This window comes from Streptomyces sp. NPDC048106 (assembly GCF_040706415.1).
Classification (GTDB): domain Bacteria; phylum Actinomycetota; class Actinomycetes; order Streptomycetales; family Streptomycetaceae; genus Streptomyces.
This window is the reverse complement of record NZ_JBEZND010000031.1, coordinates 1-56,685: the sequence shown is the minus strand read 5'-3', so window position 1 is coordinate 56,685 and position 56,685 is coordinate 1. Positions and strand designations below refer to the sequence as shown.

The 56,685-nt window shown below is 72.2% G+C and carries 49 protein-coding genes (1 of these 49 only partly in view); 27 read left to right on the top strand and 22 right to left on the bottom strand.

All coding sequences use genetic code 11. The features are described 5' to 3' along the window. On the top strand, window positions 1-1,454 hold the 3' portion of the coding sequence (locus AB0927_RS27660; RefSeq protein ID WP_366670441.1) for a BTAD domain-containing putative transcriptional regulator. The gene continues 1,699 nt to the left of window position 1, outside the view; only the last 1,454 of its 3,153 coding nucleotides appear in the window; its start codon lies off the left edge, out of view; its stop codon occupies window positions 1,452-1,454. Here AB0927_RS27660 and AB0927_RS27655 read toward each other — a convergent pair. The 3 genes from AB0927_RS27655 to AB0927_RS27645 are packed head-to-tail and all read right to left on the bottom strand — an operon-like array spanning window position 1,432 to window position 3,726. Further along, window positions 1,432-2,241, bottom strand: coding sequence for an ABC transporter permease (locus tag AB0927_RS27655; RefSeq protein WP_366670440.1), 810 nt, complete (start codon window positions 2,239-2,241; stop codon window positions 1,432-1,434). The two genes, AB0927_RS27660 and AB0927_RS27655, sit on opposite strands and share 23 nt — an antisense overlap. Beyond that, window positions 2,238-3,254: an ATP-binding cassette domain-containing protein gene (locus AB0927_RS27650; protein ID WP_366670439.1), complete on the bottom strand. Its 1,017-nt coding sequence runs from the start codon at window positions 3,252-3,254 to the stop codon at window positions 2,238-2,240. The genes AB0927_RS27655 and AB0927_RS27650 overlap by 4 nt, the downstream gene beginning before the upstream one ends. Window positions 3,255-3,291: 37 nt before the next feature. Further along, on the bottom strand, window positions 3,292-3,726 hold the full coding sequence (locus tag AB0927_RS27645) for an ATP-binding protein (protein ID WP_366670438.1): 435 nt from the start codon (window positions 3,724-3,726) through the stop codon (window positions 3,292-3,294). Window positions 3,727-3,917: 191 nt separating this feature from the next. Between AB0927_RS27645 and AB0927_RS27640 the strand changes: the two genes are divergently transcribed. From AB0927_RS27640 to AB0927_RS27610, 7 genes are all read left to right on the top strand, one after another. Next, window positions 3,918-4,754: a helix-turn-helix transcriptional regulator gene (locus AB0927_RS27640; protein WP_366670437.1), complete on the top strand. Its 837-nt coding sequence runs from the start codon at window positions 3,918-3,920 to the stop codon at window positions 4,752-4,754. Between the two features lie 8 nt (window positions 4,755-4,762). Beyond that, complete coding sequence (locus tag AB0927_RS27635) at window positions 4,763-4,966, top strand: DUF397 domain-containing protein (protein WP_366670436.1); 204 nt, start codon at window positions 4,763-4,765, stop codon at window positions 4,964-4,966. Window positions 4,967-6,030: 1,064 nt separating this feature from the next. Next, window positions 6,031-6,300 (top strand): hypothetical protein, encoded by a 270-nt coding sequence (locus AB0927_RS27630; RefSeq protein WP_366670435.1) that lies wholly within the window; start codon window positions 6,031-6,033, stop codon window positions 6,298-6,300. Further along, window positions 6,293-6,901, top strand: a complete 609-nt coding sequence (locus AB0927_RS27625; RefSeq protein WP_366670434.1) for a DUF6879 family protein — start codon at window positions 6,293-6,295, stop codon at window positions 6,899-6,901. The genes AB0927_RS27630 and AB0927_RS27625 overlap by 8 nt, the downstream gene beginning before the upstream one ends. A gap of 38 nt (window positions 6,902-6,939) precedes the next feature. Beyond that, complete coding sequence (locus tag AB0927_RS27620; RefSeq protein ID WP_366670433.1) at window positions 6,940-7,335, top strand: hypothetical protein; 396 nt, start codon at window positions 6,940-6,942, stop codon at window positions 7,333-7,335. Further along, window positions 7,332-9,512, top strand: coding sequence for a tetratricopeptide repeat protein (locus AB0927_RS27615; RefSeq protein WP_366670432.1), 2,181 nt, complete (start codon window positions 7,332-7,334; stop codon window positions 9,510-9,512). Before AB0927_RS27620 ends, AB0927_RS27615 begins: the two co-directional genes overlap by 4 nt. Beyond that, window positions 9,509-9,880, top strand: coding sequence for a hypothetical protein (locus AB0927_RS27610; protein WP_366670431.1), 372 nt, complete (start codon window positions 9,509-9,511; stop codon window positions 9,878-9,880). The genes AB0927_RS27615 and AB0927_RS27610 overlap by 4 nt, the downstream gene beginning before the upstream one ends. On the opposite strand, the gene AB0927_RS27605 is transcribed toward AB0927_RS27610, so the two are convergent. Both AB0927_RS27605 and AB0927_RS27600 read right to left on the bottom strand, forming a co-directional pair. Next, window positions 9,877-14,724: a DNA repair ATPase gene (locus AB0927_RS27605; RefSeq protein WP_366670430.1), complete on the bottom strand. Its 4,848-nt coding sequence runs from the start codon at window positions 14,722-14,724 to the stop codon at window positions 9,877-9,879. The two genes, AB0927_RS27610 and AB0927_RS27605, sit on opposite strands and share 4 nt — an antisense overlap. 412 nt (window positions 14,725-15,136) lie before the next feature. After that, entirely contained in the window at window positions 15,137-17,323 is a 2,187-nt protein-coding gene (locus AB0927_RS27600; RefSeq protein ID WP_366670429.1) for a flotillin family protein, read from the bottom strand. Window positions 17,324-17,558: 235 nt separating this feature from the next. Between AB0927_RS27600 and AB0927_RS27595 the strand changes: the two genes are divergently transcribed. Genes AB0927_RS27595 through AB0927_RS27585 form a run of 3 tightly spaced genes read left to right on the top strand, consistent with a single transcriptional unit; the run spans window position 17,559 to window position 19,524 of the window. Next, on the top strand, window positions 17,559-18,626 hold the full coding sequence (locus AB0927_RS27595; protein ID WP_366670428.1) for a helix-turn-helix domain-containing protein: 1,068 nt from the start codon (window positions 17,559-17,561) through the stop codon (window positions 18,624-18,626). A 46-nt stretch (window positions 18,627-18,672) separates the two neighbouring features. Continuing rightward, window positions 18,673-19,065: an AraC family transcriptional regulator gene (locus AB0927_RS27590; protein ID WP_366670427.1), complete on the top strand. Its 393-nt coding sequence runs from the start codon at window positions 18,673-18,675 to the stop codon at window positions 19,063-19,065. Window positions 19,066-19,113: 48 nt separating this feature from the next. Then, window positions 19,114-19,524 carry a VOC family protein gene (locus AB0927_RS27585; RefSeq protein ID WP_366670426.1) on the top strand — a complete coding sequence of 137 codons (411 nt, stop codon included), beginning with the start codon at window positions 19,114-19,116 and terminating at the stop codon, window positions 19,522-19,524. Window positions 19,525-19,564: 40 nt separating this feature from the next. On the opposite strand, the gene AB0927_RS27580 is transcribed toward AB0927_RS27585, so the two are convergent. The 5 genes from AB0927_RS27580 to AB0927_RS27560 form a co-directional block, all read right to left on the bottom strand. Further along, window positions 19,565-20,509 (bottom strand): MIP/aquaporin family protein, encoded by a 945-nt coding sequence (locus tag AB0927_RS27580; RefSeq protein ID WP_366670425.1) that lies wholly within the window; start codon window positions 20,507-20,509, stop codon window positions 19,565-19,567. A 112-nt stretch (window positions 20,510-20,621) separates the two neighbouring features. Further along, a complete protein-coding gene (locus AB0927_RS27575; RefSeq protein WP_366670424.1) occupies window positions 20,622-21,290 on the bottom strand; it encodes an SDR family NAD(P)-dependent oxidoreductase in 669 nt (222 codons plus the stop codon). Between the two features lie 46 nt (window positions 21,291-21,336). Continuing rightward, on the bottom strand, window positions 21,337-22,038 hold the full coding sequence (locus tag AB0927_RS27570; RefSeq protein WP_366670423.1) for a DUF6445 family protein: 702 nt from the start codon (window positions 22,036-22,038) through the stop codon (window positions 21,337-21,339). 124 nt (window positions 22,039-22,162) lie between these two features. Further along, window positions 22,163-23,809: a glycoside hydrolase family 13 protein gene (locus AB0927_RS27565; RefSeq protein ID WP_366670422.1), complete on the bottom strand. Its 1,647-nt coding sequence runs from the start codon at window positions 23,807-23,809 to the stop codon at window positions 22,163-22,165. 106 nt (window positions 23,810-23,915) lie between these two features. After that, entirely contained in the window at window positions 23,916-24,884 is a 969-nt protein-coding gene (locus AB0927_RS27560; RefSeq protein ID WP_366670421.1) for a nucleoside hydrolase, read from the bottom strand. A 225-nt stretch (window positions 24,885-25,109) separates the two neighbouring features. Here AB0927_RS27560 and AB0927_RS27555 point away from each other — a divergent pair, with 225 nt between their 5' ends. Further along, window positions 25,110-25,895, top strand: coding sequence for a hypothetical protein (locus tag AB0927_RS27555; RefSeq protein WP_366670420.1), 786 nt, complete (start codon window positions 25,110-25,112; stop codon window positions 25,893-25,895). A 29-nt stretch (window positions 25,896-25,924) separates the two neighbouring features. Here the strand turns inward: AB0927_RS27555 and AB0927_RS27550 are convergent, their stop codons facing one another. After that, the gene (locus AB0927_RS27550; protein WP_366670485.1) at window positions 25,925-27,268 is read right to left on the bottom strand and encodes a tetratricopeptide repeat protein; all 1,344 of its coding nucleotides are present in this window, start codon (window positions 27,266-27,268) and stop codon (window positions 25,925-25,927) included. A gap of 422 nt (window positions 27,269-27,690) precedes the next feature. Between AB0927_RS27550 and AB0927_RS27545 the strand changes: the two genes are divergently transcribed. Then, window positions 27,691-28,935 (top strand): amidohydrolase, encoded by a 1,245-nt coding sequence (locus AB0927_RS27545; RefSeq protein WP_366670419.1) that lies wholly within the window; start codon window positions 27,691-27,693, stop codon window positions 28,933-28,935. A gap of 40 nt (window positions 28,936-28,975) precedes the next feature. Here AB0927_RS27545 and AB0927_RS27540 read toward each other — a convergent pair whose 3' ends face one another. After that, window positions 28,976-30,208, bottom strand: coding sequence for a hypothetical protein (locus AB0927_RS27540; RefSeq protein ID WP_366670418.1), 1,233 nt, complete (start codon window positions 30,206-30,208; stop codon window positions 28,976-28,978). A 159-nt stretch (window positions 30,209-30,367) separates the two neighbouring features. Beyond that, window positions 30,368-31,558, bottom strand: coding sequence for a PP2C family protein-serine/threonine phosphatase (locus tag AB0927_RS27535; RefSeq protein ID WP_366670417.1), 1,191 nt, complete (start codon window positions 31,556-31,558; stop codon window positions 30,368-30,370). A 199-nt stretch (window positions 31,559-31,757) separates the two neighbouring features. Here AB0927_RS27535 and AB0927_RS27530 point away from each other — a divergent pair, with 199 nt between their 5' ends. Then, complete coding sequence (locus AB0927_RS27530) at window positions 31,758-32,240, top strand: hypothetical protein (RefSeq protein ID WP_366670416.1); 483 nt, start codon at window positions 31,758-31,760, stop codon at window positions 32,238-32,240. Between the two features lie 80 nt (window positions 32,241-32,320). Further along, complete coding sequence (locus tag AB0927_RS27525; RefSeq protein WP_366670415.1) at window positions 32,321-33,256, top strand: hypothetical protein; 936 nt, start codon at window positions 32,321-32,323, stop codon at window positions 33,254-33,256. Here AB0927_RS27525 and AB0927_RS27520 read toward each other — a convergent pair. Beyond that, entirely contained in the window at window positions 33,144-34,511 is a 1,368-nt protein-coding gene (locus tag AB0927_RS27520; protein WP_366670414.1) for a PLP-dependent aminotransferase family protein, read from the bottom strand. The genes AB0927_RS27525 and AB0927_RS27520 overlap by 113 nt on opposite strands. Before the next feature lie 101 nt (window positions 34,512-34,612). On the opposite strand from AB0927_RS27520, the gene AB0927_RS27515 reads away from it, so the two are divergent. From AB0927_RS27515 to metG, 3 genes are all read left to right on the top strand, one after another. Further along, the gene (locus AB0927_RS27515; protein ID WP_366670413.1) at window positions 34,613-35,401 is read left to right on the top strand and encodes an alpha/beta hydrolase; all 789 of its coding nucleotides are present in this window, start codon (window positions 34,613-34,615) and stop codon (window positions 35,399-35,401) included. Window positions 35,402-35,499: 98 nt separating this feature from the next. Then, window positions 35,500-37,641, top strand: coding sequence for a VWA domain-containing protein (locus AB0927_RS27510; RefSeq protein WP_366670412.1), 2,142 nt, complete (start codon window positions 35,500-35,502; stop codon window positions 37,639-37,641). 97 nt (window positions 37,642-37,738) lie between these two features. Next, window positions 37,739-39,355: a methionine--tRNA ligase gene (gene metG, locus AB0927_RS27505; RefSeq protein ID WP_366670411.1), complete on the top strand. Its 1,617-nt coding sequence runs from the start codon at window positions 37,739-37,741 to the stop codon at window positions 39,353-39,355. Window positions 39,356-39,423: 68 nt separating this feature from the next. Here metG and AB0927_RS27500 read toward each other — a convergent pair whose 3' ends face one another. The 3 genes from AB0927_RS27500 to AB0927_RS27490 form a co-directional block, all read right to left on the bottom strand. Next, complete coding sequence (locus AB0927_RS27500; RefSeq protein WP_366670410.1) at window positions 39,424-39,633, bottom strand: DUF397 domain-containing protein; 210 nt, start codon at window positions 39,631-39,633, stop codon at window positions 39,424-39,426. 63 nt (window positions 39,634-39,696) lie between these two features. Then, window positions 39,697-39,906 carry a DUF397 domain-containing protein gene (locus tag AB0927_RS27495; protein ID WP_366670409.1) on the bottom strand — a complete coding sequence of 70 codons (210 nt, stop codon included), beginning with the start codon at window positions 39,904-39,906 and terminating at the stop codon, window positions 39,697-39,699. Further along, window positions 39,903-40,778 carry a helix-turn-helix transcriptional regulator gene (locus AB0927_RS27490; protein WP_366670408.1) on the bottom strand — a complete coding sequence of 292 codons (876 nt, stop codon included), beginning with the start codon at window positions 40,776-40,778 and terminating at the stop codon, window positions 39,903-39,905. The genes AB0927_RS27495 and AB0927_RS27490 overlap by 4 nt, the downstream gene beginning before the upstream one ends. Window positions 40,779-40,932: 154 nt before the next feature. Between AB0927_RS27490 and AB0927_RS27485 the strand changes: the two genes are divergently transcribed. From AB0927_RS27485 to AB0927_RS27465, 5 genes are all read left to right on the top strand, one after another. Further along, window positions 40,933-41,496 (top strand): ATP-binding protein, encoded by a 564-nt coding sequence (locus tag AB0927_RS27485; protein ID WP_366670407.1) that lies wholly within the window; start codon window positions 40,933-40,935, stop codon window positions 41,494-41,496. A 124-nt stretch (window positions 41,497-41,620) separates the two neighbouring features. After that, a complete protein-coding gene (locus tag AB0927_RS27480) occupies window positions 41,621-42,502 on the top strand; it encodes a helix-turn-helix domain-containing protein (RefSeq protein WP_366670406.1) in 882 nt (293 codons plus the stop codon). Between the two features lie 148 nt (window positions 42,503-42,650). Next, window positions 42,651-43,559 carry a hypothetical protein gene (locus tag AB0927_RS27475; RefSeq protein ID WP_366670405.1) on the top strand — a complete coding sequence of 303 codons (909 nt, stop codon included), beginning with the start codon at window positions 42,651-42,653 and terminating at the stop codon, window positions 43,557-43,559. Between the two features lie 56 nt (window positions 43,560-43,615). Then, window positions 43,616-43,891 (top strand): hypothetical protein, encoded by a 276-nt coding sequence (locus AB0927_RS27470; RefSeq protein ID WP_366670404.1) that lies wholly within the window; start codon window positions 43,616-43,618, stop codon window positions 43,889-43,891. Between the two features lie 49 nt (window positions 43,892-43,940). Then, window positions 43,941-44,234: a hypothetical protein gene (locus AB0927_RS27465; protein WP_366670403.1), complete on the top strand. Its 294-nt coding sequence runs from the start codon at window positions 43,941-43,943 to the stop codon at window positions 44,232-44,234. A gap of 16 nt (window positions 44,235-44,250) precedes the next feature. Here the strand turns inward: AB0927_RS27465 and AB0927_RS27460 are convergent, their stop codons facing one another. Further along, a complete protein-coding gene (locus AB0927_RS27460) occupies window positions 44,251-44,859 on the bottom strand; it encodes a TetR/AcrR family transcriptional regulator (protein WP_366670402.1) in 609 nt (202 codons plus the stop codon). A gap of 119 nt (window positions 44,860-44,978) precedes the next feature. Here AB0927_RS27460 and AB0927_RS27455 point away from each other — a divergent pair, with 119 nt between their 5' ends. Beyond that, window positions 44,979-46,034: a zinc-binding alcohol dehydrogenase family protein gene (locus AB0927_RS27455; protein ID WP_366670401.1), complete on the top strand. Its 1,056-nt coding sequence runs from the start codon at window positions 44,979-44,981 to the stop codon at window positions 46,032-46,034. Between the two features lie 121 nt (window positions 46,035-46,155). Here AB0927_RS27455 and aspS read toward each other — a convergent pair whose 3' ends face one another. Then, window positions 46,156-47,919 carry an aspartate--tRNA ligase gene (aspS, locus tag AB0927_RS27450; RefSeq protein ID WP_366670400.1) on the bottom strand — a complete coding sequence of 588 codons (1,764 nt, stop codon included), beginning with the start codon at window positions 47,917-47,919 and terminating at the stop codon, window positions 46,156-46,158. Between the two features lie 176 nt (window positions 47,920-48,095). Here aspS and AB0927_RS27445 point away from each other — a divergent pair, with 176 nt between their 5' ends. After that, window positions 48,096-50,276: a SpoIIE family protein phosphatase gene (locus tag AB0927_RS27445; protein ID WP_366670399.1), complete on the top strand. Its 2,181-nt coding sequence runs from the start codon at window positions 48,096-48,098 to the stop codon at window positions 50,274-50,276. On the opposite strand, the gene AB0927_RS27440 is transcribed toward AB0927_RS27445, so the two are convergent. From AB0927_RS27440 to AB0927_RS27430, 3 genes are all read right to left on the bottom strand, one after another. After that, window positions 50,183-51,292: an AI-2E family transporter gene (locus AB0927_RS27440; RefSeq protein WP_366670398.1), complete on the bottom strand. Its 1,110-nt coding sequence runs from the start codon at window positions 51,290-51,292 to the stop codon at window positions 50,183-50,185. The two genes, AB0927_RS27445 and AB0927_RS27440, sit on opposite strands and share 94 nt — an antisense overlap. A 174-nt stretch (window positions 51,293-51,466) precedes the next feature. Continuing rightward, window positions 51,467-52,444 carry a pirin family protein gene (locus tag AB0927_RS27435; RefSeq protein ID WP_366670397.1) on the bottom strand — a complete coding sequence of 326 codons (978 nt, stop codon included), beginning with the start codon at window positions 52,442-52,444 and terminating at the stop codon, window positions 51,467-51,469. 143 nt (window positions 52,445-52,587) lie between these two features. Further along, on the bottom strand, window positions 52,588-53,070 hold the full coding sequence (locus tag AB0927_RS27430; RefSeq protein ID WP_366670396.1) for an SseB family protein: 483 nt from the start codon (window positions 53,068-53,070) through the stop codon (window positions 52,588-52,590). A gap of 195 nt (window positions 53,071-53,265) precedes the next feature. Here AB0927_RS27430 and AB0927_RS27425 point away from each other — a divergent pair, with 195 nt between their 5' ends. Together AB0927_RS27425 and AB0927_RS27420 are read left to right on the top strand one after the other, a co-directional pair. Further along, complete coding sequence (locus AB0927_RS27425; RefSeq protein WP_366670395.1) at window positions 53,266-55,092, top strand: acyl-CoA dehydrogenase; 1,827 nt, start codon at window positions 53,266-53,268, stop codon at window positions 55,090-55,092. Window positions 55,093-55,248: 156 nt separating this feature from the next. After that, a complete protein-coding gene (locus AB0927_RS27420) occupies window positions 55,249-56,589 on the top strand; it encodes a M18 family aminopeptidase (RefSeq protein ID WP_366670394.1) in 1,341 nt (446 codons plus the stop codon). The last annotated feature ends 96 nt before the right edge of the window (window positions 56,590-56,685 follow it).

Here is a 56,685-nt window from a genome sequence, read left to right as displayed (position 1 = left end):
CCCGGCGCGCGGAGGCGGGCGAGGAGGAGACGGTGACCGGCCGTTTCCTCGACTGGGCACGGGAGTTCGGCCGGGCGCACCACGACATACTGTTCAGCGGCGACGCGCAACCCGCCTTCGCCCGCGTCCGCGCCGAGCAGGACAACCTCGTCCTGGCGCTGCGGCACGCCCTGGCCCGCGCCGACGGCCCGGCCATCGCCGCCCTCACCGCCGTACTGGGCTCCCTGTGGTCCGTGGGCACCAGCTACACCCGGCTCACCACCCTGATCGCCGAGACCGGCGGCCCGCTGTCCCACTTCCGCCCGGAGCGCCCCGAGGACGTGGAAGCGGCCCGGAGCGCTGCGGTGGTGTGCACGACCTGCCTGTTCATGGGCTACGGCCCGCGCGCCGTACGCCCGCTCGTCACGCTGCGCCGGCTGCCGCCCGCCCCGCCGGACACCGCGCTGCGCGCCCTGGCCGTCGTCCTGTGCGCCGTCCCCGACATGCACCCGCCGCGGTACGAGCGGCTGGTGGAGCTGTGCGACGCCGCCGAGCCCCTGCTCGCGGGCATCGCGTCGGGCGTCGCCGGCTATCTGTGGGAGGCCGGGCAGGACATGGAGCGCGCGCTGGACTGCGCCCGCCGGATGCTGGCCGCGCTGGAGCCGGGCGCCAACACGTCCCTGCTGCTGCTCAGCCACGGACGGATCAGCGAGCTGTGCCTGAAGCTGGAGCGCGGCGCGGAGGCGTACGACCATCTGCGGGCCGCGGAGGCGCTCGGCGAGTACGGCGACTGGTCGGATCTGATAGGCATCCGCCACGGCCTGGTGTCCGCCTGCCTCCAGCGCGGGGAGGTCGAGGAGGCGGAGTACTGGCTGAACCTCGCGGGCCGGGACCAGCAGCCGGAGTCCGCCCGGACCGCCACCCCCGAACTGCTGTCGGGCCGCGCTGAGGTGGCGCTGGCCCGGGGTCTTTCCGAGGTCGGACTCGGTCTGTGGCGCCAGGTGACGGCGCTGATGCGGGAGTCGGGCCTGGCGGAGGCAGGCGACCCCTTCTGGGACGCCTGGTCGCTCCAGTTGCAGTCGGCCACGCTCGCGGCGCACGCGCAGCACGGGCGGCTGGAGCCGGTGGCCGGGCTGGCCGGGCGCCTGCGGGAGAAGCTGCTCGGGATGCTGTCCGGCGCGCCCGCCGGCGCCGGAGACCTCGCCCAACTTCCGGTGCACGGCACGGCGTTGGTGGCACTCGCCTTCGCCGGACTCGCCCGCGGCGATGCGACGGCCGTACGGCTGATGGCGCTCGCGGAGCGGATGCCGGTGATGCGGGACTACCCCACCCTGTCCTCGGCCCGGTGCCGGCAGGCGGCCGAGGACGCCGACAGGGCGGCCTACGCCGAGGCGAGATCGGCGTACGCCACCCTGGGTCCCGAGGAGCTGCGGGCGGTCGCCCTGCGGGAACTCACCGCCGCGGCTCGCGGTTGAAGCGCGCCCTGCACCACACGTAGCCGAGCACGGTCAGCGCCAGGCACCAACCGACCGCCAGCAGGGCGTTCTTGGTGCCGATCTCGCTGCCGAGGAGCAGCCCGCGCAGGGTCTCGATGGCGGGCGAGAAGGGCTGGTACTCGGCGAACCAGCGGAACCCGGTGGGCATGGCGTCCACCGGCACGAACGCGCTGGACAGCAGCGGCAGCATGGTCAGCGGCATGCCGAGGTTGCTGGCCCCCTCGGGGTTGGGGCTCACCAGGCCGATGCCGACCGCGATCCAGGTCAGCGCGAGGCTGACCAGGGCCATCAGCCCGGCCGCCGCGAGCCACTCGACCGGCGTCGCGTCGGGGCGGAAGCCGATGGCCAGCCCGATGCCCAGGATCAGCACGAGGGCCAGCATCGTCTGGATCACGCTGCCGATCACATGGCCGACCAGCACGGACGCCCGGGAGATCGCCATGGTGCGGAACCGGGCCATGATGCCCTCGGTCATGTCGGTGGCCACGGACACCGCGGTGCCGAGCGAGATCATGCCCACGGTCATCAGCAGGATGCCGGGCACGATGTAGGCGACGTACTCGGAACGGTCCGCGTGTCCGCTGCCCATGCCCGCGCTCATCACGTTGCCGAAGACGTACACGAACAGCAGCAGGAGCATCACCGGGGTGAGCAGGACGTTCAGCGTGAGGGAGGGGTAGCGGCGGGCATGCAGGAGGCTGCGCCGCAGCATGGTGAGGTTGTCGCGCAGGGCGTGGGGCCGGGGGGACTGCGATACGGCGCTCATCGGGCGCTCTCCTTGTCGGCATCGGTGGAGCCGTTGGTCTGGGCGGTGCTCTGGGCGTTGGCCTGGGCGGGGACGTCGGTGGTGCCGGTGGCGCCGGTCAGCGCGAAGAACACGTCGTCCAGGTCGGGGGTGTGCACGGACAGCTCGTCGGCCTCGATGCCGGCGCTGTCGAGCCAGTCGAGGATGGCGCGCAGCTCGCGCTGGGTGCCGTCGCTGGGGATCTGGAGGGTGAGCGCCGCATCGTCCCGGCCGGCCTCGCGCAGTGCGGTGGCCGCCCGCTCGTAGCCGGCCGGATCGGAGAACCGCAGCCGTACGTGGCCGCCGGGCACGAGCCGCTTCAGCTCCTCGGCGCTGCCCTCGGCGACGATCCCGCCGCCGTTGAGCACCGCGATCCGGTCCGCGAGCTGGTCGGCCTCGTCCAGGTACTGGGTGGTGAGGAAGACGGTCGTACCGCCGGCGACCAGCTCGCGGATGATCCCCCACATGGTGTGCCGGGAGCGGGGGTCGAGCCCGGTCGTCGGCTCGTCGAGAAAGATGATCCGCGGCGCCCCGACCAAGGTCATGGCGATGTCGAGCCGCCGCTTCATCCCGCCCGAGTAGGTGGAGGCGGGCTTCTTCGCGGCCTCCACGAGGTCGAACCGCTCCAACAGCCCGGCGGTGACCCGCCGCCCCTCCGCCTTGGAGAGGTGGTGCAGGTCGGCCATGAGCAGCATGTTCTCCTCGCCGGTGATCAGCCCGTCCACGGCGGAGAACTGCCCGGTGACCCCGATCGCCCCCCGCACCTGCTGCGCCTGCCCGACCAGATCGAACCCGCCGACCCGCGCCTGCCCGGCATCGGCCGTGATGAGCGTGGTCAGAATGTTGACCACCGTGGTCTTCCCCGCCCCGTTGGGCCCGAGCAGCGAGAAGACCGACCCCGTCGGCACCTCGATGCCGATCCCGTCGAGCACCGTCTTGTCCCCGTACGCCTTGCGCAACCCACTGGCCGCGATGGCGAGTTCACCGTTCGTCATGCAGCAGAGCCTGCGCCCGGGGCCCTTCAGCACGGCTTCAAACGGGTTTCAGCCCGGAGGATGCCCTGAAACTCAGCTCGCACCACACGTACTTCCCCGGGTCCCCGAACCGGTCCGACGGCCGCCACCCCCAGTAGTCGGCACACGCCATCACCAGCCCCAGCCCCCGCCCGCCCTCGACCTCGCCTGCTTCAGCGAGTGGTCGCGCCAGGGGTGGCGACTCCGGGTCCGTGTCCCATGCCCCGATCCACACCACCCCCTCCGGGGTACGGCGCACCCGCAGCGCCGCCGGACCCTTCGTGTGGCGAACCGCGTTCGAGACCAACTCCGCCGCCAGCAGCTCCGCCGTGTCCGTCAGGCCGATCAGGCCGTGCAGGGTCAGGATGAGTCGCAGGGTGCGACGGGACACCGTGACGGCTCTGGGGTCGTTGGGAATGCAGAGGGTGTAGTCCCAGGTCTCGTTTTCGGGCATGGGTGATCAACTCCGGGTGGTATGTGGGGTTTTCTGGCAGCGCAGGGTGGCGTTGCCGCGCGTGCGGTGCACTTCCGCTGCGTGTGCAGTACGTCACCGACGGTAGATCTAAATCTAGGGACGCAGCAAGCGGATCGCGTAATCTGCCCCCGAACGAGTCGCAGCAACAGGCGCACGAGGAGACCAGGACGATGGTGAAGCGGCGCGAACCAACCGCGCGCCAGACGCGGTTGGCAACAGAGCTACGCAGACTCCGTGAGGCTGCGGGTCTCAACTCCCGCCAGGCGGCTGCGCTCCTTGGTGTGGCACCCGCCCAGATCACCCATATCGAGTCGGCACTCGCGGGCGTGAGCGAGCAGCGCGTTCGCCGTCTCGCGTCGCACTATGCCTGCACGGACAAGGAGTTCATCGACGCACTGGTGTCGATGGCCACCGACCGTACGCATGGTTGGTGGGAGGAGTACCGGGGCCAGCTGCCCACATCGTTCCTTGACCTGTCCGAGCTGGAACACCACGCCCGGTTCCTCCGCCACGTGGCGATCCTGTACGTGCCGGGTCTTTTGCAGACGGAGGCCTACTCCCGCGCCGTCTTCTCGTCCAGGCTTCCGGAGCTGACCGACGAAGAGCTTGAGTTGCGTATCCAGCACCGAAGAGCGCGCCAGCAGTTCACCATCCCGTACGAAGCGCTGATCCATGAGGCGGCGCTCCGGATCAGAGTCAGCGACCGCGTGACGTCGAGAGAGCAGCTCGCTCGGCTGCTTGAGCTGTCCGAAGTGGATCACATCACTGTGCGCATCATCCCCTTCGACTTGGACAACTTCGCCAGAGCCTCCAGCACGATGACGCACGTGGGCGGCCCCCTACCCAAGCTGGATACGGTGATCCGCGACGCCTTGCACGGCTCGGCTTTCATCGATTCCGAGGCTCAGCTCAACACCTACCGAACGAGTTTCCGTAAGGTGGAAGCCCTGTCCCTCGACCCTTCACGGTCGCGTGACCTCATCAACCGGCTGGCGAAGGAGCTGTGAGACCTCCCATGGAAAACTGGCGGAAGTCGTCCTACTCGGGCCCGGGTGACGGCAACGAGTGCGTGGAGATCGCGAACACCTCCACCCACGTATCCGTCCGCGACTCCAAGACCCCCACCCAAGCCACCCTCACCTTCCCCACCCCCGCCTTCACCCTCTTCCTCGGAGCCCTGAAGAGCGGGCGTTCCAACGGGCTGCTGCTGGATTCCTGACCGGTCGCGCTCCGCCCCTGTGCCCGTTGGTGCGTCTGCTCTCCGGGCGGAGCTGGATCTTGCTTAAGGCACGGTTGCACTGCTCGCCTGCTCTCCTGGACGGACTCGGCCGTGGCGCCCATCGGCCTGGCCTTCGCGGTTCTCCGGGTCGGCGGGGGCCCTGGTGCGTTGGGCGCGGTCCTCGCGGTGTCGGCGGGATCCTCGCGGACCGGCTGCCCAGGGATCGGGTCATGGTGTGGTCCAACGTCGTCTGCGGTCGCCGAAGCGGTGGCGGTGCGGTTGCTGGTCTCGGGCACCGTTCGCGCCTGGCACTTGGTGGCGATGTCGGCCGTCTGCGGCCGGGTTCACCACCGATCTGCGCGAGGGCCGGCATGACTTCCGCGCCCGCCGCTGGCTGTGGGTGATGTCTGCCAGTCCGCCGTGATCGTCCCCGTGTGGCTGGTCGGCTACCAGTTGCTCGGCCCGGTGTACGGACAGCAGGTACTCGGAGGCGCCGCCCCGTGGGGTGTGGTGGTCTCCGGCTTCACCGCCGGGCTGGTGGCCGGGTCGGCGCTCGCCTTGACGTGGAAGCCGCGCCGGGTCCCAGGCGTACACCCTCCTCGGGGATACCGAAGCTGCTTACTCGGCCCAGGACGACGCCCTTGAACTCACCGATTCGCTCTCGGTGATGACCCGGGCCCTGATCGCGATGGACGTCGCCACCTGCCTGCGTCTCGATGGCGACCTTTCAGCGGCCGCCGAGATGGCGGTCGGGACCTTCGACCGTCTCCCAAGCCCCTGCCGTGAGGCCCTGATCCGGTCCAAGAGCCGAAGCTCTCCACCAAGCCCTCGATGGCCGCCCCCGAGGCCTCCTCGGCCAGGCTCTCGCCTGACAGGGATTCCGCGAGAATCGACCCGGCCATCCTGGACGGCACATGATGCCGCGTCCCCGGCACAGGTAAGTGCGCATGGTCGGCCGCACGGCCGCGCGCCGTTCACCCGTTCAGGCCAAACTCCATACAGCGCATAGCACTTGACGCATCGGTACTGTTACATTGAGTAACCTTGCGGAGAGGGGTGGCGTCATGAGCAGGCCATGGGAAGCCGACCCGGGGACGAACTTCAAGAGGCGTCTGGGCAAGTCGGCCCTGGAGCTGGGGGTGACCAACTCCGGCCCCGAATGCCCGGACATCTGGGAACTGGAGAACGGCGACATCGCCGTCGTCGGACGGGATCTCACCGCCACTCTCGGCACCCGCCTGCCGGACGGGGTCTCCATCAGCGGGGACGAGCGCCTCGTGGTCATCCCGCGCAGCATGCTCATCGCGGCGAAGGCGGACATCCCCCATGTTTGAGTGCTTCCGCGACGGTGCCGGCGAGGTTCTCAAGAGGCCCGAGTATCTCGACGACTTCGGCAGGTTCTACGGGAGCGACATCCACCTCCTCGCCAAGATCGAGCGCGGCCAGACGTTCAAGGAGCAGGGCTCACCGAGCTGGGATGCGTTCGCCTCCGGAGACTGGCCGGGCGCGTTGCGTCTGATCGAGGCGGAGCGGGACTCCGTCGCCGCGTACTTCCAGGACGCCGCTCGACGGGGTCTGGTCTTCCGGCGGCTTCGTGTCGTCGAGTTTCCCGTGTCTCCCTACCTCCAGTGGGAGATGAACTCCTTCCGGCTCCGGTCGGAGCTGGGTGAGGAGATCCGGGTACTGGACGCCCGGGAGATCGCCGACCTGGAGCACAACGGGCCGCTGCCCGAGATCGTCGTCCTCGGGAACGCGGTAATGTACGCCGTGATCTACGACGAGGAACTGAAGGGTGCGGGCGCGCGCCGGTTCGTCGATCCAGGGCAGATCGAGACGACGCTCGGCGAGTTCGAGACCCTGTACCGCAAGGGCGAGGAGTTCTCGGAGTTCTTCGAGCGGGAGATCGTCCCGCTGGGACCACCCGCCGTCCGCTGATACGCCAACCGTGCGCGGCAACGTGAGGAGCGTGCGCCATGGATCCGGAGCTGACCGCGCTCGCGCGGAACGCGAGCCTGACCCTCGTCACACTGATGGCGACCGACACCTGGGAGCGCGCCAGGGACGGAGTCGTCGCCCTCTGGCGGCGGGCCTGGCCCGAGCGGGCTGACACGGTGGCCGCCGAACTGGACAGCACGCGAGAGGATCTGGCCGCGGGCCTGACCGCCGAGGACGGACTGGCAGCCGAATGGCAGGGCCAGATCAGGCGGCTGCTGGCCGGTCGGCCCGAGGCGGCGGTGGAACTGCGGAGCCTGCTGGACGAACTCGCACCTGGCACGGCGCCCGCCCCGGCCGTCTCGCAGCACGCCACCGCCTCCGGCGACTCCAGGATCTACCAGGCTGGACGCGACCTGCGCATCACCGAGCGATGAGTGGATCGACCGAGGGCCGGGCGGAGGGCAACGGCCGGGTCTACCAGTCGAGTGGGGACCAGCACATCACCGAACACCACCACCACGGCGATGCCTGGACCGCCGCGCCGGGGACGGCGCCGGACTCGGTACGGCGACCGGCCATAGGGCGCCCACCAGTGGTCCTGCGGGACCGGGTGGAATTGTTGGCGCGGCTGCGGTCCGCCCTCCAAGACGGCGGTGCTCATCAGGTCTACGTGCTGTACGGCCTGGGCGGCTGCGGCAAGACCGCCGTCGCATCCGAGATCTTCCGCTCCGCGGTCGCCGAGGGCAGTCGGGTCGGGCTGTGGGTCAACGCCTCCGACCTGACCTCGCTGCGCGCCGGAATGCTTGCCGTCGCCGCAGACCGAGGGGCAGGCGAAGGCGAGCTCACCGCCGCACGCAGCGGGCTGCGGGCCGCCGCGGACCTGGTGTGGGACCGGCTGGACCGGTCCCCTCAGCCGTGGCTGCTGGTGATCGACAACGCCGACGACCCGGCCATCCTGCGCGAGGGCAGCTGGTTGCGCACCAGCCCGCGCGGCACCACCCTGGTCACCACCCGGCAGGTTGCCGCACATTGGTGGCCCGGTGCCGAGCTGCATCACGTGGGTGTGCTGCCGCGCGAGGACGCGGCACAGGTGCTGTGCGACCTGGCTCCGGAGAGCGGGACAGTGGAAGAGGCGGCCGAGATCGCGGACAGGCTCGGGCGGCTTCCGCTGGCGCTCACCCTCGCGGGCGGCTACCTGGCGCACCAGGTGATCGATCCGTGGAGCATGGCGAAGTACGGTCGGGCCCTCGACCAGGGCACCGAGGTGGATGCCATCGAGCTGCTGGACCAAGGGGCCGAGTACGGAGGCCACGACTCGCGCCATCTCGCCAGCAGCACGTGGGAGCTGTCCCTGGACGCACTGCGTCTCCAGGGGCTGCCCGAGGCCACGAACCTGATCCGGCTGCTCGCCTGCTGGTCCCACGACCCGCTGCCGGTCCGCCTGCTGGCTGGTGCGGCCATCGGTGCGGTGCTGCCCCGCGCCCGCGTGGAGACGGCGCTCCGTGGACTGCTCGACCATTCACTCACCCGCCTCGTGCCCGGTCCGCCCCGTTGTGTACGCACTCACGGGGTACTGCTCGACAGCGTCGCCCGGAGCACCCCGGTGGATCGCCGTGACTCGCTTCTCGGCGCTGCCGCCGAGCTCCTCAGCACGGTGCTGCCCGACGTGACGCGGCCGTGGGTATGGGAGGACCCGCCGCTCGCTCCGTTCGCACCGCACACCCGGGCATTGCTGCGCCGGGCGAGCCAATGGGCGGATGCCGGTCCGACGGCCCTGGCGCGTGTCCTGGACTGCGCGTTGCGGCTCGTGGTGGCCCTGCACCGGGCGGGTGACTACGCGTCCGCGCTGTCGGTGGCCCAGGACGCGGTCGTACGCGGGACGCGGCTGCTGGACGCGCGCCACCCTGCGGTGATCGCGATCCGCCAGCGGGTGGGGCGGGCCCTCTACCGGCTCGGACGGTATGAGGAAGCAGCGGCGGCCCATCGCCTCGCTCTCGCGGACTGCACCGCCGCGTTCGGCGCGGATGCCGCCGAAACGCTGGAGAGCTGTGCGGGGCTGTCCTCGGTGCTGTTCTGGGGGCTCGATCAGAAGGCGGAAGCGGTGTCGCTGTTGCGACGGACCGTCGAGGGGCGTGCCGCTGCGCTGGGGACGGTCCATCCGTCGACGCTCATCGCGCGGACGAACCTGCTGGAGTTCACGGTCGGCCCAGAGCTGGACCCGGTCACCGGACCCGAGCTGCTGGCGGACTGCCGCGGCGCGGTCGGCCCCGAGCACCCGATCACCTTGGCCACACAACTCAACTACGGCTTCGCCCTGATCGTCGGCGGACATCAGCGCCGGGCTCTGCCCCTCGTCCGTGACACGGTCGCTGCCTTCGAGCGCACCTGCGGACCCGACCACCCCAAGACCCTCGCCGCCCGCTCCTTGCTGAGCCGAGCCCTCGGTGAGTTCGGCCTGCTCGAAGATGCGGTGGCGCAGGCCCAACTGGTGGCTGACGCCCGGGCGCGGGTGCTCGGACCTGAACACCCGTGGACGGCGTGGTCACTGGAGCGCCTCGCGGAGCGGCGGCGAGCGGTCCGGAGAGAACGACAGACGGGTGATGAGGCATGACCCTCGACGTGCGGACGGTCCGCGGCTGGGCGGAGGCGATTCTGGGGCGGCTGGAGGTGCCGGGAGGAAGCACGCTTCAGGTCGGGGCGGAAGGGGCGGCCCCCAGCAGCGGGGTCGGGGTGCACGTCACGCTCTCCTACGCGGACGGCTCCTCCGTCACGGTGGAGCTGGAGGACGCGCTGCCCGAAGCCGAGGCGCTGGGCCTCCTGGCGGAGCAGCTCCAGGACAGCGTCATCGAAGCCACCGGTGGACGCCCTGTCCCACCGTGCCCGATGCCCGGTCACCCGCATCCGGCGACCCCGCACGTGTCGAGCGGGATCGTGTACTGGCGGTGCCCGTTGGGCGGCGACAGCCGGGACACCCCCTAAGACGTGACGACCCCGCCGGGGTTCCCGGTGGTGGCCCGGTTGATGGCGGACTCCACCGCCGCCACCCGGTCCGCCAGGAGGGTGAGGGCGGCGACGGCGCGGGTGAGGGGGTCCTCCTCGGGGCCGCCGAGGGTGCGGGTGCGCACGTGCGCGGTCTTGACCTCGGCCCAGCGGGCGGCCTGCGCCGGGTCCAGCGCCCCGCGCAGTTCGGCGAGTTTGAGGAGGTTGGCCTCGGCGCCCGTGGTCAGGGTCTGGGCCTCGGCCGTGTAGTGGTCCTGGAGGACGGCGTCGCGCTCGGCGGCGTTCATGACCGGGCGCAGGCGCTGGGTGATCTTGTTCATGTCCCGGTAGGAGCCCTGGAGGCGGAACGGCGGCTCGGTGCGGGCGTCGGCGGACTGGGCGGCGGAGGCGATGTAGGCCGCGTTGACGTCGAGGATCGTGTCGCGGACGGCGAGGACGTGGCGCAGCAGCGCGAGCGTCCCGCCCAGTTCGGTGGTCGGCAGCGGAGCGGACAGGCGGTCGGCGCGGGCCGTCGGGTCGCCCGCGGCGAGGCGGACCAGGAGGTCCAGGTCGGCGCGGTCGCGGGCGGCGAGGGGGGCCAGGACCGGGTTCGCGGTCAGGGCGTTCTCCACGAAGCTCAGGGCGAAGACGTCCTCCTTGCCGGTCAGTACGTCGCCCAGGTTCCAGACGTCGGCGCGGTTGGCGAGCATGTCCGGGACGCGGAAGCGCTCCCCCGACTCCGTGTACGGGTTGCCCGCCATGCACACCGCGAACCGCTTGCCGCGCAGGTCGTAGGTGCACGGCTCGCCGTCCCGTACGCCGTCCACCCGCCGCGTCGCGTCGCACAACGGGATGAACTTCTGGAGGAGTTCGGGCGAGGTGTGCTGGATGTCGTCCAGGTAGAGCAGGGTGTTGTTGCCCGCCGCGAGGGCGAAGTTGATCTTCTCGATCTCGCGGCGCGCGGTGGCGTTCGGGGCGTCGGCCGGGTCCAGCGAGGTGACACCGTGACCGAGCGCCGGCCCGCTGATCCTGACCAGCATCAGGCCGAGCCGGTCGGCGACGTACTCCATGAGCGTCGTCTTGCCGTAGCCGGGCGGGGAGACCAGCAGGAGCAGGCCGCCGGTGTCGGTGCGCTTGGTGGCGCCCGTGGTGCCGAGCTGACGGGCGAGGCTGTCGCCGATCAGCGGCAGGTAGACCTCGTCCACGAGGCGGTTGCGGACGAACGCCGGCATGACCCGGGAGCGGTGGTCGTCCAGGCGCAGCCGTTCGCGTTCGGTGGCCAGCAGGGCCGTGCGGCGGCGCTGGTAGGCGCGGAAGCCGGGCACGTCGTGCGCGGTGTGCCGGGCGGTGCGGGCCAGGAACTCGTCCAGGCGCAGCTCCAGCCGGCCGCCGGTCACCCGGGGGTGGGCGCCGAGGAGGCCCTCGACGGTCGCGGTGAGCCGGGCGTCGCCGTCGTAGCGCGGCAGGGCGGGGCACAGTTCGGCGGCCACCGCCTCCGCAAGCTCGCCGGGGTCGGCGGCGCTGCCGCTCGCGGTGGCGTACGCGGTGAGCCATGCCTCGGCCACCTGGCGGCGGGCGGGCAGCTCGGTCAGCCCCTCCAGGTCGCGGCGGTAGTCCGAACCGGCCAGCGCCTGGCGGAACTTGTCCAGCAGGGCGCGGGCGGTCCCGCCGAGGACGAAGCCCTCGGGGCCGCCGGTCCTGGTCAGCTCCTCGAAGAGGTACCCGGCGGCGGCCTCGGCGTGGCTGCCGTCCCCGGACCACTCCCCGATGGCCGCCGCCAGCTCCGCCACCAGTTCCCCCACCGCCGCCGTCGGCCCGAAGGCGTCCCGGGCGCGGGCCAGGGACCCGGCGCGCCGGGTCCAGGCGGTCCGGGCGTCCGCTGTCGTGCCGTGGGTCCAGAAGAGGTGGGCGGCGGCGCGGGCGGCGGGCTCGTGGCGCAGGGCGCCCGCGGCGTCGTGGAGAGGCAGCAGGGCGGTGAGGATCAGGGTCGCGTCGTGGTCGTGGACGCCGCGCTCGTAGCCCTCGTCGTACGACTCCTGCGCCGCCCGGCGGACCAGTCCGGGCAGGTCGTCGGCGGCGGCGAGGACGGCCGGGCCGTGCGCGGCGAGGAGGCGGGCGGCGAGGTGTTCGGCGCGGTAGACCTCGGGGGACTCGGAGGGCAGCTGCCGGTCCCAGTAGGGGCGGGTGGCGGCGAAGCCGGGGTCGGTGACCGGGGCGCGGTAGTCGGTGCCGGTGACGGCGAGGGCCAGGCCGTCCCCGTGCGGGACGAGGGCGAGGTCGAGCGGCTGGGTGTTGACGGCGAAGCGGTGGCCGCCGAGCAGCAGGGTGCGGCCGTCGTCGGCGTACAGGTCGCCGCGGTCGCGCAGGGCGCGCGCGGCCTCCTGGCGGGCGGCCTTGAGGCGGCCGTCGAGTTCCTCGGCGCGCACGCTGTCGCCGAGGTCGCGCAGCTCCCCGGCGGTCCGGGTGATCTTGGCGACCAGCGGGTCGGAGGCGAAGTAGGCGGTGATCGCGTCGGTGTCGGCCAGGGTGGCCGCGCGGCGCGCCACCGTCTCCAGCATCCGGGCGGCCGATACGGCGAGTTGCTCGGCGCGGCGGGCGCGGACGTCGGCGAGGGACTGCTTGCGGGTGGCGAACGCCTCGTAGATCTCGGTGCGTTTGCCGGACAGTTCGGTCAGGAAGTCGTCGAACTCGGCGAAGCGTCCGTCGAGGTCCTCCAACCGGGCGAGCACGGAGGCGAGTTGGTCGTCGCACGCCTCCGGTGTGGTGGCGGCGGCGAGCGCGGCGGTGACGGCCTGGGCGAGCAGGGCCGTCTCGGCGGCGAACTCCGCGCGGCCCTCGCGGTCCTGGAGGGAACGGCGGCGGGCGTCGAGGGTGGCGCGCGCCCGGTTGACGCCGCCCAGGACGTCGGCGATCCGCTCCAGTACGGCCGTCCGCACCGTGGCGTCGGCGATGTCGAGGCCGGTGACCACCTCGGTGACGGTGCGCAGCCCGTCCGCCAGCTCGTCCAGGCGCTCGGCGACGGGCCCGGCCTCGGCGACGGTGCCGATCGCGGCTGCGTCGGCCACCAGCCGTTCCACGTCGGCGCGCTGGGCGGTGAAGGCGTCCTCGCGGGACAGGAAGGTCACCGCCCGCCTGCCGAACGCGGCCAGGTCGGACGCCGCCTCGGCGGCCAGCGCGGCCACCCGCTCCGTGTCCACGTACCGCAGTTCGCGCAGGGTGAGCAGATGGCCGTGCGCGTGCCGCAGTTCGGTCAGTCCGCGCACCCAGGCGGCGGCCTCGCGCGGGGCCTCGCCGCGCAGCCGGCGCACCACGGCGGCGATCCGCTCCGCGGCCTCCTCCAGGGCCTCGGCGGCCTGCCGGGTCAGCTCCCGTACGGTCTCGAACTCGGTCAGCACCTGCTCGGCGGTCTCCCGCACGTCCGCCAACGGTGCCTGGATGTCGCCGAGTTCGGGATCAGCGAGCCAGTGGTGGGTGTCGGCGGCCCGGACGCACGCGGCGGTCAGCGCGCGGTAGCCCTCGCCGGTCGTGATGCCGTCGGCCACCAGCCGGGCCACGGAGAGGCAGTCGGCGAGGCCGCGGACGAGGTCCGCGTTGCCGACGCGCGCGAGCGGGCCGGTGCCGGTGCGCAGGGCGGCGGCGTGGGTGTCGGAGACGTACGGCGAGGTCCACCACTGGAGGGGGTGGGTGTGCGCGGGCTCGTCGCTCCCGGCGCGCAGCACGGCCAGCGCGCCGTCCTCGAACAGCGCCCAGCCGCGCCCCGGCAGCGGCGTGGCGACCTCCTTGCGCAGGGTGTTGTACGACAGCAGGAGCGTGCCGCCGCCGGAGCGGTCCCGGAACGCGTACAGCACGTCCTCGCCGTTGGGCGCGCGGATCTCCTGCTCGAACTCCAGGCCCCGCACGTCGAGTTCGTACGTCTTGTGGCGGCCGCTCGCCAGGCAGTAGCCGCCGGGGAAGACGACGCCCTGGTCCTCGGGGAGCCGGCGGCAGGCCTGGCCGAGTCCGTCGAGCCGGACGACCGTCCTGGTCAGCGCGTTGAAGACCAGGTAGCGGTCGGTGTCCTCCTTGTACGGCCGCACCCGCAGCAGCGTCAGGGGGCCGGCCTGCGCGTGGGCCACGGCGGCGTCGGCGAGGGACTGGAGGGGTTCCGCGACGGGCTCGGCGTACAGCTCCTCGCCGTCCTCGGTGCGGACGGTGAGGGTGCCGCCGAGGGCCGCGACGCCGAGGCCGCCGGGCACGGCGACGTACGGCTCCCTGCCCAGCACGTGGTCCGCGCGGCCGGTGCCGGTCCAGGTCACGTCCTGGGCCGGCGGCACGACGTCGTCGCGGTCGCCGCGGGCGTCCAGGAACTCGGCGCGGCCGTCCTCGGTCAGCGTCCAGCGCAGGGCGCGGATGTCGTCGGCCTTCTCACCGGTGCGGAACACGGCGAGGAGGCGGCCGTCGGTCCGGCGCAGGCGCAACAGATGGGCGTCGCGGTAGTAGCGGGTCAGCGCGGTGAACTCGCGGACGAACGCGGGGTCGTCGAGCAGCCCCGGGACGGCGTCCTCGGCCAGGCGCCCGCCGTCGCGGTCGTAGAGGGCGAGGACGTCGGAGACGGACGGGGTCTCGCCGCCGCGGCCCGTGCTGCCGAAGAGGAGGGTGTCGCCGACGGCCACGATGTCCTGGCGAAGGCAGGCGTGCGGGGTGTTCAGGTGGGCGGTGGCGGCAAGGTCGAGCCGGGTCGAGCCGAACTCCCGCGCGCGGCGGGTGTTCAGCGCCTCGGCCCTGCGGGCCAGCTCGGCCGCGTGTCCGGCCAGCCGGTCGCGCAGGACGTCGTAGGTGCCGGCGTCGACGGTCTCGGTGGCCATGGCTGCCTTTCTTGGTTCGGCGGGCGGGGTTAGGGGGCGAGGCTGGGGGGCGGGGTCATCGGGTGAGGGTCGGCGGGGTCGTGCGGGCTCGGCGGGGGTGGGCTCATCGGAGGCGCGGGGCCGCCGGAGGCACGGGTTCGCCGGAGTCGCGGGGCCACCGGGAGTGCGGGGTCGGTGGGGGGCGGATTCACCGGAGCGCGGGCTCACCGGAAGCGCGGGGCCGCCGGAGGCACGAGGCCACCGGAGGGACACGGGTTCGCCGGAGTCGCGAGTTTCGTCGCGGAGCGGCCGGACATCGGAGGAGGAAGAGGAGGCGGGCGCAGGCGGGCGCCAGAGGGGCCGCCCCTCCCGGGGAGGCACCCCCACCGATCGACGCCCCACCGATCGACGCCCCGCCCCGCCCCCCGTCGCCTCAGCCCCGCCCGGCCCCGTTCAGGGACGTGACCGGCGTGTCCGCCAGTCCCAGCTCGCCGGCCTTCTCCAGGAGCTGGCGGAACTGGCCCGCCTCCGTCCCGCCCCCGTTCATGAGCTTCATCAGCAGGGCGGAGACCGTCAGGTTCTGCACGTCCGCCGTGCCCACGGAACCGAGCACCCGGCTCAGGTCCTCCGTGAAGCTCCCCGACCCGTCCAGCCACGGCTGCGCCAGGGTCTGGGCGGTGCGGGAGTTGGCCACGAAGCCGTCGATGCCCTTGCCGAGGGAGACCGCCGAGACCAGGCGGTCGAAGAAGACGGACTCCCCGCCGACGATGTCGATGTCGGCGTTCTCCAGGCCCGTCGCCAGGACCGTCGCCTGCGCCTCGGCCACCTGCCGCTGCGTCTCCAGACCGGCCAGTCGGATCTCCTTCTCGGCCTGGAGCCGCAGCCGGTACTCCTCGTGGCCGCGCGAGGCCTCGTCCAGCGCGGCCATGGCGGCGGCCTTCTCGGTGAGGCCCGCGGCCTCGGCCTTCAGCTTCTCGCCGATGCCGGCGGCCTCCGCGAGCGCCGCGGCCTTCGTACCCTCGGCCTCCGCGAGCGCCTTCGCCCGCGCGCCCTCCGCCTCGGCCCGCAGCCGCGCCTCCGTCGCCGCGGCCGCCGCCTGCGCGCCCTCGGCCTCCGCGAGCCCCTTGGCCCGCGTGCCCTCCGCCTCCGCGAGCGCCTTCGCCTGGGCGCCCTCGGCCTCCGCCCGCAGCCGCGCCTGGGTGGCCTCCGCCTCCGCGCGCCCGGCCTTGACCGTGACCTCGGTCTCCTTGTCGCGGACCTGCGCCGCGGCGAGCCCCTCGGCGGCGGACTCGGCCTGGATGCCCTCGGCGAGCCGCAGCTTGGCCCGCGCGTCGAGGTCGGCGGTCTTCAACCGGGCCTCGGCGAGGGTGAGTTCCTCGGCGGCCCGGTGCGTCGCGGCCTGCTCGGCGGCCTCCGCGGCCTTGATGTCCTTGACCAGCTTCTCCTGCGCCTCCGCCTCGGCGGCGATGACGAGGGCCTGCCGCTCGCGCTCGGCCTCCTCGACCATGCGCAGCTTCTTGATGGACTCCTCCTGCTCGGCGACCGTACGGTCCACCGCGACCCGCTCCCGGATGACCTCGGCGATCTCCCGCTTCTCCGCCTCGACCTCCTTCTCGGCGGAGATCCGGGTCAGCTGGGTCTCCCGCTCCCGGGCGATGACCTCCAGCAGGCGGTCCTTCTCGATGCGCTCGTTCTCGACGGCGATGACCCGCTCACGGTTCTTCGCGGCGACCGCGATCTCCCGGGCCTGGTTCTCGCGCTGCACGCCGAGGTGTTCCTCGGTGCGCAGGAACGCGGTCTGCGCGCGCAGCCGCTCCTCCTCCATCACCCGGGCGGTCTCCGCCTCCTCGCGGGCGCGGGACGTCTCGATCTCCCGCCGCTGCTTGATCTCGGCGTCCGCCTGCCGGCGCTCCAGCTCCAGGATGGCCTCGCGGGCGTCGACGTCCTGCCGGGTGATCTCCTTCTGCTCGGTGCGCTTGGCCTCGTTGGTGCGCACGTGCTCCACGGCCGTCAGCTCGGTGATCTTGCGGATGCCCTGCGCGTCGAGGACGTTGGCCGGATCGAGCTGGGTCAGCGGCGTCTGCTCCAGGTAGTCGATCGCCGCGTCCTCCAGGTGGTAGCCGTTGAGGTCGACACCGATCAACTCGATGATGTGGTACCGCAGTTCCTCGCGCTTGGTGTACAGGTCGGTGAAGTCCATCTGCTTGCCGACGGTCTTCAGCGCCTCGGAGAACTTGGCGTGGAACAGCTCCTGGAGCGTGTCCTGGTGGCTGGCGCGCTCGGTGCCCACGGACTGGGCGACCTTGATGACGTCCTGGACGGTCTTGTTGACCTTGACGAAGAACAGGATCCGGATGTCGGCGCGGATGTTGTCCCGGCAGATCAGGCCGTCCCGGCCGGAGCGGCTGATCTCGATGGTCTTCACCGAGATGTCCATGACCTCGGCCTTGTGCAGGATCGGCAGCACGACCTGTCCGGTGAAGGACACGTCGACGCGCCGCGTCTTCGAGACGATCAGGGCCTGGCTCTGGTCGACCTTGCGGTACAGCCGGGAGAGCCCGAGCAGCGACAGCAGGGCGAGGATCACACAGGCGGCGACGAGCACGCCGAGGGCTTCCATGGCATACGTCCTTGCGTCAGACGGTGGGTCGGAGCTCCCCCGAGGCCCCGCGCGGGGGCATGCGCCCATGCCCCCGCCACGGAACCCTCCGTAGTGCTCCCCGCTGAGGATGGTGCGGCCCAGGGAGCCTTTTCCGCATTGCCGGTTTCCGGCAGTGTTCACTACTGTCTGCATGCCGGAACCACGCCAGGAAAGCGTCACCGGAGCGTCAAGATCGCGGGGGGAACGGGGCAGGGTGACCGAGCACGAGATACCGGAGCGCTATCTGGACGGGTTCGCCCGTGTGCTGGCCGAGGTCGCGACCACCGGCCGGCGGCTCACCCGGGAAGAGCTGAAGACCCGCCGGATGCTGGGCGAACAGGCCGCCGAGGCCGGTCACGGGCTGCGTGCCCTGGTCGTCGCGCACCTGGCCGCCGCCCGCGCCGCCTGGCCGGTCGGGCCCGGTTCGGCCGAAAGCACCCTTGCCGCGCTGGCCGCCGTGGAACAGGCCGTCGACGTGTTCGCCGAGGGCTACGAGCGCGCCCAGCGACAGAGCGTACGCCGGGAGGAGGCGGCCCGCCGGGAGTTCATCGACGATCTGCTCTACGGGCGCAGCGACCTGGGCCGGCTGGCCGAGCGCGCCGAACGGTTCGGGCTGCGGCTCTCGCGCGCCCACGCGGTCGCGGTCGCCGAGGGCCCCGGGTCCTACGCCGAGGGCGGCCCCGTCGCCCGGCGGGTGGAGACCGAGGTGCTCGCCCGGTTCGACTCCCACAGCATCCTGCTCACCACCAAGAACGGCCGGCTGCTGTGCGTCGCGCCCGGCGACACCGACGAGATCCTCGCCTACTTCGCCCGGCAGGCGTGCGCGGCCACCGGGGGCGGCCGGGTGGCGATCGGACGCCCGCAGTCCGGCCCCGGCGGGGTCGTGCAGTCGTACGAGGAGGCACTCGCGGCGCTGGAGATGGCCGAGCGGCTCGGGCTGCCCGGCACGGTGCTGCGCGCCGCCGACCTGCTGGTCTACCCGGTGCTCGCGCGCGACCGGCAGGCGATGGCCGACCTGGTGCAGCACACCCTGGGCCCGCTGACCGGGGCCCGGGGCGGCGCGGGCCCGCTGCTGGAGACCCTGGTGGCCTACTTCGACTCCGGCTGCGTGGCCGCCGAGGCCGCCCGCCGGCTCTCCCTCAGCGTGCGCGCGCTCACCTACCGCCTTGAGCGCATCCACAAACTCACCGCCGCCGACCCGGCCGACCCGGCGCACCGCTACATGCTCCAGACCGCGGTGATCGGCGCCCGCCTCCTGAACTGGCCGGACCAGCCGCTGTGAGCGCCCGGGAGCCGTCGCGGCGGTCGGGCCGCGAGGGGAGGACGCGGTGAGCCGCGCCACCGAGGAGACCAACCGCCGGATGCTGCGCGCGCGGGACACGATGGACCGCGACTACGCCCGGCCGCTGGACGTCCCCGCCCTGGCCCGCGTCGCGCATGTGTCACCGGCGCACTTCGCGCGCACCTTCCGGGCCACCTTCGGCGAGACACCGCACCGCTACCTGCAACGGCGCCGGGTGGAACGGGCGATGTTCCTGCTGCGCGAGAGCGACCGCAGCGTGACGGACATCGCCTTCGAGGTCGGCTTCAACAGTCCGGGCACCTTCAGCCGCACCTTCCGCGACATCGTCGGCCGCTCGCCGCGCACGTACCGCAGGGAGGCGGTGGCCGTGGGCGTGCCGACCTGCTTCACGATGGCGTGGACCCGGCCGCACGCCTGAGCAGTTTCGGATAAGTTTTCGCGCCGTCCGGTCGCTAGCGTGAACGTCATGTTCAACGCGATCACGCAGTCCCAGATATACGTCCTCGACCAGGACCAGGCCCTCGACTTCTACGTCGGCAAACTCGGCCTGGAGGTCACCGCGGACGTCGACCTCGGTTTCATGCGCTGGCTGACCGTCAGCGTTCCCGGCCACCCCGAGCGGCAGATCCTCCTGGAGAAGCCGGGCGCGCCGGCGCTGTCGGAGGAGACGGCGGAGCAGGTGCGCGAGCTGGTGGCCAAGGGCGCCATGGGCGGCTGGCTCATCTTCAACACGGACGACTGCCGCGGCACCTACGAGACGCTGCTGGCCAAGGGGGTGGAGTTCACCGAGGGGCCCACCGAGCGTCCGTACGGGATCGACTGCGGCCTGCGCGACCCCTTCGGCAACCGCATCCGCTTCACCCAGCCGAAGGCCTGAGTCCGCGTGCCGAGGACGCCCCGGCCGGCCGGGGGAAGCCCTACTCCTCCGTCTGTTCCACCGGCCGGGTGCGGCCCGTCTCGGGCGGCACCTCGTTCTGGGCGCGCAGCACCAGCACGTCCCCGATGAACAGGTCGTACACCAGGATCCCGATGACGGAGCCGATCAGCGGCCCGACGATGGGGATCCACCAGTAGTCGCGGTACACGCCGGACACGCTGCCGGGGAGGGCCAGGCTTCCCCAGCCCGCCGCCCAGGTGAACAGGCGCGGCCCGAAGTCGCGGGCCGGGTTGATGGCGTAGCCCGCGTTGGCGCCGAAGGACATGCCGACGGCGGCCACGACGAAGCCGATGATCAGCGGCCCCAGGTTGGCCCGCACCGCCTGGTTGCGCAGGTCGATGACGGCGACGACGCACATGACCAGGAGTGCCGTGCCGACGATCTGGTCGGTCAGCGGGCCCCAGATCCCGCCGTGGAAGTACTCCGCCGGGAAGGTCGCGAAGATGGAGAAGGTGGCGTTCGTGCGGCCGTTCACCTTCGGGCCCGAGGCGGCGGCGTCGTACGCGCCGATCGCCTGGCGGTAGACCAGGTACACCACCGCCGCGCCGGTGAAGGCGCCGACCAGCTGCGCGAACCAGTACGGCAGCACCTTGGCCCAGGGGAAGCCCCGGCGCACCGCCATCGCGAGCGTCACCGCGGGGTTGATGTGGGCGCCGCTGACGCCGCCGGCCACGTAGACGCCGAAGACGACGGCCATCGCCCAGCCCCAGGTGATCAGCAGCCAGTCACCGGCGGCGAGGAAGATCGTGGTGGGCGTGGCGGCGCGGCCCGAGCCGGGCAGCGCGGCGACGGCCATCGCGACCGCGCCGCAGCCGAAGCAGATGAGGACGAACGTCCCGAGGAACTCCGCCAGGCACTCGCCCAGCAGGCCACCCCTGGCGCGCAGCCTGGAGGGTTTGATCAGCGACGGAATCTCGACAGCCATGAAAGGCCCCCTCGCAGAGGAGCAATACGGCCAACGTCACCATGTTGGCCCAGGAACCCACTTCACGCAGGGTGAGCCGAGTGAGCGTCACCCCATCGCGTCACCCGGCCCGTCAGCGGCTGCCGAGGTCGTCCGCGAAGTGCCGGAAGCCGTACCGCTCCCGGTGCATGCCCCACAGCGTGCCCGCGAGCACGGCGGGATCCTTGCGGGGGTGGCCGGGCGTGATGACGCCGGGGACGACGAGTTGCGCGACGTGGATGCCCTCGGCGGCGAGCCGTTCGTGCAGCAGGTGCCCGTACGCACTCTGCGCGGCGAACGCGACGGACGTGCCGGCGCGCTCGACATGGGGAACGGCGGCGGTGCCTCCGTTCACGAACAGTATGGTTCCGCGCCCCAGCCGCCGCATCCCGGGCAGCACCTGCTGGACGGCGGCGACGGACCCGTACACCGAGAACTCGATGGGCCCGGCGAGCTGCCGGTACCCGGTCTCCAGGACGGGCCGCATGAAGTCCGGGTGCGGCACCGGGCTGTACTGGAGCACCTCGACGGTGCCCAGCTCCCGCTCGGCGTCGGCGAGCGCGCTGGTCAGCCGCTCCGGCTCGCGCACGTCGGCGGGGAAGGCGCGCGCCCGCACACCGCCCCGCGCCAGGTCCCCGGCCAGCGCGTCGAGCCGGTCGCGGTCGCGGGCGACGAGGGCGATGTCGTACCCCTCGCGCCCGAACCGCCGGGCGACGGCGGCGCCGAGCCCCGGCCCGGCGCCCACGATGGCGACAACGCTCACGTCCACCATCCGTACCGCACGGCGGCCCTCCTCGCATCCCGGCCGGTCAGGCCATCCAGAAGAACACGGCCGTCATGCGCTTCTCCGCCAGCGTGGTGCCGGTGTAACCGCTCGCGCTGTGCACGAGGTTGGCGTTGTAGAGCAGCAGACGGTTGTACTTGTGGGGGACGCGGACGTCCTCCTCGAATGCGTCCGGCGCGACGAAGCGGGTGCCCAGCGCGTCGACCAGGTTGTTGTGCGGGGCCTGCACGACGTTGCCGCCGAGCCGGCCGCCGGGCAGGTGCTGGCGGTAGAAGCCGGTGCCGCAGTCCTTGGGGACGTGCGGGTTGAGGTACAGCACCGCCGCGTACCGGCACAGCGCGCGCGAGTCGGTGTGCGGACGGGGCTCGCTCTCGCCCGCGCCGACGACCTGGACGCAGTTGTGGTTCAGGGTGCCGCCGCCGGGCGCCCGCTGCACCCACAGCTCCTTGGCGCCGGTCGCCTTCTTCACCAGCCGCTCGACGACGGCGAGTTCGGCGGGCTCCAGGCCCGGCATGGCGCGCAGGCCCGGCCAGCTCTCGGAGGTGTACGGGTGGCCCCGGACCCAGTCGTCCTTCGCCAGGCACCGCGCGCGGACGGCGTCCACGTCGGGCAGGACGTCGTCCAGGACCCAGTAGTCACGGCCCTTGGTGGGCTTGCGGTAGGGCAGCACGGGCAGTGCGCCCGGGACGCGGGCCATGGGCGTCCCGGGTGGTGGCGGTGGGGGCATGCGGCGAATCTAGGGCCGCCTTCGACCACCTTTCCCCGGGCACTGGTCAACGTTTCCTCAACCATGTGTCATGTGCATCAAAGTACGGCAATGGGACCGGCGGTCCGGAGCCGGTCCCATCCCGTCAGCCGAGCCAGACCGTCGTGTCCGGCGGCAACCGCCCGTCCCCCGGCAGCGGCCCGCTGCTCAGCAGCACCTCCCCCGGCGGCATCGCCACCGCCGCCGCGCCCAGGTTGGCGACACAGCGCCACTCCTCGGAGCGGCTGAAGTCCAGCACGTCCGCGGGGGCGCCGGGGGTCCAGTCGAGCGACTCCCCGGCGAGCAGCTTGCGGCGCAGCCGCAGCGCCCCGCGGTACAGCTCCAGCGTCGACCCCTCAACCCCGCTCTGCGCCTCGACGGCGTACGACGCGAAGCTCGCCGGCTGCGGCAGCCAGGCACCGCCGGGCCCGAAGCCGTACGACGCCCCGTCCGCCGTCCACGGCAGCGGCACCCGGCAGCCGTCGCGGCCCTTGCGGACATGCCCGGTCTGCTCCCAGATCGGGTCCTGGAGCACCTCGGCGGGCAGGTCGGCGACCTCGGGCAGGCCGAGTTCCTCCCCCTGGTAGAGGTACGACGCGCCCGGCAGCGCCAGCATCAGCAGGGTCGCGGCGCGGCCCCGGCGCAGCCCCGCCGCCGGGTCGACCGCGGGCGCGCGGCCGCCGGACAGCAGCCAGGCGGCGGGGTCGGTGCCGGGCGGGAGCATCAGCCGGGAGGCGTGCCGTACGACGTCGTGGTTGGACAGCACCCAGGTGGCGGCGGCGCCGACGGCCTGCGCGGTGGCCAGCTCCTCGGTGATGACGCGGCGCAGCCCGGCCGCGTCCCAGGGGGCCTCCAGGTACTCGAAGTTGAAGGCCTGGCCGAGTTCGTCGGGGCGGGCGTACAGGGCGCGGCGGGGGCCGGGCACCCATGCCTCGGCGACGGCGCTGCGCGGCGGCCGGTAGGCGTCGAAGACCTTGCGCCAGTCGCGGTAGATCTCGTGCACCTCGTCGCGGTCCCAGTAGGGGTGGTCGCCGGGCGGGACCTGGAGCAGGGCCGTCTCCCCGCCGGCGCCGATGCCGCCGATGTCGCGCAGCGGCTCGCCCAGGTCCTTGGCCAGGCCGTGCGCCACGTCCACGCGGAAGCCGTCCACGCCCCGGTCGGACCAGAACCGCAGGGTGGTGCGGAAGTCGGCGCGCACCTCCTCGTTGTCCCAGTTGAGGTCGGGCTGTTCGGCGGCGAACAGGTGCAGGTACCACTCGCCGTCGGGCACCCGCTGCCAGGCGCTGCCGCCGAAGACGGACTGCCAGTCGGAGGGCGGGAGTTCACCGTGCGCGCCGCGTCCGGGGCGGAAGACGTACCGCTCGCGGGCCGCGGACCCGGGACCGGCCCGCAACGCCTCCTGGAACCAGGGGTGCTGGTGCGAGGTGTGATTGGGCACGAGGTCCACGACGACCTTCAGGCCCAGCCGGTGAGCCTCGGCGACCAGGGCGTCGAAGTCGTCCAGGCTGCCCAGGCGCGGGTCGACGTCCCGGTGGTCGGCGACGTCGTACCCCCCGTCGGCCAGCTCGGAGGGATAGAACGGGCTCAGCCACAGGGCGTCCACGCCGAGCGTGGCGAGATGGTCCAGGCGCCGGGTGATTCCCCTGAGGTCCCCGAGCCCGTCCCCGTCGGCGTCGGCGAAGCTGCGCGGATACACCTGGTAGATGACGGCCTGCCGCCACCAGTCGGGGTGCTGGGAGGAGAGGTCTGCCATACGGACTCCCTTCGGGAAGACGGATGCCGCCCGCGTGGGACACGGACACGACATGGAGAATCTGTCCACATTGCCCGGAAAGCGAACCTTGGAAACCGGACCGGCGTCAGGGCCGCCCGACCGTCTCCAGGTACAGCCGCGCGTACCGCTCGGCATCCACCGCCAACGCCACGTCCACCAGGGGCCGTTCACGGTGACCGTGGTGGATCTCCGACTCACCGGCCCGGGGCCGCCGGTCGACGATCGTCTGCCCGCGCGCCGGACCGGGCGCGAGGCAGACCTCGACGGGCAGCCGCCGCACCGTCAGTCCCGCCGGGTCCGCGACCGCGCACACCGCGCCCGCGTCCCCGAGCCCGCCCGCCTCCTCCGCCTCGGGCGGCCGGCCCTGGGTGGCCGGGCGGTGGGCGAGCAGCTCACCGGCCAGCCGGGCGCCGGGGTCGGCGCTCGCCCGCAGCCCGCGCACCCGCCCGGCGTCCACCACCACCTGCCGGAAGACGTCCAGGCCGTACATCGTGATCGGCACGTCCGCGGTGAGCAGGACGGCCGCCGCCTCCGGGTCGTGCCAGACGTTGAACTCGGCGACGGGCGTGGCGTTGCCGACCTCGACCGCGCCGCCCATGAAGACGATCCGCTCGATGTTGCCGGTCACCTCCGGGTGGGTGCGCAGCAGCAGCGCGATGTTGGTCAGCGGCGCGGTGGGGATCAGGGTGACCGGGCGGGGCGAGGCGAGGATCTCGCGGCGCAGCAGGGTGACCGCGTCCACGTCGGCGGGCCCGCGGGCCGGGGCGGGCAGCCCCAGGTCCCCCATGCCGTCCGCGCCGTGCACATGCGTGGCCGGCCGGGCCGGCTCCAGCAGCGGCCGCTCGGCGCCCCGCCCCACGGGTATCTCCGGCGCCCCGGCCTGCTCCAGCACGGTCAGCGTGTTGCGCACCACCCCGTCCACATCGGTGTTCCCGGCGACACAGGTCACCGCCCGCAGCTCGATCCCGGGATGCCGCACGGCGAACAACAACGCGAGCGCGTCGTCGACCCCGGTGTCGCAGTCCATGATCACGGGCACGGGCCGACCGGGCATGGGTGCTCCTTCGTCGCGGGGGCGCCCGGCGGGGGCGCCCGGCGGGGGCGCCGATCGGGGACGTCACAGGGGGTGTCACAGGGGCTCACACAGTAGTTCAGGGGCGCCGCGAGGGACTCGACGTCGGGCCCTTCCGGCCGCCTCACCCGTACGGGCCCGCGCGCTGGTGAGGCGGGCGGGGCGGTGGTGCCGTGGGAGGAGGCACCAGGACCGGGAGGCACCGCGATGTACGAGGAGATACGCCGGTACGGACGGCTGCCGATCTTCCTGACCGGCCTCGGGCTGCTCGGCATCGGCGGGTGTGCGGCGCTGACGCTGAAGCAGCCGGAGACGGCGCCGCGGCCGCTGCCGACCGTCGACCGGCCGGCGCAGAGCTCCAGGGCCCCCGCCCGGTCCGACGGCTCCACGCTCACCGACGCGCAGGCGCAGGCGGCGCTCATCGGCCAGAGCGACCTCGGCGCCTCCTGGACCGCGACGCGCGGCGCGGCGACCTGGCGGGACGGGATGCTGAAGGCGAGCACGTCGGCCGGTGAGTGCCAGAAACTCCTCGACGCCCTCTACAGCGACCAGCTCCTCGGCGGCCCGGCCCGCGTCGCCGTCGGCCTGGACGACGCCGACACCGGCGCCCAGCTCCGCTACCAGATCGGCGCCCGCCGCCCGTCCGACGTGGACGCCACGCTGAAGTGGCTGCGCACGATGCCGGCGAACTGCGCCCGCTTCACCGCCACCACGCAGCAGGACCTCCAGGAGGACGTCCAGGTCACGGAACTCGCCCTGCCCGAGGTCGGCGACGCCCGCCAGGGCCTGCACGTCACCGTCTCCGCCACCGATTCCGACGACCAGGACCTCCGTCTCACCCTCGACGTCGCCACCGTCCGCATCGCCGGCGACGCCTTCGCCTTCACCAACGGCGGCCTGGGCGACGTCGCCAACGACACCACCCAGGCCGCCGTCCAGGTGGGCGCGCTGCGCCTGGCGGACGTGCGCAGACAGGGACGGCTGGACGTGTAGGACTCACCGGGCGGCCGGACGCGCGGGGCTCACAGGGGCGGCTGCGCCGGTGCCGGGCCCAGGGTCGTCGTGCCCGGGGTGGTCCGGTGGCCCAGGCCGGTGCGGTAGGCGTCCAGGGCTGCCTCGGTGCGGCCGGTGCGGCGCAGCAGGTCGCCCAGGAGACGGCAGAGGTCGGCCAGGTCACCGGCGGCGCCCGCGCGTTCCAGGAGGCTGAGGGCGCGGACGTAGTGCTCCTCGGCGGACTCGGTGTCGCGGGTGTCCTCGGCGATGATGCCGAGCAGCCGGTGCGCGGCGGCGGCGTGCATCGCCCCGCGTTCGGAGGAGAAGTCGCCCAGCACGCCCTCCAGGAGGTCGGCGGCCTCCGCGGACCGGCCCTGGCGGTGCAGCACATCGGCCAGTTCGACCGCCGCCTGGCTGCGGTAGAGGGCGGCGCGGGTCTCCGACAGCATGGCCAGCGCCTGACGCAACTCGGCTTCGGCCGCGTCCAGTTCGCCGTTCTGCGCGTGGACGTACCCGCGCATCCAGTGGCAGTTGGCCAGCTCGGTGCGCAGCTGGAGCTGGCGGTACAGCTCGGCGGCCTTGGCGAGGGAGGCGTCGGCCTCGGCGGGGCGCCCCTCGGCGAGCAGCGTGCGGGCCACCGAGCGGTGCATCCGGGCGACCAGCGCGGGGTCTCCTACCTGCGGGGCGAGCGCGAGCGCGAACTCGGCGGCCTGGGCGGCGCGCGCGTGGGCGCCCATGTCCAGGTAGGGGCCGATGACGCTGGCGTACAGGAGCAGCAGCGCGTCCGGGTCGTGCAGGCCGCCGCGGTTCAGCTCGTCGAGGGTGGACTCCAGCAGGTAGACGGCGTAGCGGAGTTCACCGGCCAGGTAGTGGGCGACCGCGCGGCCGCGGACCGCGGGCACCCGGGCCGCGGGGGAGGCGTCCGCGAGGTGTCCCTCGGCGCGTTCGAAGTGGGCATGGGCACTCGCCAACTCGCCCGTCTCCAGGGCGCATTCACCAAGGCCCAGCAGGGCGGTGGCCTGCTCGCCCGGCAGGCCGTGCGACTCCGCCTCGGCCAGCAGTTCGGTGTACCGCCGCGCCGCCTCCTCGGCCCGCCCGTCGGCGAGCGTCCGCCGGGCCTCGGTCAGCCGCAGCCGCAGGTCCGTGGCGAGATGGGCCGGGCGGCCCAGGGCCAGCTCCTCGAAGCTCACGCCGAGCCGCCGCGCGATGTGCCCCAGCGCCTCGTCGGACGCGCGCACCCGGCCCGCCTCCAGGGTGGAGATGTACGCCGGCGTGTAGGCCGGCTCGGCCAGCTGCCGCTGGGTCAGACCACGGTCGGCGCGCAACCGCTGCACCCGCCGCCCCACTGTCTCCGGATCGTCCCGCTCGCGCACCGCCGAAACCCCCAACCAACCTGCCGGACCTTGCCGTTCGGCTCGGAATGCCTCTAGGTTAAACGGCGGATTAAACCTGCTTAATACGCCGCTGTCGTGTTGCGAGGTCGCCGTGTACGGACGTCCATCCGCTCCCTACGGGTACTCCACCGCGCGGAGGGCCGCCGTCGCCGCCGTGATAGCCGCGGCGTCCCTGATACTCGCGGCCAACGCCGGTCCGGCCCGCGCCTCGGCCCCGGCGACCCCCGACGCCGGGCTCACCGCGTCGGCCCCGGCGACGACCGATCGCTGAGGCCGTACCGATCACTGAGGCCGTACTGATCGCTGAGGCCGTACCGATCACTGTTGCCGTACCGATCGCTGATCCGGACCTGCCACGACAACCGGTGTCGGAATCCGCGGAACCCGCTTAGCCTGCCCGCATGACCTCTGCCGCCGCCCGCACCGCCCAGGATCTCACCGCCGACCTCCCGCTCACCGGCCTGGAGGACCTCTACCGGGATCTGCACCGGCACCCCGAGCTGTCCCTGCGCGAACACCGCACCGCCGGGAAGCTGGCCGGGCGGTTCCAGGACGCCGGGTTCGAGACGGCCGAGGGCGTCGGCGGCACCGGTGTCGTCGGGCGGCTGACCAACGGCGACGGCCCCACCGTGCTGCTGCGCGCCGACATGGACGCACTGCCCGTCGCCGAGGCGACCGGGCTGCCGTACGCCTCCGCCACCGACGGCGTGATGCACGCCTGCGGGCACGATCTGCACGTCACCTGGCTGGCCGGGGCCGCCGCCGCGCTCGCCGCGGGCCGGGACACCTGGCGCGGCACCCTGCTGGTGGTGGGACAGCCCGCCGAGGAGACCGGCGAGGGCGCCCGGCGAATGCTCACGGACGGCCTGTACGAGCGCTTCGGACGGCCCGACGTGCTGCTCGGCCAGCACGCCGCGCCCGGCCCGGCGGGCCTGTACCCGCACGTGCCGGGACTGATCATGTCCGCGGCGACGGACGTGGACATCGTGGTGCACGGCCGGGGCGGCCACGGCTCGCGCCCCGAGGCGACCGTGGACCCGGTGGTGACCGCCGCCTACCTCGTCACCCGGTTGCAGACCGTGGTCTCGCGCGAGGTCGCCGCGGGCGAGTCCGCCGTCCTCACGGTGGGCCGCATCGAGGCGGGCACCCGGCACAACATCATCCCCGACGAGGCGCGCATCGCCCTGAACCTGCGTACCCAGTCGGAGCCGGTGCGGCAGCGGATGCTGGCCGCGATCCGCCGGATCGCGCAGGGCGAGTGCCTGGCCGCCGGCTGCCCCCGCGAGCCGGAGGTGACCATCGGCAGCACCTTCCCGGTGACCGTGAACGACGCGGACACCGACGCCGGCGTGGCCGCCGTGCACGCCGAACTCTTCGGCGCGGCCACGGTGTTCGACCCCGGCCCGGCGATGGGCAGCGAGGACTTCCCGGAACTGGCCCTGGACGGCGCCATCCCCTACTCGTACTGGTTCGTCACCACCACGTCCCACGACACGTGGAACGAGGCCCCCGGCGACACCCTCCTGGAGAAGCTCGCCGCCGTGCCCAGCAATCACAGCCCCCACTTCGCCCCCGACCCGGCCACCGTCGCGCCGGGCGTGCGCACGCTGGTCTCGGGCGCCCTGTCCGTGCTGGCGCCGGCGTGATCCGGCCGGGCCGGTCGGCCGCCGGGCGGGCGGGGTCCGTTCAGATCTCCTGAAGCTCCCTGAGCTGACGCCGCACGTCCTCCAGCGCGCCCCGGCGGCGCCCCGGCACCCTGGCGCGCAGCTCCGCGAGCGCGGGCCCGAGTTCACGGGCCCGCGGCGCCTCGCCGATCCGGCCCCACTGGTGGTGCGCCCGGTCCACGGCGGCCTCCACGGCGGGCGCGTCCGCCGCCTGCCCGGCCGCCAGCCGGGTCCCGGCGATCTCCAGCCACCGCTGGCAGCTACGCGCCGCGTCCCCGGCGAACATCGCGAGGTCGGCGCGCACTTCCGCCCAGTGCAGGGCGTCCTCGGAGGCCGGCCCGTGCTCGTTCGCGGCGGCTTCCTGGTGCCGGGCGGCGATCTCGTCCGCCTCCTCGTGCCGCCCGGCCTGTACGGCGGCGCTGATGGCGGCGTGGGGGTCGGGCGGCGGGGGGCCGCCGTCGGCAGGGTCGGCACCGGCGCCCGCACCGGCACCGGCACCGACGGGACCGCCGGGTGTGGGGCGCGGGGTCGGGATCCCCGGATACGGCTGCCGTATCGGAGCCGGAGCCGGAGCCGGAGCGGGGGCCGTGGCCTGCGCCGGAATCGGAGCCGGAGCTGGTGCCGGAGCCGGAGCCGGGGCCAGGAGGATGTTGGTCGGGGTCTCCTCCGGGATCCGGGAGAGTGCCTGGTGGTGGAGGTCGTCCAGCGGCGGCCGGTGGCCGCTGCGCAGCAGGGTGGCCACCGTCTTCATGTACGACGGCTCGGCCAGCCCCCGGCGGCCGCCCGGCGGGGCGATCCGGCCGTAGACCGCGGTGGTGCGGCCGGAGTCCAGCGGGTGTTCGTGCAGGTGCCGCCAGACCTCGGCGTCCGCGTGCAGGTCGACCAGCAGTGCCGTCCGGCCGGGCGGACGCAGCCGCAGCTCCTCGCGGATCCAGTGCCAGGGCAGCGCGGTGTAGCGGACCGTGGCCGGGGTGGTGCGGGCCAGCGCCAGATGCGGCAGCCGCTGGCGGCGGTCCAGGTGGAGCTGGCCGGTGAGGTACACGGTGAGCGGTCCCGGCGCGGCCGCGGCGGCGCGCAGCCGGGTGAGGACGCCCTGAGGGTCCACCGGGTCCGCGAGCTCCACGACGTTGGCGGTGTCGGTGCCGGACAGCACGGTGGGGGCGACGGCGGCCAGCACCGGCAGCACGGCGGCCGCGTCCACCAGGCGTCCCCGGCCCAGCGGCGAGGCCGCGAGCAGCAGCACGGTTCCGGGCATGGTCCCTCCCCCTGTAGGCCCTGCGGTCCCTGCGGATCCGCTCTCTCCCGTCAGCACCGTAGCCGCTGGGACCCCCGCGACGCGCCTCAGGCCGCGGAACATGCCGCGTTCGGGCGCTTCCACCTGCCTCCCGGGCCCTGCCCCGTCAGGGCCGGTCGCTCAGGAAAGCCCCGCCCCCGGCAACGGCGACGCCTCCCCCGCCCCCGGCAGCGGCCCGGTCCCCGGGCACTCCTCCGTCTCCGGCAGGCGGCGGACCGCGAAGATCGTGGTGTCGTCGGCCAGCCGGCCCCCGGCATGCCGGAGCACGCCGTCGCGGACGCGCCGGACCAGGCGGTGGGGCACGGTGCAGCAGGGATCGGCGGCAACCGCGGCGGCGACGTCGCCGATCAGGTCGTAGAACTCGCCCTGGGAGTCGCGGGCCTCGGTCACCCCGTCGGTGACCAGCAGCAGCGTCTCCTCCTCCGCGAGCGGCACCCGGTGGGCCGGCGGGAGCCCGCCGACCAGATCGCACAGGCCGAGCGGCAGCCCGTCCCCGCAGGGCAGCTCGCGCACTCCGTGCGGCCCGACCGCGAGCGGCGCCCCGTGCCCGAAGTTGATGATGTCGACCATTCCGGGCGCGTCGCCGGTGGGGAAGGCGACCAGCACCGCCGTGGCGAACCGGTCCCCTTCCCGGCGGCCGATCGCGGTGCTGTGCTGCCGGTGCCGGAGCATCCGGATCTCCAGCCGCTCGGCGACCGTCCCGAGATCCTTCTCGTGGTACCCGGCCTCCCGGAAGCTCCCGAGCAGCGCGGCCGCCGCCTCCACCGCGCCCAGCCCCTTGCCCTGCACATCGCCGACGAGCACGCGGGTGCCGTACGGGCCGGGCTGGATGTCGTAGAAATCGCCCCCGACCTGCGCCTGCACGTCCGAGGCGAGATACACGCCCGCCTGTTCCAGGCCGGCCCAGCGCGGGGGCAGCGGGCGCAGCACGGCCCGCAGCGTGGTCTCGGCGGCGTCCTGCATGTGCACGATGCGCCGCACCTCCCGCCCCCGCAGCACCGCCGCCAGCGTGGCCAGGAGGCCACCGAGAGCGACCAGCATGAAGTCGGGCAGTCCTGCCTGGTACTGGTCGGGCCAGGCGTTGTCCACCAGGACGTACGTCGCCAGCGACGCCAGGGCGAAACCGGCCGTGGTCCACACCCCGCAGATCGCGGCGGAGATGCCGGGCACCAGGACGATCCAGGAGACGATGCGGAACTGGGCGCCGGTGTTGAGGTCCAGCGCCGCGATGCCGATGAGCAGCAGCAATGGCAGCAGCCAGAGGTAGCCCCGGCCGCAGATCCGCAGCGGGGTCCACCGCTCGTAGCTCATCCCCTTCACATCGGCCGAGTCTCCATGTTTGGCCGGGGCAACACGGGAAAACCGCCCCGCATCCCGGCACCCCGCACACCGGCCGCCGGAACCGGCCGGAAACGCGCGGGTCCCAGGCCGCCATGCCGTCCGACTTGCCAGAGCGTGCGCCCCGGTGTGCATTGGATAGCGAACGGGGCGAGGAGAGAGGAGTCCTCTCATGACTCATGCGGCACCCGCACCCGGCGGCATCCCCCGGCGCGCCCCGGCGCCCGTGGTGCAGGCCGGCACCTCCCCGGACCGGCGCCGGACACCCGACGTCTTCGGCGCCCGCACCCACCGCGTCGCCCGGATCGTGGTCCCCGTCGTCCTGGCCCTGGTCTACGGCTACTGGGTCGCGGCCGACAGCCGCGCCGGCGGCCCCATCACCGGCTGGAACCTGCTGCTCGGCTTCGCCAGCGCCCTCGTCTTCGCCGTGGTCTGCATCGCGCTGCTGGCGCTGGCCCCACGGATGATCCGCGAGGTGCACGCACTGCTTTGGACGGCGTTCGTCGGCATCGCCTTCGGCTTCCTCTACAGCCGGAGCGACCACTCGATCTGGCGGTCGATCATGATGTCCCTGCTGGTCGCGGGGGCCACCTTCATCGTCTTCTTCTACCGGTACTACACCCGCGAGGACGCCTTCGGACGGCGGATCCGCTGAGACCGGACGCGCCCCGCCGCAATCGCCCGAGCGGACGCACTCCGGTCGCGTGCCGGCCCCTCGGGCCGTTGCCTGAAAGGGTGCCGCCCCGTCTGAGAAGAGTCCTGTCGGCCGTACTGATCACCCTGTCCTGCCTGCTCGTGCCGTTCGGCGCGCTGGCGGTCTGGGCGGCGTACGGACTCACCGACACGAGCCGGTACGTCACCACGATGTCCCCGCTCGCCACCGACCCGGACGTCCGGGAGGCCGTCGCGGACGCCGTCGGCGACAGCCTGCTCCGCGAGGCCGACCCGCGGCTGGGCATCGGCCCGCTGGGCGGCTCCGTACGACCCTTCGTGCACGACGCGGTGCGCTCCTTCACCCAGACCCAGGCGTTCCGGATCGCCTGGGACGCCGGCAACCGAGTCACCCACGACGCGGTGCTGCGGGCCCTGCGCGACGATCGCGAGGAAACGGCCGCCGAGCCGGTCACCGTGGACTTCGCCCCCGTCACCGCCCAGGTCAAACGCCAGCTCAGCGACGAGCACATACCGCTCGCCGCCCGGATCCCGGTGCAGCACACCGCCGTCGCCGTGCTCCCGGCCGACGAACTGACCTCGCTACGAAAGGGGTTCCACGTGCTCGAAGTCGCCGGATTCTGGCTGCCGCTCGCGGCCGTGGTCTTCGCCGCCGCGGGGATCGCCCTGGCCGTGCGCCGCCGCCGGGCGATCGCCGCGACCGCGCTGGGCACCGCCCTCGGTGGCGCGCTGCTCGGTCTCGCGGTCGCCATCGGCCGCAGCCTCACCCTCGCCGGACTGCCCGCCGACGTGCCCCGCCCGGCCGCCGGCGCCGTCTACGACGCCCTGACCGGCACCCTGCGCACGGCCTCCTGGCTGCTGCTCGGCCTCGGGGTCACGGTGGCCCTCACCACCTGGCTGACCCGGAACCTGCGTCCCGGCCGCCTCGTGCGACGGCTGCGAGGACCGAGAGAGCCCGCGCCAGCTCCGGCTCAGGAGCCGACCCGAGTCCAAGCCTGACCGCGTCCGGCGCCCCACCGGGCCCCACCGAGAACGCCGTGCCCGGCGTGACGGCGATCCCCCGCGCCCGCGCCGCCGCCGCGAAGGTGTCGGCCCGCCACGGCGCCGGCAGCTCCCACCAGGCGAAATACGAAGCCGGGTCCGACCGTACGGCGAACCCGGCCAGTTCCTCGGCCACGAGCCGCTGCCGCCGCGCCGCGTCCCGCCGCTTGGCCGCCACGAGCCGCTCCACGGTGCCGTCCCCGATCCACCGCACCGCCGCCTCCAGCGCGAACCCGCCCGCGCTCCACCCCCCGGACCGGATGGCCCGCGCCACGGCCTCGGTCCGGCCCTCGGGCACGGCCACGAAGCCGATGGTGAGCCCGGGGGCGACACGTTTGGAGAGGCCGTCGACGAGGTGGACGTGGGCGGGGGCGAGGGCGGCGAGCGGGGGTGCGCTCGATCGGGTGACGGGGCGCAGGAAGGACCAGATCCGGTCCTCGACCACCGGTATCCCCAGCCTGTGGATGACGTCGGCCAGCTCGGACCGGCGGGTCGCGGTCGTGGTCAGCGCGGTCGGGTTGTGCAGGGTCGGCTGGAGGTAGAGGGCGGACAGGGGCGCGGTGCGGTGGGCGGCGGCGACGGCGTCCGGCCGGGGGCCCTCGGCGTCCGTGCCGAGCGGCACCAGGGTCTGGCCGAGACGGACGGCGATCTCCTTGACCAGCGGATACGTCAGCGGCTCGACGCCGACCCGGCCACCGGGCGGGACGAGGGAGGCGAGCGCCGCGGCGATGGCCTGACGGGCGTTGCCGGTGAAGAGGATCCGCTCCGGGGCCACCCGCACACCCCCCTCGGCGAGCAGCCCGGCGACCGCCGCCCGCGCGGCCGGCGTCCCCGCCGCCCTGGCGGGCCGCAGCGCGCCCCCGAGCGCGTCGGGCCGGGTCAGCGCCGCGAGGGCGGGGCTCAGCAGCTCCGACTGCCCCGGGAGGTACGGGTAGTTCAGCTCCAGGTTCACGGGCTCGTCACCGGCCGCTTCGGTCAGGGCGTGCCCCGGCTGCCCGTCCGGCGCCCCGGCCCGTACGAAGGTCCCGCGCCCGACCTCCCCCACCACCAGCCCCCGGCGCACGAGTTCGGCGTACACACGGCCCGCGGTGGACGGAGCCAGCCCGTGCCGCCGGGCGAACGCCCGCTGCGGAGGCAGCCGCTGCCCGGCGCGCAGTCGTCCGCTCGCGATGTCGGCGGCTATCCGGTCGGCGATACGCCGGAAGTCGTTCACAAGTCCCCCTGACTGTCCTGCCGTCCCGGTGCGGTCGTGGATTGCACCGAGGGCAAAGATCTTATTGCACCGAGGAGTTGGGGCACCCTAGGGTCGCTCCCATGCCCCCTTTCCTCGCCTACACGGACAAAAACCCCGAAGCCACCTCTCGTATCCCCCTTCTCCTCCTCCACGGCCATCCCTTCGACCGGACGATGTGGGACCCGCAGGTGGCGCGGTTCTCGGCCGACCGCCGGGTGATCGCCCCGGACCTGCGGGGCTACGGCGCCTCACCGGTGACGCCGGGCACGGTCCCCTTCGCCCGCCACGCCGCCGACCTGGCCGAACTCCTGGACTTCCTGGGCGTGGACACGTGCGTGACGGCGGGACTGTCGATGGGCGGCCAGCTCGCGATGGAGTGCTACGGCCGTTTCGGCGACCGCGTCCGGGGCCTGGTCCTGGCCGACACCTTCGCCGCCCCGGAGACCCCCGAGGGCAAGCGGGGCCGGCAGGCGATGGCGGACCGGCTGCTCGCCGAGGGCATGCGGGGTTATGCCGACGAGGTGCTGGAACGGATGGTCGCGCCCTACGCCGACGCCCAGGTGAAGTCCCACGTCCACGGCATGATGACGGCCACGCCCCCGGAAGGCGCCGCCGCCTCCCTGCGCGGCCGAGCCGAACGCCCCGACTACCGCCCGCTACTGCCCCGGGTGACGGTCCCCGCCCTGGTCGTGGTCGGCGCCGACGACACCTACACCCCGGTCTCCGACGCCGAATCCCTGCACGCCGCGTTGCCGGACTCGACCATCGAGGTCATCGAGGGCGCGGCCCACCTGCCGAATCTGGAACGCCCCGAGGGGTTCAACCGCGTGCTGGAGGCCTTCCTGCGGCGGGTGGACGACACCGAGTAGCCACGGACGGGGGCGGGACGTGACACACGGGGCCGCTAACCTTACGTGTCCATCCTGGCCAGCGATTGACGTGTCACCTCACGCGAAGGGTTGCACACATGGGCATTCTCACTCTCCTGCGGAACGCATTCGGCCGCTCACGCAAGTCCCGGGCCGCCGAGGCGGAGGGTGCGACGACCCAACCGGAACCGACCACCGCCCCCGAGCCAACGGTCCCCGAGCCCCGCGACTCGGCCCCGGCCGATCCGGCCCCGACGATCCCCGGGCCCCGCGAGGACGACTCCTCCGCCGAAGAACACGACCTGGTGGCCGCCGCCTTCGACAAGGTCCGCGACCCGAGCCCGACCCCGGCCGGCTCCGACCCGGCCGGGGACATCGAGGAGGAGGCGACGGCTGAGGCGGAGTCGAGCGCTGAGCCGCTGGCCGAGGCAGAGGCCACCGCCGAGCCGACGACCGAGGCAGAGGCGAGCGCTGAGGCGACGACCGAGGCAGAGACCACCGCTGAGCCGACGGCTGAGGCGGAGGCGAGCGCTGAGGCGATGGCTGGGACTGAGGCTGAGTCGGACGCCGAGCCGGAGACCGAGGCCACGGCCGAGGAAGCGACGGCCGAGATGACGGCTGAAGCGGAGACGACGGCTGAGGCTGAGGCTGAGGCAGAGGCCACGCCCGAAGCCGAGGCCGAGCCCGAGGCACAGGCCGAGGCGGCAACACAGGTCGAGACCGCACCCGAGGCGGAAACCGAGGGCGAGCCCGAAGCTGCGGAGCAGGCGGAACCGAACCCTGAGCCGAACCCCGCCCCGGAGCCGACGGCGGCCGAGGCGGAGACCGAGCCCGAGACAGACATCGAGCCGCAGACCGAGAACACGGCCGAAGAAGCGACAGCCGAGGCGGAGGCAGAACCCACGCCCGAAGCCGAGGCCGAGCCCGAGGCGGCAACACAGGTCGAGACCGCACCCGAGGCAGAAACCGAGGGCGAGTCCGCGGCTGCGGAGCAGGCGGAACCGAACCCTGAGCCGAACGCCGCCCCGGAGCCGACGGCGGCCGAGGCGGAGACCGAGCCCGAGGCAGCAACCGAGGGCGAGCCCGAAGCTGCGGAGCAGGCGACGGCCGAGACCGAGCCCAAGGCGGACATCGAGCCGGAGAACGAGGCCACGGCCGAGGACACGACAGCCGAAGCCGAAGCCAATGCCGTCGCGGAGGCAGAGACAGACGCCGAGCCCGAGGCACCGGCCGAGGCTGCGGAGCAGGCGGAATCGGACGCTGAGCCGGTTCCCGCCCCGGAGCCGACGGCGGTCACGGAGACGGTGGAGGCCGAGCCCGTAGCCTCTGAGCCCACCGCCGCGGAGCCGGAGGCGGCCACCGAGGCAGAGCCCGACGCGACCCCGGAGCCGATGCCCGCCCCGGCCGAGCCGACGACGGCGACGGACGCGTCCACGGAGCCCGAGGCCGACGAGGCCCCCGCCGAGCCCGAACCCGAACCCGAGCCCGCCCCCCTCGCGGCGGCAGCCCCGGAACCGGTACCGGTCGAGACCGAGCCGGAGGCCACGGCGCCCGGCGCCGACGACGCCCGCACGCCCGCCACCCCCCTCACCGCCGTCGAGGAGAACGCCCCCACCCTCGCCACCGCCTACCGGGCGGCCAGCGACCCCCTCGCGAAGACCGACCTCACCGGCACCCGAGCGAAGCTCTACCTCGTGCTGGACCGCTCCGCGAGCATGCGGCCGTACTACAAGGACGGCTCAGCCCAGGCCCTCGCCGACCAGACGCTCGCCCTCGCGGCGCACCTGGACCCCGAGGCCACGGTCCACACCGTCTTCTTCTCCACGGAAGTGGACGGCACCACCGACCTCACCCTCACCGAGGGTCACGCGACGGCGATCGACGACGCCCACGCGGGTCTGGGCCGTATGGGTCGTACCAGCTACCACGCCGCCGTGGAAGCCGTACTCGCCCACTACGACGCGAACGTCGCCCCCGGCACCCCGGCCCTCGTCGTCTTCCAGACCGACGGCGCCCCGGACGCCAAGACCCCCGCGACCCAGGCGCTGACCGCCGCCGCGGACACCCACCCCACGGTCTTCTTCTCCTTCGTCGCCTTCGGCGAGCACGACAACAAGGCCTTCGACTACCTCCGCAAGCTGAAGACCCCCAACACCGCCTTCTTCCACGCCGGCCCGACCCCCCGTGAACTGACGGACACGGAGCTGTACGAGGGCGTACTGGCGACCTGGCGCCCGTAAAACCGCAGGACACGAGGCGCCCGGGGGGTGGACGCGGCCGTCCACCCCCCGGAACACGTGTGAACCGGTCTGCGCGGGACCAGTAGGATTTCGCCTTATGGCGGCCACTGGATCCGAGAAGCAGGCGGGGAAGGCGTACTACGTCTCCACGCCCATCTACTACGTCAACGACGCTCCTCACCTGGGCCACGCCTACACGACCGTCGCAGGCGACGTGCTCACCCGCTGGCACCGCCAGCGCGGCGAGAAGGTGTGGTACCTCACCGGCACGGACGAGCACGGTCAGAAGATCATGCGCACGGCCGAGGCGAACGGGGTGACGCCCCAGCAGTGGGCGGACAAGCTCGTCACCGAGGCCTGGAAGCCTCTCTGGGAACACCTGGAGATCGCGAACGACGACTTCATCCGCACCACCCAGCAGCGGCACACGGACCGCGTCCAGGAGTTCGTGCAGGACCTGTACGACAAGGGCGAGATCTACAAGGGCGGCTACGAGGGCCCGTACTGCGTCGGCTGCGAGGAGTACAAGCTCCCCGGCGAGCTGCTCGACGGCGAGGACGAGTACGAGGGCCAGAAGCTGTGCCCCATCCACAAGCGGCCCGTGGAGATCCTCAGCGAGGAGAACTACTTCTTCCGCCTCAGCGAGTACGGCGAGAAGCTCCTCGCCCACTACGAGGCCAACCCGGGCTTCATCCAGCCCGAGTCCGCGCGCAACGAGGTCCTGAACTTCGTCCGCCAGGGCCTCCAGGACCTCTCCATCTCCCGCTCGACGTTCGACTGGGGCATCCCGATCCCCTGGGACGACAAGCACGTGATCTACGTGTGGGTCGACGCCCTGCTGAACTACGCCACGGCGGTCGGTTACAACGAGAACCAGGAGAAGTTCGAGGCCACCTTCCCGGCCGACGTCCACCTCGTCGGCAAGGACATCCTCCGCTTCCACGCGGTGATCTGGCCGGCCATGCTGATGGCCCAGGGTCTGCCCCTGCCCAGCAAGATCGCCGCGAACGGCTGGCTGATGGTCGGCGGCGAGAAGATGTCGAAGTCCAACCTGACCGGCATCAAGCCGCAGGACCTGACCACGCACTTCGGCGTCGACGCCTACCGCTGGTACTTCCTGCGTGCCATCGCCTTCGGCCAGGACGGCTCCTTCTCCTGGGAGGACTTCTCCGCCCGCTACACCAGCGAGCTGGCCAACGACTACGGCAACCTCGCCTCCCGCGTGGCCGCCATGGTCGGCAAGTACTTCGGCGGCGCCCTGCCCGAGGCCACGGCCGACGGCCCGGCGGAGGCCGCGGTCCACGAGGGTCTCGCCAAGGCGGTCGCCGAGGCCGACCGCCGCATCGGCGAGGAGCTGGACTTCCAGGGCGGCATCCTGGCCGTCTTCGACTTCGTCAAGCAGGTCAACGGCTACATCACGGAGCAGGAGCCGTGGAAGGTGGCGAAGGACGACTCGGCGGAGGGCCGGGCCCGCCTCGCGACCATCCTCTACACCGCCGCCGAGTCGCTGCGCGCGGTCGCCGTCCTGCTCAACCCGGTGATGCCCGAGACCTCGCAGAAGCTGTGGGACTCCCTGGGCGCGGAGGTCTCCCTGGGCACGCTCGCCGAGCAGCGGGTCCAGGACGCGGGCGACTGGGGCAGGCTCCCGGCCGGCACCACCGTCACCAAGGGCGCGGTGCTCTTCCCCCGCCTGGAGGAGAAGCCCGCCGCGTAGGAACACGCCGTACGCGATGCGCCCCGCACCTGGTCACACCGGGAGCGGGGCGCATTGTCGTTGCCGGATCAGCAGTCCGAGGCGCAGGCCACGAACTCCGCCCACGCGCCGGGAGTCAGCGCCAGGCGGGGGCCGTCGACATTTTTGGAGTCGCGGACGTGCACGATGCCGGGGGTGACGGCGACCTCAATGCAATCGTTGCCGTCACCGCTGCTGCTGTAGCTGCTCTTGTACCAAACCAGCCCAGAAGTCTCGGAGCGGGTGGAGGTGCCGATCATGTCTCTCCAAGCATCTGCCCGATGAGGGCCCTCGACTCTCGGGGCGTGAGAGCCTGCGCCCGGTCAGCGTTCCATGGCACAGGCCACGAACTCCGCCCACGCGCCGGGAGTCAGCGCCAAGCGAGGGCCGTCGACATGCTTGGAATCGCGGACGCGCACGGCGCCAGGGGTGACGGCGACCTCGACGCAGGAGTTGCCATCCGTGCCGCTGCTGTAGCTGCTCTTGAACCACGCCAGTTCGGAGGCGTCCCTGGCAGAGGCCTTGCGGATCATGTTTCTCCCAGCAGTTTCTCGATGAAGGCCAACGACTCCCTCGGAGGGAGCGCCTGCGCTCGGATGGTGCCATACCGCAGCTCAAGGATGCGAAGCTGCTTCGGATCGGTAACCGTCCGCCCGTTGAACGCCCCGTCGGATCGTCCCACTGCCGTACCATCCGGGAACTTCAGCAGCTCGATCTTGCCGTCCACTCCTGGGTGAGCGTCCGTGTTCGTCGGCATGACCTGAAGCGAGACGTTGTTCAACCGCCCCACCTCCAGCAGACGTTCGAGCTGCCGTCGCCACACCATTGTGCCTCCGACCTGTCGGCGCAGCGGCGCCTCTTCCATCACGAAGTGGAGCGACGGGGCAGGGTCGCATCCGAAGACAGACTGCCGGGCCAGCCGCGCGGCCACCATGCGGTCGACGTCGTCCACAGAGTAAGGGGGTTGGGCCGCCTCCATCAGGGCCCGAGCATGCTCAGGTGTCTGCAGCAGCCCGTGGATGCTGTTGCACTCATACACGCCGATCTCGACCGCCTTGGCCTCCAGCTTCCCCAGTTCCCGAACCTTCTTGGGATACCGGACCTTCTTCACGTCCTCCCAGGCCGCCGCGATGAGCCCGCCCGCGTCCAGCACATCGTCGGCCTTGTCCAAGAACTCCTGCCGGGGAATCCGCTTCCCGCCCTCGATCTTGTAGATCAGGTCCTCCCCGTACCCGACCGCCACCGCGAACTCGGCGACCCGCAGGCCCCTCGCCTCTCTCCGCAGCCTCAACTGCCGCCCCACGGTGGTGATGACGGCCACTCCCCAGTCGTCGTCCGGATCCACCTCCCACCCGGGCTCCTCCGCCTCGCTGCCGAGCCGTCGCACCTCGCCGTCCACCGACATGTCGCACCTCTCCGTCGTACCGTCGCGCCACAACGCGCCTTCTCATAGGCCCAGTTCAGACAGCACGGACAACAGCCGACAGATCTCGGACAGTGACTCTACGTATCAGCGCTGTCACTGTTCACGGTAAGCACGGACCGCCACGCTCGGTCACGTGAACAGCGAAAAGTCCACCCGGCTTCTCTCCCCCACCGACCACTTCAGCGTGCTCCTGTCGCCCACACCCCGTGGTGCCCGCCTCGCCCGGCTCCTCGCCACGGAGTGGATGCGCACGCGGGAGCTGCCGTACCGCGTCGCCGAGGCCGCCGAACACCTCGTCGCCGAACTCGCCGCGAACGCCGCGACCCACGGCCGGGTCTCCGGGCGCGACTTCCGGCTCATGCTCCTGGCGCGCCCCGCGGACCTCCGTATCGAGGTCACGGACACCCGGGGTGACGACCTCCCGCGCCACCGCCCTCCCACCCCCGACGCCGAGTCCGGCCGCGGCCTGCTCCTCGTCGAGGCCCTCGCCGACCGCTGGGGAGTGCGGCTCGGACCGGTGCCCCGCAAGACGGTATGGGCGGAACTCGACCTACCGACACCGCAACCCGAGCGCGTGCGCTCCGGTGCTCCCGGCGGTCTTCCCCAAGGACCACGAGAGGGAAAGAAACCGCACCAAGCCCCACCCCTCCCGCCCATGGCGCACGGCTCACTCCCCCGAGTGAACATCACCAACTGAGCTGGATTTCGCACCGGTTGCCTGCCTTACGCTCGGCGCAGACATACGCAGACATACAACGGCCCTCGCCGGGACTGGCATCCCACTGCGAGGGCCTGACCACCAAGGAAGTCGACCCTTCCCGATGGATACCCAAAACACTAGCGCGCGCCCGCACGCCCAGTCCCGTAACAGCGGCAAAAACCACCCGCAACGGCGGACTCGGCACACGCACGCGAACGCGCACCCCGGCGGCGTCATCCACGACAACACCCGCCACACCACCCGCTTCACGGTGATCGGCAACCACCTCGCCCAGCACCCCGAGCTGTCGGGGCTCGCCATCGGGCTGGCGGTCTACATCCAGTCGGTGCCCACCGGCGCCCCCGTCGACATCAAGACCCTCGCCGCCCGCTTCCCCGAGGGCACGACCCGGATCGCCGCCGCCCTGCGGGAGCTGGAGACCCACGGCTACCTGCGCCGCACCCGCGAACGCACCGACACCGGCCGGATCGTCACCCGCACCGTCTCCTGCAACCAGCCGGGCCGACACCGGGACCAGGGCCGCGACACACCCGAAGCGCCCCCGGCCCGCCGTGCGCCCACCACCCCGCAGCGGGAACCCGCCCGCCGCCGCGCCCTCCCCGCCGTGCCGAAGCCCGCGTACAGCTCGCCCGCCCTCCTCCAGACGGCCACCGACGTCCTCGCCGGCCTGCGCCGCACCGACCCCCGCCTGCTCCTCTCCGCCACCGACGCCGAACACCTCGCCCCCGGCGTCGCCGCCTGGCTGGAACGGGACGTCACCCCCACCGCCGTACGCCACGCCCTGACCAGCGACCTGCCGCCGGATCCCCTGCGCCGCCCGGCCGCCCTCCTGGCCCACCGCCTCACCGCCCAGTTGCCACCGCCGCCGCCGTTCCGCGCCCCCGAACCGGCGCCGCCCGTCCGGCACCCACTGCGCAACTGCGACACCTGCGATCGCGGCTACCGAGGCCCCGACCCGCACAACTGCCAGAACTGCTCGTAGGCCCCTTCACCCCTCCGGGTGAATATCGCCAACTACGCCCCAACCGGGCGGAATCCCACTCATAAGCTCATCGAGAAAAGCCCATTGGCATGTGCCAGAGGCAATGCCTGCCACCCGCCCCTGGTTACCTCACCTCACGGGAATCCATATGGTCAGCTCGCCCCACGAGGCGATGCACCGCATCTTCCAGCAATATCCGGGACTGTTCTCCGGGGTGTCCGAAGTACTCGGCGTCGACTTTCCCCCGCCCACCTCGGTCACCGTCCTGCCCAACGACCTCACCGAGACCAGCCCCGTCGAACGCCGCGTGGACACCCTCCTGCGGCTGGAGACGAAGGACGACGAGCCACTGCTCCTCGCGGTCGAGGCCCAGGGCCGGAGAGATCCGGACAAGCCCGCGAGCTGGGCGTACTACGCCTCGTACCTGCTCACCAAGTACCGGTTGCAGCCGTTGCTGCTGGTCGTCTGCCAGGACCGCGCCACGGCGGAGTGGGCCGCGCGTGAGGTCAGCTTCGGTCCGCGTCAGTGGCCTCTGCTGACTCTGCGGCCACTGGTCGCGGGACCGCACAACATGCCGGTGCTCACCGCCCCGGCCGAGGTCCGCAAGGATCTCGCCCTCGCCACGCTGTCCGCGATCACTCACGCCACGCATCCGGACGCAGGGGCCATACTGAAATCAATGACGACCGTCCTGCGGGAAACACCGCAGAACATCGCCAACCCGATCATCGAACTCATCGCACAAGGCCTGGGCAAGCACCCAGCCGCACAACTGTGGAGGAAACTGGTGGCCGTGGACCTCTCCTTCTACAAGTCACCCCTCTCCGAGGAAATCCGCGACGAAGGCCGCGTCGAGGGCCGCGTCGAGGGCCGCGTCGAAGGCGCCGTGCTGCGCGCCGCCGAAGACATCCTGGACATCCTCGAAGTACGCGGCATCGACATCCCCGAAGCAATCCGCGAACGCATCACCACCTGCGACAACCCCGACATCCTGCGCCACTGGCACCGGCGAGCCGTCACGGCACCCACCGCCGAAGACGTACTCACGGAGGAGTGAATCAAAGCCCCGACGGAGAGGTCGACCGCCACCAACCCCGGAAGGAACTGACGGCCGTGGACCTCTCCTTCTACAAGTCACCCCTCTCCGAGGAAATCCGCGACGAAGGCCGAGCCGAAGGCCGCGTCGAGGGCCGCGTCGAAGGCCGCGTCGAAGGCGCCGTGCTGCGCGCCGCCGAAGACATCCTGGACATCCTCGAAGTACGCGGCATCGACATCCCCGACGCAATCCGCGAACGCATCACCACCTGCGACAACCCCGAGACCCTGCGCCACTGGCACCGACGAGCCGTCACGGCACCCACCGCCGAAGACGTCCTCAACGACCAGTAATCCAGACCTCGACGGAGAGGTCGACCGCCACCAACCCCGGAAGGAACTGATGGCCGTGGACCTCTCCTTCTACAAGTCACCCCTCTCCGAGGAAATCCGCGACGAAGGCCGAGCCGAAGGCCGCGTCGAGGGCCGCGTCGAAGGCCGCGTCGAAGGCGCTGTGCTGCGCGCCGCCGAAGACATCCTGGACATCCTCGAAGTACGCGGCATCGACATCCCCGACGCAATCCGCGAACGCATCACCACCTGCGACAACCCCGACATCCTGCGCCACTGGCACCGGCGAGCCGTCACGGCACCCACCGCCGAAGACGTGTTCACCGACGCGGAGCAGACCCGGTGAGGTGACTGACGGTCTCTCACCGGGTGCGTTCGGCCGATATCCCCGCCAGGAAGACCGAGATCGCGTCGGCGATCAGCGACTCGCCCTGAGACGTCGTGATCCGCCGGGACGTGACGAGCGTCGACGCGCCCTGGACCGTCGCGGACAGCAGCAGGGTCAGCCGGCCGACGTCGTGGGCGTGGTACGCGCCCGCTTCGACACCCGCGTCCATGATGTCGGCCATCGCGCCGAACAGCCGCTCCGCGGCGCTCCGCGCCGCTTCCGACGGGCCGTCGGCCTTCGTCGCGAACATGAGGTCGAGCAGCGCCGGGTCCCGCTCGGCGAACCTCAGGTATGCCGAGGCCGCCGCGCGCAGGGCGCGAACAGGGTCCGCCGGATCCGCCCGCACCCCCGACGCGGCCTCGCGGATCTCGTCGGCGAGACGGATGAAACCCCGCTCCGCCAACGCGTCGAGCAGGGCGCTCCGGTCGACGAAATGGCTGCGCGGAGCCCCATGACTGACACCCGCCGCGCGCGCCAGTTCCCGGAGGGACAGCGCGTCGAGCCCTCGCTCACGCAGCACCGCCTCCGCCTGTTCGAGCAGCACGGCACGGAGGTTGCCGTGGTGGAAAGGGCGATGAGACATGGCCTCATCCTAGGAAAGTAGACGTTGACTAGATACTAGACACTGCCTAGTCTCGCAGGTGCGGTTCGCGCGACCCACCGACCCAGCCGAGTGATCCGGTAACGAGAAGAGGCCCGGAGATGACCCGTCAGAACACCGCGCTGTGGCTGCCGAAGCGCGGCGCCCGCTTCGAGGTGGGGCCCGCCGCCTACACACCTCCGGCGGCGAACGAGGTCGTGGTCCGCGTGCGCGCGGTCGCCGTGAACCCCATCGACGGCATACCGGGCTTCCTGTACCGCCTGGCCCTGCCCTGGCTGACCTTCCCGGCCGTCGTGGGCTCGGACGTCGCGGGCGAGGTCGTCGAGACCGGTCCGGGCGTGACGCGGCTCCGGCCGGGCGACCGCGTCCTCGGGCACGCGTTCGGCGTCGACAAGTCGCAGAACCGCGCCGCCGAGAGCGCCTTCCAGCACTACGCCGTGCTCATGCAGCACATGGTCTCCCCCATCCCCGACGCGCTGCCCTTCGCACAGGCGGCCGTGCTCCCGCTGGCCCTCTCGACCGCCTCGACCGGCATGTTCCAGGAGGACCACCTGGGACTGGCGATCCCGGGCGAACCGGGCGGCCCCGCCGACCAGTCGAAGACCGTACTCGTCTGGGGCGGTTCCACCAGCGTCGGCGCCAACGCGATCCAGCTCGCCCGCAACGCCGGCTACCGGGTCGTGGCCACCGCCTCACCGCACAACTTCGAGCTCGTCCGGTCCCTCGGCGCCGCCGAGGCCGTCGACCGCAACAGCGCCACCGCCGTCGAGGAGACCGTGGAGCGGATCGGCGGCAGTCCGCTCGCCGGCACGCTCGCGATCGGATCCGGGTCGCTCGCGAAGACGATCGCGATCGCGGCCAGGACCACGGGCACCAAGCGGATCGCCTCGGCGCAGCCCGCCCTGTTCACCCACCTCGCGAAACGGCGCGCGCGGCGGCTCGGCATACGGGTGAGCAGCATCTGGGGCGGCACCCTGAAGGACAACGAGGTGGGACCGGCGATCTACGTCGGATTCCTGCCGGCGGCGCTCGCCACCGGCGCCTACCGCGCCGCCCCCGACGCGACCGTCGTCGGCCACGGCCTCGCGCACATCCCCGAGGCGCTGCGCCGGCTCAAGGACGGCGTCTCCGCGAGAAAACTCGTCGTCACCCTCTGAAGCACGGATGGACCACACCCTCTGAACCACGGATGAGCCACGAATGAGCCACGCGCGGACACACCAGTGGCCCGGAACCGGGGACGGTTCCGGGCCACTGTGAGGTCCAGGCTTCGCGGCCTTACTTCGGCTGCGGCTTCCTGATGTTCAGGTGCAGCTCGCGCAGGCGGGACTCCTCCAGCTCGGTCGGCGCGCCCATCATCAGGTCCTGGGCGTTGCCGTTGAGCGGGAACGCGATCGTCTCGCGGATGCTGGGCTCGTCCGCGAGGAGCATGACGATGCGGTCCACGCCCGGGGCGATGCCGCCGTGCGGCGGGGCGCCGAAGCGGAACGCGCGGAGCATGCCCGCGAACTTCTCCTCGACGGTCTCGCGGTCGTAGCCCGCAATCTCGAAGGCCTTCAGCATGATGTCCGGCTCGTGGTTCCGGATCGCGCCGGAGGACAGCTCGACGCCGTTGCAGACGATGTCGTACTGCCAGCCCAGGATGTCCAGCGGGTCCTGGGTCTCCAGGGCCTCAAGGCCGCCCTGCGGCATCGAGAAGGGGTTGTGGGAGAAGTCGATCGAGCCGGTCTCCTCGTCCTTCTCGTACATCGGGAAGTCGACGATCCAGCAGAAGCGGAAGACGTTCTCCTCGAAGTGGCCGGCGCGCTTGGCGGCCTCGACGCGGACCGCGCCCATGATCTTGGAGACCTCGTCGTACTCGCCCGCGCCGAAGAAGATCGCGTGGCCGGGGGCCAGCGAGAGGCGCTTGGTCAGCTCGGCGACGTTCTCCTCGGTGAGGAACTTCGCGATCGGGCCGGACAGGGTGCCGTCCTCGCCGACGCGGACCCAGGCCAGGCCCTTGGCGCCCAGCGAGACCGCGAAGTCACCGAGCTGGTCGAAGAACTTGCGCGGCTGGTCCTGCACCGCCGGCACCGGCAGGGCACGCACGTGCTTGCCCGCGAACGCCTTGAACTCCGAGCCCTCGAAGACGTCGGTGATGTCCACCAGCTCCAGCTGGGCGCGCAGGTCCGGCTTGTCGGAGCCGTACTTCAGCATCGCCTCGCGGAACGGGATCCGCGGGAAGGGGGACGTGACATGACGGCCGCCGCCGAACTCCTCGAACAGCTCCGTCATCAGCCGCTCGATCGGCTGGAAGACGTCCTCCTGCTCGACGAAGCTCATCTCGACGTCGAGCTGGTAGAACTCGCCCGGGGAGCGGTCGGCGCGGGCGTCCTCGTCGCGGAAGCAGGGCGCGATCTGGAAGTAGCGGTCGAAGCCGGAGATCATCAGCAGCTGCTTGAACTGCTGGGGGGCCTGCGGCAGGGCGTAGAACTTGCCGGGGTTCAGCCGGGAGGGGACGACGAAGTCGCGGGCGCCCTCGGGGGAGGTCGCGGACAGGATCGGCGTCGCCATCTCGTTGAAGCCGAGCGCGGTCATCTTGTGGCGGATCGCGGAGATGACCGCCGTACGCAGCATGATGTTGCGGTGCATGCGCTCGCGGCGCAGGTCGAGGAAGCGGTACTCCAGGCGCCGCTCCTCGTTGACCCCGTCCTCGGCGTTGATGGTGAAGGGGAGGGGCTGGGCCGCGCCGAGCAGCTCGACCTCGCTCACCTCGACCTCGATCTCACCGGTCGGCAGGTCCGGGTTCACGTTCTCGGTTCCACGTGAAACAACCTTGCCGTCGACGCGGACCGTGGACTCCTTGGAGAGCTTGTCCAGGGCCTCGTAGGCGGGCGTGCCGGGGCGGGCGACCAACTGCGTGATGCCGTAGTGGTCACGCAGATCGATGAAGAGGATGCCGCCCAGGTCGCGCCGATTGTGCAGCCAGCCACTGAGCCGGACGTCGGTGCCGACGTCAGAGGCGCGGAGCTGGCCGCAGGTGTGGGACCTGTACCGATGCATCGTCGTTCATCGTCCTTCGCGGATTGAGTTGGTCTCGCGGTGATCGCCGGGGTAGCCGCCCCCGGCTGAACCAAGGGTACCGGCCACCCCAAGATCGGCTCCCCATCATTTGCGGCCGCGGCAGTCGCAGGGCCCTACGGTGGCACGCATCGCACACATTGTCTTAAATAGGGACAATGCGCACAGGTGAGCCGCTCCCGGCAGTGGGGGACGTCCTCGCCGCCCTCGCGACCGGTCTGTGGCACTGGGACACGGCGGACAAGCTGGTCACCGTGGACGCGGAGGCGGCGCGGCTGATCGGGCTGCCCGCGGCGCCGGCCACCCTCACCGAGGCCCAGACCCGGGCCCGGCTGCACCCGGCCGACTGGAACGAGATCACCTCGGTGGTGCAGCTCGCGGTCGCCGAGGGCACGCTCGCCGAGGTGCGGGTGCGGATCATGGACGAGGAGGGGACCGTCCTGCGCGTCGTACGCAGCCGTTCGAAGCCGTCGTACGACCCCGGGCGGCGGGCCTATGTGCTGACCGGCACCCTTCAGGAAGTCGCCGAGCCGGGCCCGGATCTGGCGGGGGGCCGCAGCACCGTCACGGGGCCCTGGCGGCGCTCGCGGGAGGCGTTCCTGCTGGACGCGGGCCGGGCGCTGGCCGAGGCGCGGTCCACTGCGGAGGTGCTGCGGGTCGCGGCGGGCCTGTCGATGCCGGGGTTCTCGCCGGACGGCCTGGTGGTGTTCGAGGTGGAGGGCGACCGGCTGACGATGATCGGCCACCACGGACACCGGCCCGACGAGATGGGCCCGTTCACCAGCATGCCGCTGGCCATGGAGTATCCGGCAACCGAGGTGGTGCGCACCGGGCGGGCGGTGTACCTCTCCTCGCCGGAGGAGTACAAGGACCGCTATCCGGTGACCTGGCCGCTGGCCCGGCCCTTCGGCCGCAGCTCGTGGGCGTTCCTGCCGCTGCCGGTGGGCGGGCGCACGATGGGCGCCTGGATGGCGGGCTTCGCCCATCCGGTGGCGTTCACTCCGGACGAGCGGGCGGTGCTGACCACGGTGGCCCGGATGCTCGCGCAGGCACTGTCCCGGGCGGAGACCGCCGAGTCGGAGCGGGAGCTGACGGAGGGTCTCCAGCGCTCCATGCTGCCCTCGCTGGGCCCGGAGGTCCCGGGGGTGCGGATCGCCGCCCGCTACATCCCGACCGGCGGCGGGCTCCAGGTGGGCGGCGACTGGTACGACATGATCCCGCTGCCCTCCGGCCGGTTCGCGCTGGTCATCGGGGATGTGCAGGGACACGACGTGCGGGCGGCCGGGCTGATGGGGCAGCTACGGATCGCGCTGCGCGCCTACGCCTCCGAGGGGCACCGCCCGGACGCCGTGCTCTCGCGCGCCTCCCGCTTCCTGCACGGGATCACACACGACGAGGAGATGTCCGATCCCCGGTTCGCGACCTGTCTGTACGTGGCGGTCGACCCGGCGACCGGGCGGCTGGAGATCGCCCGCGCGGGGCATCCGGACCCGGTGATCCGGATGGCCGACGGCACGGTGATGCTGCGGCCGACGGCGGGCGGGCTGCCGCTGGGCATCGATCCGGACGCGGACTACCCGACGACCCGGTTCGTGCTCCAGCCCGGGGAGACGCTGACGCTGTGCACCGACGGCCTGATCGAGACCGGCGGGCACGATCTGGACAGCGGCTGGCAGCGACTGCGGGCGATCCTGGAGGGCCACGAGGGCGACCTGGAGTCGCTGGCCGACGCACTGGTGCGGGGCGTGCACGGACCGTCCTCGCACCACACGACCGGCCCGCTGGCCGACCGCCGCGAGGACGACATCGCGCTGTTGCTGCTGTGCCGTCCGGGGCCGGGGTACGACGACACGGCGGCGGCCTGGCCCCGGGTGCGGCGGATGCTGCTGTCGGTGGGGCAGGACGAGCCGGAGCGGATCGCGGAGGCCCGCCGGCACGTGCGGGACCTGCTGCACGACTGGACCTCCCGCGACCAGGTCGACTCGGCGGAGCTGCTGGTCTCCGAGATGGTCACCAACGTCCTGGTGCACACCGACGCCGACGCGCTGCTGCTGGCCGAGGTCGTCGGGGAGGACGTCCGGCGCCGGCTGCGGATCGACGTCTTCGACAGCGGCGACGACCTCCCGCACAAGCGCCGCCCCGGCGAACTGGCTTCCTCGGGGCGGGGGTTGCTGCTGATCGGGCTCCTGGCGGACGCCTGGGGGGTGGACCCGCGAGGGGAGGGCAAGAGCATCTGGTTCGAGCTCTACGAGGGTCCCGGGGAGCCGGGCGGCGAAGGGTCCGGCGGGGGATCCGGCGGGACGTCCGGCGTGGGGTCCGGCGGGGGCGAGTGCGCGTAACGGGCGCGTAGTTCCTGGACGACGCCGAAGGCCGCCGCGGTCAGCGGGACCGCCAGCAGCATGCCGAGGATGCCCGCCACGGAGGCGCCGGCCGTGATGGTGACCATGACCACCGCGGGATGCATCTGCACGGTACGGCTCTGGATCACCGGCTGGAGCACGTGGCCCTCCAGCACCTGCACGGCGAGCACCACCCCGAGCGTCCACAGCGCGATGACGAAGCCCCGGTCGGCGAGGGCGACGAGCACCGCGACCGCGCCGGAGACGAACGCGCCGAGGTAGGGGATGAAGGCGCCGACGAAGACCAGCGCGCCGAGCCCGACGGCACCGGGCACCTGGAGGATCAGCAGGCCGACGGTGATGCACACCGCGTCGATCAGGGCGATCAGGGTGGTGCCGCGCATGAACCCCTCGACCGCGTTGAAGGCACGCCGGGCGACGGCGTCGAGGGTGTCGGCGGTGCCCTCGGGCGCGAGGGAGCGCAGGGTGCCGATGACGAGGTGGGAGTCGCGCAGGAAGAAGAAGACCAGCACCAGGGCGAGGACGGCCAGCGCGATGCTCTCGCCGACGACGCTCACCCCGCTGATGACGTTGGACGCGGCCGTGCCGCCGAACCGGCGCAGCAGTTCGCCGGAGTTGGTGGTGAGGTCCTCCAGGCCGGTTCCGGCGGCGCCGAAGTGCCGGGAGACGCTCTTGGCCGCGTTGCGCAGCGAGGCGATGATCTCGTCGCCGCTGTCGACGAGGGCGGCGACGACGATGTAGACGGCGCCGCCGACGACGGCCACGACGGCGACGCAGGTCAGCCCGGCCGACACCGAGCGCTGCACGCCGGCCCCCACGAGGCGCCGGTGGAGCGGGCGGAGCAGCGCGGTGCCGAGGAGGGCGAGCAGCACCGCGGTGACGGCCGTACGGAACTCCCCGCAGAGCTGGATCCCGACCCAGCCGACCCCGGCGGCCAGCAGCAGCACGGCACACCATGCGGCAAACCGCCGGACGGGATCGGGCAACAGGTGCACGTCCCCCAGCGGATCACGCCGGCCGCGGGGTGTCCTGCCCCGCGGGTCCGGGCGGGTGAGCCCGCGGGTCCCTGAACGGCCGAAAGGGCGCCCCGCCAGGCTTCGTCGGCCGGCGGGGCGCCCTCGGCGGCTTCGTGGGGCGGTTTGGCCGGACGGCTCGGCCGGGCGGCCGCGTCAGGCCTGCGGGCCCTCGTCCGTCATGCCGTGGACGGCCGGGACCGTGCCCAGGCGGCCCTTCTGGAAGTCCTCGAAGGCCTGCATGAGTTCGTCCTTGGTGTTCATGACGAAGGGGCCGTAGTGGACCATCGGCTCGCGGATCGGGCGGCCGCCGAGGAGGACGACCTCGAGGTCCGGCGTGTTGCCGTCCTGCTGCTCGTCGGCGCGCACGGTCAGCGAGGACCCGGCGCCGAAGACCGCCGTCTGGCCCGTGCGGACGGGACGGCGCTCGGCACCGGCGCTGCCGCGGCCCGCCAGGACGTACGCCAGGCCGTTGAAGTCCTCCCGCCAGGGCAGCGTGATCTCCGCGCCCGGCGCGAGCGTCGCGTGGATCATGGTGATCGGCGTGTGCGTGACGCCGGGACCCTCGTGGCCGTCCAGCTCACCGGCGATGACCCGGAGCAGCGCACCGCCGTCCGGCGAGGTCAGCAGCTGGACGCTGCCGGCCCGGATGTCCTGGTAGCGCGGGGCCATCATCTTGTCCTCGGCCGGGAGGTTCACCCACAGCTGGAGCCCGTGGAAGAGCCCGCCCGAGACGACCAGGTGCTCCGGCGGCGCCTCGATGTGCAGCAGCCCGGCACCCGCGGTCATCCACTGGGTGTCGCCGTTGGTGATGGTGCCGCCACCGCCCTGGCTGTCCTGGTGGTCGAAGATCCCGTCGATGATGTAGGTGACGGTCTCGAAGCCGCGGTGCGGGTGCCAGGGGGTGCCCTTGGGCTCGCCCGGCGCGTACTCCACCTCACCCATCTGGTCCATCATGATGAACGGGTCGAGATGGCGGTAATTGATCCCCGCGAACGCCCTGCGCACGGGGAAGCCCTCACCCTCGTAGCCGCTCGGCGCGGTGGTGACGGTGAGCACCTTGCGCGCCACGGCATCGGCGGGAGCGGTCACACGGGGCAGCGTCAACGGGTTCTCGACGGTCACTGCAGGCATGGTGGCTACCTCCTTCGTACGCTCACTTTAGTTGAGCGTTGAACTTCTTGCCACCCACAACAGGACGAGCCCGGAAGGAATTCCCTCCGGGCCCGTGAAGCGGCGACTCTCGGCCAGGTTCGGCCGACCGCACGTTCGGCCGGTCAGCCGTACATACGGCGCATCGAGAAATCAACCATCTGTTCGACCGCCTTCGCGTCGAACACCATCCGGTGCTCGCCCTCCATGTCGAGGACGAAGCCGTAGCCGGTCGGCAGCAGGTCGATCACCTCGGCGCCGGTGATGACGAAGTACTTGGACTCCTTGCCCGCGTACCGCCGCAGTTCCTTGAGCGAGGTGAACATCGGGATCACCGGCTGCTGGGTGTTGTGCAGGGCGAGGAAGCCGGGGGTGTCCCCGCGCGGGCAGTACACCTTCGACGAGGCGAAGATCTGCTGGAAGTCCTCGGGGGACATCTGTCCGGTGGTGAACGCGCGCACCGCGTCCGCGAGCGAGGGCGGGGACGGCTCCGGATAGAGCGGCGGCTGCTGGCCGTACCCGCCGGCACCGCCCGCCATCTGCTGCTGCCCCGACGTGTACTGCTGCTGCGCGGCGCCGCCGTCCATGGGCTGGCCGTATCCGTACATGGGCGCAAGCGTACCGAGACCGGGGCCGCCGGAGGGATGGACCCGGAAGCCCCACAGGAGTAGACCCATCTCACACTTGGCCGGACTGGGGTTGCGTCTTATTACCGGCGGGTAGCATCATCGTAGCTACTTATTGGTACGTGAACCAGATGCGAGGAGTCAGTGCCTCGCCGATCCCTCAACGGAGCCGTGGCCATGGGGCACTACAAGTCGAATCTGCGCGACATCGAGTTCAACCTCTTCGAAGTACTCGGGCGCGACAAGGTGTACGGCACCGGCCCGTTCGAGGAGATGGACGTCGAGACCGCCAAGAGCGTACTGGAGGAGCTGACCCGCCTCTCGGAGAACGAGCTGGCCGAGTCCTTCGCCGACGCCGACCGCAACCCGCCGGTCTTCGACCCCCAGACCAACACCGCCCCGGTCCCGGCGTCCTTCAAGAAGAGCTACCAGGCCTTCATGGACTCGGAGTACTGGCGCCTCGGCCTGCCCGAGGAGATCGGCGGCACCACCTCGCCGCGCTCCCTCATCTGGGCCTACGCCGAGCTGATCCTGGGCGCCAACCCGGCGGTGTGGATGTACTCCTCGGGCCCGGCTTTCGCCGGCATCCTCTTCGAGGAGGGCAACGAGGTGCAGAAGCACATCGCCTCGATCGCCGTGGACAAGCAGTGGGGCTCCACGATGGTGCTCACCGAGCCCGACGCGGGCTCGGACGTGGGCGCCGGCCGCACCAAGGCGGTCCAGCAGGAGGACGGCTCCTGGCACATCGAGGGCGTGAAGCGCTTCATCACCTCCGGTGAGCACGACATGTCGGACAACATCCTCCACTACGTGCTCGCGCGTCCCGAGGGCGCCGGCCCCGGCACCAAGGGCCTGTCCCTCTTCCTCGTCCCGAAGTACCTGTTCGACTTCGAGACCGGCGAGCTGGGCGAGCGCAACGGCGTCTACGCCACCAACGTCGAGCACAAGATGGGCCTGAAGGCCTCCAACACGTGCGAGATGACCTTCGGCGACAAGCACCCCGCCAAGGGCTGGCTGATCGGCGACAAGCACGACGGCATCCGCCAGATGTTCCGCATCATCGAGTTCGCCCGCATGATGGTCGGCACGAAGGCGATCTCCACGCTGTCCACCGGCTACCTGAACGCGCTGGAGTACGCCAAGGAGCGCGTCCAGGGTCCGGACCTGGCCAACTTCATGGACAAGGCCGCGCCCAAGGTCACCATCACCCACCACCCCGACGTGCGCCGCTCGCTGATGACGCAGAAGGCGTACGCGGAGGGCATGCGCGCCCTGGTGATGTACACCGCCTCGATCCAGGACGCGATCCAGGTCAAGGAGGCGCTCGGCGAGGACGCCACCGCCGACCACGCGCTCAACGACCTGCTGCTGCCCGTCGTCAAGGGCTACGGCTCCGAGAAGGCGTACGAGCAGCTCGCCCAGTCGCTGCAGACCTTCGGCGGCTCCGGGTTCCTCCAGGAGTACCCGATCGAGCAGTACATCCGGGACGCCAAGATCGACACCCTCTACGAGGGCACCACCGCGATCCAGGGCCAGGACTTCTTCTTCCGCAAGATCGTCCGCAACCAGGGCGCCGCGCTGAACTCGCTCGCCGAGGACATCAAGAAGTTCCTGGCGCTCGGCACCGGCGGCGAGGAGCTGGCCGGCGCCCGCGAGCACCTGGCCAAGGCCGCCGTGGAGCTGGAGGCGATCGTCGGCCTGATGCTGACCGACCTCGCCGCCACCCAGGACGACGCCAAGAACATCTACAAGGTCGGCCTGAACACCACCCGCCTGCTGCTCGCCTCCGGCGACGTCATCGTCGGCTACCTGCTGCTCAAGGGTGCCGCCGTCGCCGCCGAGAAGCTCGCCACGGCCTCCGCGAAGGACAAGGCGTTCTACACCGGCAAGATCGCCGCGGCGAAGTTCTTCGCGGCGAACGTCCTGCCGGGCGTCACCCTCGCCCGCAAGGTCGCCTCCGGCGTCGAGCTGGACCTGATGGAACTGGACGAGGCCGCGTTCTAGAACCGGACCGGCGCCCTTCCCCGACACGTTCCACACCGGGACGGGCGCCCTTCCCCGAAGCCGTTCCAGGACGTTCCGGACGTCCCCATCGTTTCCGCGCACGGGCCCGCTCCCCTTACCGGGAGCGGGCCTGTGTCCGTCGTTAAGGTGAATCCCATGAGCGCACCATCCCGCCCGTCGCCCGCCGCCACCCCTCCAGCGAGCGCTGCGCGCACCTTCGACCGCGGCCACACCGACGACCTGATGTCCTTCCTCGCGGCCAGCCCGTCGCCGTACCACGCCGTGGCGAACGTCGCCGAGCGGCTGGAGAAGGCCGGCTTCAGGCAGGTCGCCGAGACGGACGCCTGGGACGGCACCAGCGGCGGCCGGTACGTACTGCGCGGCGGCGCGATCATCGCCTGGTACGTCCCCGAGGGCGCCGCGCCGCACACGCCGTTCCACATCGTCGGCGCGCACACCGACTCCCCGAACCTGCGGATCAAGCCGCGCCCGGACAGCGGCGCGCACGGCTGGCGGCAGGTCGCCGTGGAGATCTACGGCGGTCCGCTGATGAACTCCTGGCTGGACCGCGACCTGGGGCTGGCCGGCCGGCTGACCCTGCGCGACGGCTCCACCGTCCTGGTCGACGTGGACCGGCCGCTGCTGCGGGTGCCGCAGCTCGCCATCCACCTGGACCGCTCGGTCAGCAGCGAGGGCCTCAAGCTGGACAAGCAGCGCCATCTCCAGCCGGTGTGGGGGCTCGGCGACGAGGTGCTCGACGGCGACCTGATCTCCTTCCTGGAGCAGGAGGCCGGACTCGACGCGCACTCGGTGGCCGGCTGGGACCTGATGACGTACCCGGTGGAGCCGCCCGCCTACCTCGGCCGGGACCGCGAACTGGTCGCCGGGCCGCGCATGGACAACCTGCTCTCCGTGCACGCGGGCGTGGCCGCGCTGGCCGCCGCCGCGACCTCCGGCGCCCCGCTCACCCGCATCCCGGTGCTGGCCGCCTTCGACCACGAGGAGACCGGCTCGCAGTCCGACACCGGCGCGGACGGCCCGCTGCTCGGCTCCGTCCTGGAGCGCTCGGTGTTCGCCCGCGGCGGCAGCTACGAGGACCGCGCCCGCGCCTTCGCCGGCACCGTGTGCCTCTCCTCCGACACCGGTCACGCCGTGCACCCCAACTACGCTGAGCGGCACGACCCGACGCACCACCCGCGCGTCAACGGCGGCCCGATCCTCAAGGTGAACGTCAACAACCGCTACGCCACGGACGGTTCGGGCCGCGCGGCGTTCGCCGCCGCCTGCGAGAAGGCCGGGGTCCCCTTCCAGTCGTTCGTCTCCAACAACTCCATGCCCTGCGGCACCACCATCGGCCCGATCACCGCGGCCCGGCACGGCATCCGCACGGTCGACATCGGCGTGGCGATCCTCTCCATGCACAGCGCCCGCGAACTGTGCGGCGCCGACGACCCGTTCCTCCTCGCGAACGCCCTGGCGGCCTTTCTGGAGAACTAGGTGTTCTGTCCGGGGAGGTTGTGGACGGGTGAGCCAGGTCTCGGCTGAGGGATCTTGAACGGGTGAGGGCCCTTCCGGTTCGGTGTGGATTGCGAC

Excerpts from the sequence above, each read along its gene's own strand:
- AB0927_RS27655 (WP_366670440.1), bottom strand. The coding sequence starts at position 2,241 with ATGAGCGCCGTATCGCAGTCCCCCCGGCCCCACGCCCTGCGCGACAAC.
- AB0927_RS27650 (WP_366670439.1), bottom strand. The coding sequence starts at position 3,254 with ATGACGAACGGTGAACTCGCCATCGCGGCCAGTGGGTTGCGCAAGGCG.
- AB0927_RS27645 (WP_366670438.1), bottom strand. The coding sequence starts at position 3,726 with ATGCCCGAAAACGAGACCTGGGACTACACCCTCTGCATTCCCAACGAC.
- AB0927_RS27640 (WP_366670437.1), top strand. The coding sequence starts at position 3,918 with ATGGTGAAGCGGCGCGAACCAACCGCGCGCCAGACGCGGTTGGCAACA.
- AB0927_RS27635 (WP_366670436.1), top strand. The coding sequence starts at position 4,763 with ATGGAAAACTGGCGGAAGTCGTCCTACTCGGGCCCGGGTGACGGCAAC.
- AB0927_RS27630 (WP_366670435.1), top strand. The coding sequence starts at position 6,031 with ATGAGCAGGCCATGGGAAGCCGACCCGGGGACGAACTTCAAGAGGCGT.
- AB0927_RS27625 (WP_366670434.1), top strand. The coding sequence starts at position 6,293 with ATGTTTGAGTGCTTCCGCGACGGTGCCGGCGAGGTTCTCAAGAGGCCC.
- AB0927_RS27620 (WP_366670433.1), top strand. The coding sequence starts at position 6,940 with ATGGATCCGGAGCTGACCGCGCTCGCGCGGAACGCGAGCCTGACCCTC.
- AB0927_RS27615 (WP_366670432.1), top strand. The coding sequence starts at position 7,332 with ATGAGTGGATCGACCGAGGGCCGGGCGGAGGGCAACGGCCGGGTCTAC.
- AB0927_RS27610 (WP_366670431.1), top strand. The coding sequence starts at position 9,509 with ATGACCCTCGACGTGCGGACGGTCCGCGGCTGGGCGGAGGCGATTCTG.
- AB0927_RS27605 (WP_366670430.1), bottom strand. The coding sequence starts at position 14,724 with ATGGCCACCGAGACCGTCGACGCCGGCACCTACGACGTCCTGCGCGAC.
- AB0927_RS27600 (WP_366670429.1), bottom strand. The coding sequence starts at position 17,323 with ATGGAAGCCCTCGGCGTGCTCGTCGCCGCCTGTGTGATCCTCGCCCTG.
- AB0927_RS27585 (WP_366670426.1), top strand. The coding sequence starts at position 19,114 with ATGTTCAACGCGATCACGCAGTCCCAGATATACGTCCTCGACCAGGAC.
- AB0927_RS27580 (WP_366670425.1), bottom strand. The coding sequence starts at position 20,509 with ATGGCTGTCGAGATTCCGTCGCTGATCAAACCCTCCAGGCTGCGCGCC.
- AB0927_RS27570 (WP_366670423.1), bottom strand. The coding sequence starts at position 22,038 with ATGCCCCCACCGCCACCACCCGGGACGCCCATGGCCCGCGTCCCGGGC.
- AB0927_RS27565 (WP_366670422.1), bottom strand. The coding sequence starts at position 23,809 with ATGGCAGACCTCTCCTCCCAGCACCCCGACTGGTGGCGGCAGGCCGTC.
- AB0927_RS27560 (WP_366670421.1), bottom strand. The coding sequence starts at position 24,884 with ATGCCCGGTCGGCCCGTGCCCGTGATCATGGACTGCGACACCGGGGTC.
- AB0927_RS27555 (WP_366670420.1), top strand. The coding sequence starts at position 25,110 with ATGTACGAGGAGATACGCCGGTACGGACGGCTGCCGATCTTCCTGACC.
- AB0927_RS27545 (WP_366670419.1), top strand. The coding sequence starts at position 27,691 with ATGACCTCTGCCGCCGCCCGCACCGCCCAGGATCTCACCGCCGACCTC.
- AB0927_RS27540 (WP_366670418.1), bottom strand. The coding sequence starts at position 30,208 with ATGCCCGGAACCGTGCTGCTGCTCGCGGCCTCGCCGCTGGGCCGGGGA.
- AB0927_RS27535 (WP_366670417.1), bottom strand. The coding sequence starts at position 31,558 with ATGAGCTACGAGCGGTGGACCCCGCTGCGGATCTGCGGCCGGGGCTAC.
- AB0927_RS27530 (WP_366670416.1), top strand. The coding sequence starts at position 31,758 with ATGACTCATGCGGCACCCGCACCCGGCGGCATCCCCCGGCGCGCCCCG.
- AB0927_RS27515 (WP_366670413.1), top strand. The coding sequence starts at position 34,613 with ATGCCCCCTTTCCTCGCCTACACGGACAAAAACCCCGAAGCCACCTCT.
- AB0927_RS27510 (WP_366670412.1), top strand. The coding sequence starts at position 35,500 with ATGGGCATTCTCACTCTCCTGCGGAACGCATTCGGCCGCTCACGCAAG.
- metG (WP_366670411.1), top strand. The coding sequence starts at position 37,739 with ATGGCGGCCACTGGATCCGAGAAGCAGGCGGGGAAGGCGTACTACGTC.
- AB0927_RS27500 (WP_366670410.1), bottom strand. The coding sequence starts at position 39,633 with ATGATCGGCACCTCCACCCGCTCCGAGACTTCTGGGCTGGTTTGGTAC.
- AB0927_RS27495 (WP_366670409.1), bottom strand. The coding sequence starts at position 39,906 with ATGATCCGCAAGGCCTCTGCCAGGGACGCCTCCGAACTGGCGTGGTTC.
- AB0927_RS27490 (WP_366670408.1), bottom strand. The coding sequence starts at position 40,778 with ATGTCGGTGGACGGCGAGGTGCGACGGCTCGGCAGCGAGGCGGAGGAG.
- AB0927_RS27480 (WP_366670406.1), top strand. The coding sequence starts at position 41,621 with ATGGATACCCAAAACACTAGCGCGCGCCCGCACGCCCAGTCCCGTAAC.
- AB0927_RS27475 (WP_366670405.1), top strand. The coding sequence starts at position 42,651 with ATGGTCAGCTCGCCCCACGAGGCGATGCACCGCATCTTCCAGCAATAT.
- AB0927_RS27465 (WP_366670403.1), top strand. The coding sequence starts at position 43,941 with ATGGCCGTGGACCTCTCCTTCTACAAGTCACCCCTCTCCGAGGAAATC.
- AB0927_RS27460 (WP_366670402.1), bottom strand. The coding sequence starts at position 44,859 with ATGTCTCATCGCCCTTTCCACCACGGCAACCTCCGTGCCGTGCTGCTC.
- AB0927_RS27455 (WP_366670401.1), top strand. The coding sequence starts at position 44,979 with ATGACCCGTCAGAACACCGCGCTGTGGCTGCCGAAGCGCGGCGCCCGC.
- aspS (WP_366670400.1), bottom strand. The coding sequence starts at position 47,919 with ATGCATCGGTACAGGTCCCACACCTGCGGCCAGCTCCGCGCCTCTGAC.
- AB0927_RS27445 (WP_366670399.1), top strand. The coding sequence starts at position 48,096 with ATGCGCACAGGTGAGCCGCTCCCGGCAGTGGGGGACGTCCTCGCCGCC.
- AB0927_RS27435 (WP_366670397.1), bottom strand. The coding sequence starts at position 52,444 with ATGCCTGCAGTGACCGTCGAGAACCCGTTGACGCTGCCCCGTGTGACC.
- AB0927_RS27430 (WP_366670396.1), bottom strand. The coding sequence starts at position 53,070 with ATGTACGGATACGGCCAGCCCATGGACGGCGGCGCCGCGCAGCAGCAG.
- AB0927_RS27425 (WP_366670395.1), top strand. The coding sequence starts at position 53,266 with ATGGGGCACTACAAGTCGAATCTGCGCGACATCGAGTTCAACCTCTTC.
- AB0927_RS27420 (WP_366670394.1), top strand. The coding sequence starts at position 55,249 with ATGAGCGCACCATCCCGCCCGTCGCCCGCCGCCACCCCTCCAGCGAGC.